Genomic DNA, 57,511 nt, shown 5'->3' on the forward strand with positions numbered 1-57,511 from the left:
AGACGATGTGATGGCAGGTGAGCAGGAACAGATGCTCCTCATCCGCCAGGCGGAGCAGCGCGGCGCGCACCAGCGGCCCCTGCGTCAAATCGAACGATTGAGTGGCCGCCTGACGACACAGCGTTTCAGCCTGCGCGGGGTGACGTCGCAGATCGTGGAACGCAAGCGGTAACCCGTTTGCCGGCAAAATCTGTACCTGTGGCCGATCTTCCCGGGTGATGAACCGGCTGCGCAGCGATTCGTGGCGCGCATAGAGCGCGTCCAGCCCCTGTTGCAACGCCTGCCGGTCCAACCGACCGCGCAGCCGCAACGCCAGCGGGATATGGTAGGTTTCGCTCATCCCCTCCAACTGGGTCAGGAACCACAGACGCTGCTGAGCAAACGACAGCGGCAATTCCCCATCGCGCGCCACCGGCAGCATCGGGATCGATTCCTGCGTCGGCGCAACCTGCAGCGCCTGGGCCAACACGTGCAACACCGGACTGGCGAACAGCGCCTGCAACGGCAGCTGCCATCCGGCCTGTTGCACGCGGTTCGCCAGGCGCACCGCCATCAGCGAATGCCCGCCCAGTTCGAAGAAGTGGTCGTAACGGCCAATCCGTTCTACGCCCAACAGCTCATGCCAGATAGCCGCCAACAGATTTTCTGCCTCGCCCTGCGGCGGCGCATAGGCCTCGCGCGCACAGGCGTCGACCTGCGGCACCGGCAGGGCGCGCTTGTCCAATTTGCCGTTGCCGGTCAGCGGCAACGCCTCCAGCCAAACGTAAGCCGCCGGCACCATATAGTCCGGCAACCGCGCCTGCAGATGCCGGCGCAATTCGGTCGCCAGCGTAGCGCGTTCCGTCTCCGGCGCCGGAACCACCCACGCCACCAGTCGCTTATTCCCGTCGCCATCGTCGATAGCGTCCACGGCTACGCTGCGCACGCGCGGATCGGCGCTCAGCTGCGCTTCCACCTCACCGCACTCGATGCGGAAGCCGCGGATTTTCACCTGCTGGTCGTTGCGACCCAGGTATTCGATATCCCCCCCCGGCAGATAGCGCGCCAGATCGCCGGTGCGATACATGCGCGCACCCGGCGCCCGGTTGAAAGGGTCTTCGAGAAAACGTTCCGCCGTCAATTCGGGCCGGTTCAGGTACCCTCGCGCCACCCCTTCACCGCCGACGTACAGTTCGCCGATCGCCCCCATCGGCACCGGTTCGCCATCGGCGCCCAGCAGATACAGCCGCAAATCCGGAATACGGCAGCCGATCGGGCTAGCGACGATCGCCGTATCCTGCGCCGACAGCGGCCGGTACGTCACGTGCACCGTGGTTTCGGTGATGCCGTACATGTTGACCAATCGCGTCTGCCGGTTCTCTGGACGAGCAAACCACGGCGCGAGATCGGAAGGCTTCAGCATTTCACCACCGAACACGATCTCGCGCAGCTGATGGCGCGCTTCGCTGTGTGCCTGAGCCTGGATAAAGGCTTTGAAGGCGCTCGGCGTCTGATTCAGTACCGTGATGCCGCTGCGGCAGACGAAATGATAAAAGTCCGGCGCCGAACGGGCGATCTCCTGCGGTACGATGAACAGCTGGCCGCCATACAACCAGGCGCCCCAGATCTCCCAAACCGAAAAGTCGAAGGCGAATGAGTGGAACAGGCACCACTTGTCGGCGGCGCTGAAGTTAAACCAGGCGTTGGTGGCGCTGAACAAGCGCGCGACCTGGCGATGCTCCACCATGACCCCTTTCGGTTTGCCGGTCGAACCGGAGGTGTAAATCACATACGCCAGGTGTGATGGCCGCACCTCGACGTCCTGCAGATCGTCGCTTTTCCCCGTCAACGGCTGTTCCAGCGCCAATACCGGCACCTCGCAGCCGCCCAGCGCTTGCCTGCCAAGTTCATCCGCCAACAGCAGCACCGGCGCGGAGTCCGCCAGGATGTACTGTAGCCGCTCTCCGCTATAGGCGGGATCCAACGGCACATAGGCGCCGCCGGCTTTGAGGATCCCCAGCAACCCGGCCAGCATCGGCAGACCGCGTCCGGCGCACAGCGCCACCAGACTGTCCGGTTGTACGCCAAGCTCTACCAGCCGATGGGCCCATCGGTTCGCCCAGGTATTCAATTCAGCGTAAGTCAGGCTGTCGTCGCCGTATGTCATCGCCGTCGCATCTGGCGTGCGTTTGACCTGCGCTTCGAACAGCCGATGCAGACACGCCGCCGGCGAGTGCGAAGCAACGGTGTGATTGAGGCTCTGCAGCAACTGCGTGCGTTCTTCTTCGGAAACCAGATTGAGTTCGCCGATGGTGCGACGATGAGAGCCCGCTCTCACCGCGTCGTTGAGCAGCATCAGCAGATGTTGCGTCGCACGCAACATCTGTTCGTCAGCCACTGAGGCGGCGTCGTATACCCAACGGAAGGCGCCGTCAGCCTTGCAGATTTGCAATACCGCGCGCGAGCCGGAAGCCATGATGGCAGCCACGCCCTCGTCTTCAGGCTGCAACCCTGTCTCTGAACGCCGGCTGACGATCGATACCGCCGTCGGCCAAGCTTGGGGCGCCCGCAGATCCGCATCGCCCGTCAGCAACGCGGGATGATAATCAGCATGAGCGCGCAACCGGCCGTATTCTTGTTCCAGCGCGGCCAATGCCTGCTGGAAATTGTAGGAGTGATCAACTGAGACCTGCAGCGGCAGCACGCGCGCGCTCAGGTGAGCCCAACGTCCCCAATCCCGATCGTTCGACGTAATCCAACCCAGCTGAAAATCGGTTTCATTACACATGCGCGCCAGATAGAGGGTTGCTGCCGCCAGCACCTGCTCGCCGGCAATCTTTTCCAGGCGCTGCCAGGCCGTGGCCTGCCAGCGTGCGGGAAGGGCCGCCCGGCGGTCAGGCCCTGGCGGGAACGGCGCCGGATAAAAGCGTGTCAGACGCGGTTGCCAGAAAGCGGCGCTGTCGGCGCTGGCGCCATACGCCGCGCCTAACAGCGAAGCTTCGGCATCGCTAAGCGTCGGCAAGACCGAGCCGACAGACAGGCCGCAGGCCTGCGCCAGCGCATCACCCGGCTGAATCGAGCCGTCGGCGCGCAAGAACGGCCCGACGCGCACCACGCCGGGATGCGCGGCGATCTCCCAGCCGTCGGTCTCAATGCGCAGCAGGGTGCCGGGTTCGGCCTGGCGTTCATCGCTCACCGCCAGCAGCGTCGTCACGCCCAGCACGCGCTCCGCCAACAGTATCTTCGCCGCGCATCCCGCGCCATGGCTCAGCGAGCTCACCAGGCGCTGCAGCGCCTGAGCCGGGCGATCCCAACGGATGATGCCGCCGGCAGGCGGTTGCCGCCGGTTGGCGTAAAAGCTGCCGCCGGCCCCGGCATCAGCCAACGTCGCCACTTGCCGATCCAACGCTTCGATCGTTCCCGTCGTTGAAGCGTTCAGCGCGCGTAAAATGAACTGGAAACGACGCTGCAAAACATCCAGATCGTCTAATGAATTTGCATAGGCGGCGTCAGAAAAAGTGACGTCCAGTTCATTCGCCTGCTGGTCTTCATACAGCATAATCTGTAGATCGCCGGACGGAATATTGCCACCGTAATACCAACGGGTGCGGCATCCCCAGAAAGGATCGCCGTGGTCGAAAGAAACGATGTTAATTGAAGGGCCAAACCAGGCGGAATCCGTCGCGCCATTATCACGCCGAATATCCTCCCCGCGATATAATTGATGGCGAACCACTTTCGCTATTTCAGCCGCCACTTTCTGGATAAATTCAGCCAGACTTAGTTGAGGTTCAACCTTAATAATCAAAGGGACAACGTTAGAGGTCATACCAATACTGTTTCGTTCCCTTGTCCCGGTCACCGGCATGCTGAAATTAAGATATTCGCTGCCGGTTAAGCTGTAGAAACATAATGCTACGGCAGCGGCCAATATATGCGCACGGTGTACGCCGATATTGTCGGCCTGCCGCTGCAGCCGATCCAGGACGTCTTTTTCCAGCAGCTGCGTGTTGTGGTGCATCGCAGCGTCCGGCGTCAATACGGCCCTGCGTGACAAGCTCTGCGGCGCGGCGGCGGTGTATTCCCGCCAAAACGCCTGATCGGAAGAAAAGCGCGAAGAGTCGCGGTACTTGATGTCGTTTTCATACAGCAGAGAGAAATTGCAGTTGGCGAATTCAGGGATGACGCCGCCGGACGCCAGCGCGTTATAGTAAGCCGCGATGCGCCGCATCACTTCCTCAGCGCTGCGGCCGTCGGTGATCATATGGTGGAAACGGCGATAGAGGATGTAGCGCTGCGGTGCGAGCGTAATGACATAAAAACTAAAAGGTTCTTCTCCCGTAGCGCGGCGCGGCAGCGCCGAATCCGCCACCATCCAACGTCTGGCCGCCTGCAGAGGATCGGGTTCCTTGCTGAGATCGAGCGTGAACAGCGGCTCATGTGTACGTGGCGCGCGGTATTGATAAAGCTCACCGTCTTTTTCCACAAAATGCGCTTGCAGAGCCGGCGTTTCTTCGACGATGGCGTCGATGGCTTGCCGCAGCAGTTTAACGTTGAGCGGCCCGTCGACCTGTCCGTAGCCCCAGATATTGAACGACAAATCTTTGGAGATGTTTTCCCCCAGCCAGAGTTCACGCTGGGCGGTTGTTATTTCATGCAGCTCAACTTTCTCCGTTGCGGCCTGAGACCCTGCACGGAATTCCCCACTCTTCACATCAGTTTGTTTGTTCATAATATTCTCTAGCACGTTTTCATTACGTTAATGAAATAGACCGTCAGGATTTAGGCAAAGACAGGCCGCCCGACAGTTCAAGTCAGAATAAAAAAACCGTAGAAAAGCTGGGTCTCCCCCAACTAAGAAAGGATAAAATGGCTAATCCAGAGGTCCCCCCTGTGCCTCAATTTGCTGAGCTGTGAAGTATAGGAGAGGATATTTTTTTTGGCGAAACGTGCGAAAGGGAATAAATGACCATTTTATTTCCCCGATATTACTCAGGGATGACGAGGGTATTGAACTTGTATTAACCTGAGATGATTAGAGAATAATTAATATTTTTTTGTATTATTCATCTAGATTAATATGCAGCAATTCTTACGATAAGAGCCTCTCCATATCAATAAGTTATACTTTATTGTTTGAAAAACAATAATTAATAATTTAATTAATTCATTGTCATCGAAATTTATGCCCGGTTTTATCGGCAGCGGCTCTATCGCTTTTTGTTATAACAATGGGAAAAATTATGCTGAAAAAATTTTGCGTTTTTTCGTGCGCAAATCAACGGCACCGTTCCCAACCGCAGACAATGTCAATGGGGCGGCAGAGCCCGCCCCAAGAGGTCTTACCACATCAGCCGGCCGATCAATGGCGCGGCCACCACCGTGATGATGCCGGCCAGCATCATCACCAAACTCGACACCACGCCCTCCTGCGGACCCAGCTCATAGGCGCGGGCAGTGCCGGCGCCGTGCGACGAGGCGCCAAATCCGGCGCCCTTCGCCAGACGGCTGCGCACCGCCAGCCGCAAAAACAAAATATCCCCCACCGCCATGCCGAACACCCCGGTGATCACCACGAACAGCGCCACCAGATCCGGCTGCCCGCCCATCTGTTTGGCGGCCTCCAGCGCGAACGGCGTGGTGATCGACCGCACCGCCAGGCTGCGCTGCACCTCTTCCGGCAGCGTCAACAGGCGCGCCAGCCACACCGAGCTGTACACCGCCACCAGCACCGCGGTCGTTACCCCGGCGGTCAGCGACAGCCAGTGGCGACGGATGATATGCAGATTCTCGTACACCGGCACCGCGAAGGCGATGGTCGCCGGCCCCAGCAGCCACAGCAGCCAGTGGGTTTCACCGATGTAGTCCTGATAGGAGATATGGGTGACCACCAGCAGCAACACCAGAATCATCGGCGTCAGCACCAGCGGCATCAGCAGCAACGTGCGGCGGCGGCGATAGAGTTTCTTGTTGGCGAAATACAGCGCCAGCGTCGCCAGAAAACAGGCCAGGCTAAGGATAAAATCATTCATGGCGCTGCTTCCGCCGCTGCAGCCAAATCTCCAGCCGATACACCCTGTCCACCACCAGCCCGGTGGCGCCCAGCGTCAGCATGGTGCTGACTGCGATCACCAGAAAGATCTTCCAGCCCTCGACCATCAGCAGCTGGGCATAGTTGACCACCGCCACCACCGCCGGCACGAAAAACAGCAGCATTTCCGCCAGCAGCCAGCGGGAGCCGGCCTTGACCCAGTTGAGCGGCAGAATGCGCAGCAGGATCAGCGCCAGCAGCATCAGCATGCCGACGATATTGGCGGGGAGCGGCAGGTGGAATTGTTGCACCAGGCGATCGGCGATCAGGAACAGCGCCGCATACAACGCCACCTGAATCGGCACCTGCAAACGGGTCAGCAGGGAGGGGGCAACGCGGCGTAACGCCAGAGACATGAAAGATGACCTCAAACAATAAATAATTGACGGCCTACAGTATACGCAGCCGGGAAACCACGCCTGAAATGAATTAAAATTATCGACATCATGCCGTCCGGGAATAGTTTCCCGCCGGTAGCGTCCCCAAGGAGAACCCTAACGTGGATGTCCGCACCCTGCGCTACTTCGTTGAAGTGGTGCGCCAGCAAAGCTTCACCCGCGCGGCGGAAAAACTGTTCGTCACCCAGCCCACCATCAGCAAAATGCTGCGGCATCTGGAGGAGGAGCTGGAATGCACGCTGCTGATCCGCGAAGGCCGCAAGCTGCGCCTGACCGACAGCGGCCAGGCGGTGTATCAGCGCGGCCTGACGATCCTCGACGAATTCCGCCAGTTGGAGGCGGAGCTGGAAGACATCAGCTCGGTGAAAAAGGGCGTGTTGCGGCTGGGCATTCCGCCGATGGTCGGCAGGCAGATCGCCGATCTGATCCGCCGCTTTCGTCAGACCTACCCCGGCATCGAATTGAAGATTTCCGAGCTGGGCGGGCTGTCGGTCGAACAGGCGGTGATGTCCGGCGAACTGGATCTGGCGATGACGGTGTTGCCCTTCGACTCGGAGCAGCCGCTGACCTTTCTGCCGCTGCTGGGCCACCCGATGTGCGTGGTGGCGCCGCGCACGCCGCAGTGGCTCAACCGCACCAGCATCAATATCGCCGAATTGGCCGACAGCCCGATCCTGATTTATAACGAAGACTTTGCGCTGTACAAGATGCTGATGAAGGCGTTTCGCCTGGCCGGTTTTGAACCGCAAATCGCGGTGCGCAGCGGCCAATGGGACTTCCTCGCCTCGATGGTGCAGGCCGGCGTGGGCATCGCCATGCTGCCGGAGCCGGTTTGCCGCTGGCTGGATAAGGAAAACCTGGTCTGGCTGCCGCTGGAACCGCGCATGGAATGGAAAATCGGCCTGATCTGGCGCCAGGGCAGCTATTTGTCGCACAGCGCACAGGCCTGGATCGCCTGCTGCCGCGACTACTGGCCGCCGCTCAAGTAGCCAAAAAACAAGGGCCGCACAGGCGGCCCTTCAGGATGGGGATAACGAGGAAAACCGTTTATTCCTCCCTCTGCGTTTACCCCTCGCGCTCGATCAACAGCGCTTCGAGCAAATCGAGATCGTGCAGCAGTTTTTGCAGCGTCTCGTTGCTGATTTTCTGCGTGGCGCGCAGGTGGTACAGCTCGCCGCGCTCGGCGCGCAGCGCCGTCAGGCGGAAACGCCGCTCGAGGTTTTCCATCGCCAGCGCATTCTCGATATCGTCTTTCGACGCGATACGCCGCCGCAGCATGCCCGTCACCCGCGAGCTGACCTCTTTCAACACCTGCGGATCGAGGTTCTCTTCGGTATCGGCGACCAGGCGCTCTTCCATTTTATTCACGCTCTCGATCGCCACCTCGGCCGCCATGGCGATCGCCATGCGCTCTTCCTGCTTGCTGGCGCTCTTGTCGGTCACCTGCACGCCGCGCAACAGCAGCGGCAACGCCAGCACGCCGACAATCAACGACAGCAGGATCACCCCGGCGGCGATAAACACCAGCTGATAGCGCGCCGGGAAGGCGGTGCCGTCGCTCAGCAACAGCGGTATCGACAGCACGCCGGCCAGGGTAATCGCCCCGCGCACCCCGGCGAACGACGCCACCCACAGCTCACGCGTGCTGTAATCGCCGAACTGCAGCGGACGCTTTTTCATAAAGCGGTTGCTGGCCTTCTTCATCACCCACAGCCAGGTGAAACGCAGCACCAGCAGCGCGGCGTAGATGGTGGCCACGTCGGCGAACAGATACCAGGTCTGGATGGTCGGATCCAGCTCCGCCTGCAGGATGGAGGTTTCAAGAATGCCCGGCAGCTGCAGGCCCAGCATGATGAACACCATGCCGTTGAACACGAATTCCAGCATCGCCCATACGCTGTTGGCGCGCAGGCGCATCGCCAGCGGTGCGTTGCGGATCACGCCGGATTGGCTGATGGTCATCCCCGCCGCCACCGCCGCCAGGATGCCGGAAACGCCGATATGTTCGGCGATCAGGTAGGACGCGAACGGCAGCAGCAGCAGGAACACGATCTGGGTCGCCGGATCGTCGCCGCTCCAGCGGCTCATCACCCGCAGCGATTTACTGTAAGTCCAGGTGACCGCCACGCCGGCCAACAGGCCGCCGATCGCCACTTTGAGGAATTCAAGGGTCGCGCCGCCCACGGTGAACACCATCGTGCCCATCGCCACCGCGATGGCGAACTTGAGCGACACCAGGCCAGACGCGTCATTCATCAGCGCCTCGCCCTCGAGCACGCCCATGATCGGCTTGGGAATCCGCCCTTTGCCGACGATGCCGGACAGCGCCACGGCATCGGTCGGCGACAGCACCGCCGCCAGCGCGAAGGCCGCCACCAGCGGAATGCCCGGCACCATGGCGTAGATCAGATAACCGACGCCGACCACGGTGATCAGCACCAGCACCAGCGCCAGGCCGAGAATTTCACGCCCGTGATGCAGGAACTCGCGCGTCGGCGTTTTCCAGCCGTCGGCGAACAGCAACGGCGGGATGAACAGCACCAGGAACAGTTCGGGATCAAAATCGACGTGCAGCCCGAAATGCGGCCAGGCCAACAGGGCCCCGATGGCGATTTGCATCAGCGGCAGCGGCACCTGGAACGGCAACATGCGCGTCACCACCCCGGACAGGGAGACCACCAGGATCAAAATGAGGATTGTAAAAAAGATTTCCATGCTTTCCTTAGACTCTACGATTCAGACGACATCGGCTCAGGGCCTGCGTTGGTCCCGATAGTAGATCACTTTTTTTACAGCCGTTAAAGCTTGTTGTGCCTTTCAAAACGCGGTGCAGAGCAGAAGAAGACTTATCTTAAGAAGGGAATTGCCGTCACAGGCTCCCCCGCCCGATGGGCGAGGGAGACCCAAGAGGCTTAAATCGCCCAGCCGCCGGCGTAGAACGCCACCAGCGCCACGGCGATCAGCACGGTACCGATGTTCAGCTTGCGCCATTCGCCGGAGAAGATGCGGCCGATGACCAGCGAGCTGAAGCCCAGCATGATGCCGGTGACGATGTTGCAGGTCAGCACGATGAACACGGCGCACAGCAGGCCGGCCATCGCGTCGACGAAGTCGTTGAAGTCCAGCTTGGTGACGTTGCTCAGCATCAACAGGCCGACGTACATCAGCGCCGGCGCGGTGGCGTAGACCGGCACCAGATAGGCCAGCGGCGACAGGAACAGGATCAGCAGGAACAGAACGCCGACCACGGTGGCGGTCAGGCCGGTCTTGCCGCCCGCGGCGGTGCCGGCGGCGGACTCGATGTAGACCGCGGCGGGCGCGGCGCCCACCAGCCCGGAGAAGATGCTGCTCAGGGAGTCCGAGGTCAGCGCCTTGCCGCCGTTGATGATCTGGCCGTCTTTATCCAGCAGGTTGGCCTGCCCGGCTACCGCGCGGATGGTGCCGGTGGCGTCGAACACCGCGGTCATCACCAGCGCCAGCACGCTCGGCAACACCACCGGCTGCAATGCGCCCATGATATCCAGGCTGAAGATCAACGATTTACCGTCAGCGTCCGCCAGGCTCGGCATGGCGAACAGCCCCTGATATTTCACCGCCGGGTCGAAGATCAGGCCGATGATGGAAATGGCGATGATCACCAGCAGAATGCCGCCGGGCACGCGCAGTTTCTCCAGGCCGAAGATCACCGCCAGGCCGACCAGCGTCATGACGACCGGGAAAGAGGTGAACGCGCCGAGCGCCACCGGCAAGCCATCCAGCGGGTTCTTCACCACCAGGCCGACGCCGTTGGCGGCGATCAGCAGCAGGAACAGCCCGATGCCGATGCCGGTGCCGTGCGCCACGCCCATCGGCAGGTTGCGCAGGATCCAGGCGCGGATGCCGGTGACCGAGATGACGGTGAACAGCACGCCCATCAGGAACACCGCGCCCAGCGCCACCGGAATGCTGATATGTTGGCCGAGCACCAGGCTGAAAGCGGTAAAGGCGGTCAACGAGATCGCACAGCCGATGGCCATCGGCAGGTTAGCCCACAATCCCATCAGCAGCGAGCCCAGACCGGCCACCAGACAGGTGGAAACGAACACCGCCGCCGGCGGGAAGCCCGCTTTGCCCAGCATGCTCGGCACCACGATCACCGAGTACACCATCGCCAGGAAGGTGGTCAGCCCCGCCACCACCTCCTGACGCACGCTGCTGCCGCGCGCGGAAATTTTAAAATAGCCATCAAGCCCGCCGGTTGGTTTTGCGGCGTGGTTCGCTTGAGAGTTCGACATAGGTTACTTCCCCTGTGTTTCATGAATCGGCCCGTCGCAGCAGGCCTGTAATCTCGCCCGCGCCTGATCGCCACGTAATCGTTTACGTCACGTTCCGCTTCCTTGCCCTTCCGTCGCACCGCCAACGGCGATGCGCACCAAGGCAAACGTTTAACTCGCAGCGCGCGGTACGGGTGATTTATGGTGGTTTATTCAAGGCAAACGATTATCCTGCCTTCCCTAGCGTCTAATCAACTAAAGATCGCGGCAATTTATGCAGAAAGCGGCGGGAAGGGCTTCTGCGCGAAAAGACGGGGCGATCCGGCGCCCCTGCCAGCCTGTTTCACGGCGATCTTATTGCGCCTGCACCGCTGCGGGATCCATATACATCAATTCCCAGATATGGCCGTCCAGGTCCTGAAATCCGTGGCCGTACATCACGCCATAGTCCCGCGGCGGATGATAGGTATTGCCGCCGCCGGCGATCGCCTTGCGCACCAGTTCGTCCACCGCCGCCCGGCTGGGTTGCGACAGGCACACCAACACTTCGGTGGCCTGTTTGGCGTCGCCGATCGGGTTCGGGGTAAACATCCTGAATTTGTCGTGGGTCAGCAGCATCACGTAAATCGTGTCGCTGACCACCATGCAGGCGGCGGTATCGTCGGTAAATTGCGGGTTGAAGCTGAAGCCGAGCTGGGTGAAAAACGCCATTGAGGCGGGCAGATCGCGTACGGGCAGATTTACGAAGATTTGCGTAGCCATGGGCTACCTCCGATGAAGAATGACCCCATCGAGTATAGCCCATCCGCTTAACTCAGCAGGTCGTAAGGGCCGCCCTGTTCCAGCGCCCGCTGGTAAGCGGGCCGGGCGTGGATGCGCTGCAGGAAGCCGCGCAGTTTCGGGCAATTGTCCAACGCGCCGCGCGCCGCCATCGCCTCGAGCGGGAAGCTCATCTGTATGTCCGCCGCGCTGAAATCGTTGCCGACGAACCAGCTGCCCTTGTTCAGGTGCTGTTCGAGATACTCGCAGTGCGGCGCGATCTGTTTGTCGAGGTATTCGCGCTGTACGCCCTTGCCGATCGCGCCCGCCACCGGCCGCAGCAGCCAGGGGATCGGCGGCTGGCCGAGACGGCTGAACACCAGCTTCATCACCAACAGCGGCATCAGCGATCCCTCAGCGTAGTGCAACCAGTAGCGGTATTGCTGGCGCGCGTGGAAGTCCGTCGGCATAAACATGCCCTGTGCGTCGTAGGCTTCCTGCAAGTATTCGATAATGGCGCCGGATTCCGCCAGCGTCAGATCGCCATCGACGATCACCGGCGATTTGCCCAGCGGGTGGATCTTTTTCAGCGCCGGCGGCGCCAGCAGAGTGTGCGGATCGCGCTCGTAGCGTTGCACCTGATAGGGCACGCCCAGCTCTTCCAAAAACCACAGAATGCGCTGCGACCGCGAGTGATTGAGATGATGAACAATGATCATGATGACGCTCCTGTCCGCTGCCACACCAGTTCGCCGATCTGCACGCCGTTGCCGAGCTGCAGCGGCACCGTGCGCAACGTCAGCCGATCGGCGTTAAAGGCGTAAAAGCGCACCTGACGGCTGCCTATCCAATTGGGGAACGAGCAGCCTTCAACCTGATGCACCACCCGTTGCTCGCTTTCTTCCACCTGATAACGGCCGAAATAGCAAATCATATTGATGAAGGCGGCATGGATCTCCCGCTCGGATCCCTGCGCCAAATCGTCGGCGACGAAACGCGGCCGCACGGCGCTGTATAGCTGCGCCGCCATCGTGCCGTTGGCCTCATAGTGGATGCGCCCCAACACCTGCTCGCCCAGCGGGTAATTCAGCTCGCCGTTCTGGTCTTTGAACGCCGACGACACCAACGCCCAGCTGCCGATAAACGCGTTTACCGTCATGACGCTTCTCCGGTTAAGGATCGTCTGTAAAGGGTAGTGGCAATTTTTGCCGCACGCCAACGGCTGAAAAACCGTCAATTTATTTGACAGAGATACTCAAAACTCTCCGATTTTTTATTCACACCCGGTGCACTAGTATTTAACACATCGAGAGACAACGCGCTCTCACCTAATAAATACTCTGAGGAACACATCATGAAAAACGTCAAAATTTTTGCTACCGCTGCACTGCTGGCTACCGCTTCTTTCGCTACCTTCGCCGCTGACCTGCCAACCAGCCAGCCAGCCGCAGACGCGCAGAAAATCGGCGTAGTCACCGTGAGCGGCGCCGCCAACCTGAGCGCGCTGGAAAGCGAACTGGCCAGCAAAGCCGCCGCGTCGGGCGCCAGTTCCTACCGCATCGTCGCCGCCGGCGGCCAAAACAAACTGTACGGCACCGCAGAAATCTTCAACTGATCGTCGGACAGCCAATCGACGGAAGAAAGAAGCCCCGCAAGGGGCTTTTCTCGTTTCAGGCGGCCAGAGCTCTTTGTGGACAGTGATCGCCATTCATTTCACCCATACTGAATGACAGCGCAATACCCTCACCCACTTTGGAGAAATAGCATGACGACAGCACAACCTCTGCAAGGCAAAGTCGCATTCGTTCAGGGCGGCTCCCGCGGCATCGGCGCCGCCATCGTGAAACGGTTGGCGAACGAAGGCGCCGCCGTCGCCTTTACCTACGCCGCCTCGGCCGATCGCGCCGAAGCGGTGGCGAGCGCCGTGACCGCCGCCGGCGGCAAAGCCCTCGCCATCAAGGCCGACAGCGCCGATGCTGCGGCGCTGCAGCAGGCGGTTCGCCAGGCGGTGAGCCACTTCGGCAACCTGGATATTCTGGTGAACAACGCCGGGGTATTTACGCTGGGCGGCACCGAGGAACTGGCGCTGGACGACCTGGATCGCATGCTGGCGGTCAACGTGCGCAGCGTATTCGTCGCCAGCCAAGAGGCGGCGCGCCACATGAACGACGGCGGCCGTATCATCCACATCGGCAGCACCAACGCCGAGCGCGTGCCGTTCGGCGGCGCGGCGGTGTACGCGATGAGCAAATCGGCGCTGGTCGGCCTGACCAAAGGCATGGCGCGCGATCTCGGCCCGCGCGGCATCACCGTCAACAACGTGCAGCCCGGCCCGGTGGACACCGAAATGAACCCGGACGCCGGCGAGTTCGCCGATCAGCTCAAGCAGCTGATGGCGATCGGCCGCTACGGCAAAGATGAAGAGATCGCCGGTTTTGTCGCCTACCTGGCGGGCCCGCAGGCGGGTTATATCACCGGCGCCAGCCTGAGCATCGACGGCGGCTTCTCGGCGTAACATCCAAGCCCCGCGAGGGGCTTTTTATTGGCTTGCCGCGGTATGCAAGCCTGACGACGTCGATGCACGCTTGTTTCCCCTTCCCACGCTTTACGCCGCCAATCCCGCGTGAAAGACAACAATCGAATCAGTTTATGTACAAAAACGGAATAGTTTATTGACGATTCTGTTATTTATTCACCTCACTGCCCCCTTTATCCTTCGTTCCATCGTGTCGTACCGGACACCCTTATTTTTCGAATCTTCGAACACAGGATAAAGATATGAAAACCATGACCACCGTTATTTCACTCGCTCTGTTTTCCACGCTGTCGTTTAACGCTGCAGCAGAGAGCGTTACCGCAACCGGCAGCACGCTGGATTCCACCGAAGCCCTCATCGCTAAAAAAGCGCAAGAGGCCGGCGCAAGCGGCTACAAAATCACCAGCGCCTATATGGGTAATTTCGTCACCATGAGTGCTGAGCTGAAAAAATAATATCAATGACGCCGCTCGCCCGGCGTTATTTATTTCCGCATAAGGAAGTCATCGTCGGGTGGTTATTCACCACGCCTTGTTATAAGGCATTACGCTAATACACCCCGCGCACCCAAAAATGAGCTTCTTTCTCCACCGGTTATTATTCGGCGGCCTGATGTCGCCATGTCCGGACGGCTCATTTTCATTCACCCTGCAATACGTTGTTATAAGGATGAGTCACTGATGAAATCATTGTATCGCCTCTCCCTCTTGCTGCCTTTGCTTGCCACAGTGCCTGCACACGCCGCAGAGTCCGCCGCTCAGCCGTCAGACTGGTATCCTTCCGTTTACGGTGCAAAAGACGAAATCGGCGCGGCCAACCTGCTCACGCCAAAGGTCGTATTACAGTCCGTGCAGTTGGTAAAACAAGGCAAGACATTGTCATTGGCGGTGCCCGTCGATAAAGATTTCCCGGCGTTCCGCCACCGCAGCTTCCGCTTATATAATATTCAGCCTGGTCAGCAGGACGGTAAAACGCTTGGCCCAAATAAATTCACCTTTAATGATGAATTGGTGAATGCCTGGACCGGTGTCGGCACTCAGTTGAATGGCATTGGCCATATCGGCATCGACAATGTTTATTATAACGGCAATAAGGCGGCGGATTTCGTCACCGTAGATGGCGTGAAAAAATTGGGCGTGGAAAAAGTGCCGCCCATGGTCACACGCGGCGTCGTACTCGATATGACGGCTTATTATCATAAAGACATCGTTCCGGGCGGCACCGAATTTTCCGTTGCGGATATTCAAGCGGTGCTTAAGAAGCAGGGCATTAGCTTAAAGAAAGGCGACGTTGTTTTATTTAATACCGGTTGGCTGGAGCTGATTGGTAAGGACAATAAAAAATTCCTGGAGGTCGAGCCGGGTATTGGCATGGAAGCGGCGAAGTGGTTGGCTGACCAAGGCATCGTGGCCTTTGGCGGTGATACCTGGGCTTCCGAAGTATACCCTAACCCGAAAAATGACGAAGAGTTCCCGGTCAACCAATACCTGCTGGCCAAACGCGGCGTCTATAACCTGGAACTGATCGACAGCCGCCCACTGGTGCGCACGAAAACCTGGGAATTCCTGTTCGTACTGGGGCAACCGCTGTATGTCGGCTCAACCCAGGTCAACATCAACCCGGTAGCAATTTACTGATTGGCGACACCGCCGTAGAAAATCGGCAGTGAGCGCCCACAAAAAACCCCGCCTGAGCGGGGTTTTTTTAGCGCTGTTGCCAGGCTTAGAACGGAATATCGTCGTCGAAATCCATTGGCGGTTCGTTGCTGGTCGCCGGAGCGCTGTTCTGCGCCGGACGAGACTGCTGCTGGCCGCCGCTGAACTGGTTGCCGCCCTGTGGCTGTTGAGGCTGGCCCCAACCGCCCTGGCCGCCGGCAGATTGACCGGCCGGTGCGCCGCCGCCCTGACGGCCGCCCAACATCTGCATGGTGCCGCCGACGTTAACCACGATCTCGGTGGTGTAGCGATCCTGGCCGCTCTGATCCTGCCATTTACGGGTCTGCAGGGAGCCTTCGATATAGACCTGAGAGCCTTTGCGCAGGTATTCGCCCGCCACTTCAGCCAGTTTGCCGAACAGCACAACGCGGTGCCACTCGGTCTTCTCTTTCTGTTCGCCGGTCGCTTTGTCACGCCAGCTTTCGGAGGTCGCCAGGGTAATGTTGGCCACTGCGCCGCCGTTCGGCATGTAACGGACTTCTGGATCCTGACCCAGATTCCCGACCAGAATTACTTTGTTTACGCCTCTGCTGGCCATGAGCACTTCTCCCGATGATTGATTTCTACACAGTATAAACGCGTCAGTTTACCACGCTGAGTACGAAACCACACCCGTGTTGATAAGTGCGAATTGCATTCCAGAATTGTCTTTCCAATCGACCTTATTGCATTCGCATACTGGATATCCATTCAGGTTTTTTTGTGTCATAATTATGCGTTTCGACCTGGCTGTGCCGGTTTTTTGCGAGATCCATCACAAAATCCCCCGCAAAAATCGCGACAGGCGCGGTGTATCATCAAGACGGGAAGTGTAAATGGACAATATCGAAGTTCGTGGTGCTCGAACCCATAATCTGAAAAACATCAACCTGATCATCCCGCGTGACAAACTGATCGTCGTCACCGGCCTGTCCGGTTCCGGCAAGTCTTCGCTGGCTTTCGATACGCTGTATGCCGAAGGGCAGCGGCGCTATGTCGAATCACTCTCCGCCTATGCGCGCCAGTTCCTGTCGCTGATGGAAAAACCGGACGTCGACCATATTGAAGGTCTGTCGCCGGCGATCTCCATCGAGCAAAAATCCACCTCGCACAACCCGCGATCCACGGTCGGCACCATCACCGAGATCCACGACTACCTGCGCCTGCTGTTCGCCCGCGTCGGCGAGCCGCGCTGCCCGGATCACCATGTGCCGCTGGCGGCGCAAACCGTCAGCCAGATGGTGGACAACGTGCTGAGCCAGCCGGAAGGCAAGCGCCTGATGCTGCTGGCGCCGGTGGTGAAAGATCGCAAGGGCGAACACACCAAAACGCTGGAAAACCTGGCCGCCCAAGGCTATATCCGCGCGCGCATCGACGGTGAAGTGTGCGATCTGTCCGATCCGCCGAAGCTGGAGCTGCAGAAAAAACACACCATCGAAGTGGTGGTCGACCGTTTCAAGGTGCGCGACGACATGGCGCAGCGCCTGGCCGAATCGTTCGAAACCGCGCTGGAGCTCTCGGGCGGCACCGCGGTGGTGGCGGACATGGACGACGAAAAAGCGGACGAGCTGCTGTTCTCCGCTAACTTCGCCTGCCCGATCTGCGGCTACAGCATGCGCGAACTGGAACCGCGCCTGTTTTCCTTCAACAACCCGGCCGGCGCCTGCCCGACCTGCGACGGCCTGGGCGTGCAACAGTTCTTCGATCCGGATCGCGTGGTGCAAAACCCCGAGCTGTCGCTGGCCGGCGGCGCGATCCGCGGCTGGGATCGCCGCAACTTCTATTACTTCCAGATGCTGCGCTCGCTGGCGGAGCACTATGAGTTCGACGTCGAAGCGCCGTTCAACACCCTGAGCGCCAACGTGCAGAAGGCGGTGCTGAGCGGCTCCGGCAAAGAGTCGATCGAATTCAAATACATCAACGATCGCGGTGACACCACCGTGCGCCGCCACCCGTTCGAAGGCGTGCTGCACAACATGGAGCGCCGCTATAAAGAGACCGAATCCAGCGCGGTGCGCGAAGAGCTGGCGAAGTTCATCAGCAACCGCCCTTGCGCCTCGTGCCACGGCACCCGCCTGCGTGAAGAGGCGCGCAACGTGTTCGTCGAAGACACCACGCTGCCGGAGATCTCCGATCTGAGCATCGGCCATGCGATGACGTTCTTCCAGAACATGAAGCTCAGCGGCCAGCGCGCCAAGATCGCCGAGAAAGTCCTGAAAGAGATCGGCGATCGCCTGAAGTTCCTGGTGAACGTCGGCCTGAACTACCTGTCGCTGTCCCGTTCGGCGGAAACGCTCTCCGGCGGCGAAGCGCAGCGTATCCGTTTGGCCAGCCAGATCGGCGCCGGTTTGGTGGGCGTGATGTACGTGCTGGATGAGCCGTCGATCGGCCTGCACCAGCGCGACAACGAGCGCCTGCTGGAAACGCTGATCCACCTGCGCAACCTCGGCAACACGGTGATCGTGGTGGAGCATGACGAAGACGCCATCCGCGCCGCCGACCACGTGATCGACATCGGCCCCGGCGCCGGCGTGCACGGCGGCCAGGTGGTGGCGGAAGGCACCGTCGATGACATCATGGCGCAGCCGGAATCGCTGACCGGCCAGTTCCTCAGCGGCAAACGCGAGATCGCCATCCCGGCGCAGCGCGTGCAGGCCGATCCGACCAAGGTGCTGAAGCTGAGCGGCGCGCGCGGCAACAACCTGAAGGACGTGACGCTGACGCTGCCGGTCGGTCTGTTTACCTGCATCACCGGCGTGTCCGGCTCCGGCAAGTCGACGCTGATCAACGATACGCTGTTCCCGATCGCCCAGCGCCAGCTTAACGGCGCTACCATCGCCGAGCCTGCGCCGTTCCGCGAAGTGACCGGCCTGGAACATTTCGACAAGGTGATCGATATCGATCAGAGCCCGATCGGCCGCACGCCGCGCTCCAACCCGGCCACTTACACCGGCATCTTCACCCCGGTGCGCGAGCTGTTCGCCGGCGTGCCGGAGTCGCGCAGCCGCGGCTATACGCCGGGCCGCTTCAGCTTCAACGTCAAGGGCGGGCGCTGTGAAGCCTGCCAGGGCGACGGTGTGATCAAGGTCGAGATGCACTTCCTGCCGGACATCTACGTCCCGTGCGACCAGTGCAAAGGCAAACGCTATAACCGCGAAACGCTGGAAGTGAAGTACAAAGGCAAGAGCATCCACGAAGTGCTGGAGATGACCATCGAAGAAGCGCGCGATTTCTTCGACGCGGTGCCGGCGCTGGCGCGCAAGCTGCAAACCCTGATGGATGTCGGCCTGTCCTACATCCGCCTCGGCCAGTCGGCCACCACGCTCTCCGGCGGTGAGGCGCAGCGCGTCAAGCTGGCGCGCGAGCTGTCGAAACGCGGCACCGGCCAGACGCTGTATATTCTCGACGAGCCGACCACCGGTCTGCACTTCGCCGATATCCAACAGCTGTTGGCGGTGCTGCATCAGCTGCGCGATCAGGGCAATACCATCGTGGTCATCGAGCATAACCTGGACGTGATCAAAACCGCCGACTGGATCGTCGATCTGGGGCCGGAAGGCGGCAGCGGCGGCGGCGAGATCCTGGTCGCCGGCACGCCGGAAACGGTCGCCGAGTGTGAAAAATCGCACACCGCGCGCTTCCTGAAACCGCTGTTGGAAAAATAACGGCGGATGATACGCTCAACGAGGCACCCTATTCCGCCTCGTTGAGCAATCAACCTATCCCTCTGCGAGAAACATTAAATACCCTTCGCTGCATCATTCCTTTAAAAACAGGCGCTTTGAACCCAGCCAATAATAAACTCGCCCCATCATGCCATTTGTTTGGCTTTTGTTTATTCCCCATGCGTTTCACTATTGCGGTGAAATAACGCCAATGGCGCGCCGTCGCCTGTCGATTAATCAATATAAACATGGCGTTTATCAATAAGCTGTCATTTAAACGCGGGCCTGCGGGCCGTTTATTCAATGGGATGATATAAAGGTGTTTAACGTGGATAATAAACTGGGTACCTCTGCCGCCGCCCTGCTCTTTCTTTTTCCCCTCGCCGGTCAGGCGCAGGACGGCGAAGCGTCTTTAACGCTCGCCGGCGGCCTCGCCGTCGCTCCCGCCTATGAAGGCTCGTCTTTTTACAGCATTGAACCGCTGTATCAGGTGAATGCCGGCTATCAAAACGCCAGCTGGGGAGAATTCAGCGCGGGTAGCGAAGGGGCGCGCTGGCAATTCCCCATCGCCGGGCCCGTCGGCATCGCGTTATTGCTCAACTATGACGCCGGCCGTGACGAGGAAATCAAAACCTTGCGCGGGCGCAACACCCGGCTCAAAGGCATGGGCAAACTGGGCGGCGCGCTGGAAGCCGGCGCTGAGCTGAGCTACCAACTCGACCCCTTCCGCGCCTATGTCAAAGGGATGCAGGCGACGCGCAAACGCAGCTACGGCGGGGAAGAACTGGGCCACACCGCCTATGTGGAAAGCGGACTGACCGGGCAATATCCGCTCAGCGAACAGCTGACGCTTATCGGCAATCTCTCCACCACCTGGGCCAACAGCGGCTATCAGCGCGGCTATTTCGGCGTAACGTCGCAGCAGGCGCAGCACAGCGCCTTCAGCGCGTATCGGCCGGGCAGCGGCTTCAAGGACGCGACGCTCACCGCCGCACTCAACTACCAATGGCGACCGAACGTGGCCTTCCAGGCCGGCGTCGGCGTAACGCGCCTGCTGGGCGACGCGGCCGACAGCCCCATCGTTGAGAAAACCACCTCGGGCATGGCCTTCACCAGCGCCAGCTACAGTTTTTGACGTTTTTGCCTAAGTCTGTGCAGGAAGGGATAAACGCCATGATTAAAAAACGAACTACAGTTTAGCTGAGTGTCAGGTAAACGGATGGATAATTAAACATTCATTATTTACCTGACAATGTCAGGCGTGGCTTTCCCTTATTAAGGATATTTTATGTGTCAACATCATGCGACGGAATGTCGTAATTTCACCGCATTTCGCCACCGATGGGAAATGCCCATGATCTGGCTATCGGCGATAATTACCTTGTTCGGTTTTTTATTTGGTATCGCCGCCGTCGTGGTAAATACGGATGGAACTGCACTTGGGTTGGGAGACGACGCCAAGGAAACATTGGATACCCTCAGCCTGCTCGCGTTATTACCGCTGATCCCGATCGCTTTCTATATTTACCGTTTCTATCTCGCCGCACAGGCGAAATCCAACGCCTTGCGCATCGGGCCGGCGCAATTTCCGGAACTGTTCGCGCTGTATCAGGATATCGGCCGTCGGCTGGAACTCAAGACGCTGCCCAAGCTTTATCTGACCAACGGCAACGGCGTGGTCAACGCCTTCGCGCTGGAATGCAACCGCCGCCAGCGCTACGTGGTGATCCATGCTGAAATCGCCATGCTGATGCCCACCGCGCCGGAGATCGTGGAGTTCGTGCTGGCCCATGAATTGGCCCATCACAAGCTGCGGCACGTGTCGCTGTGGCGTCTGGCGATCGGCGTTGTGCCGCAGTCGCTGGTGCTGCCCGGCCTGGCGACCACTCGCGCGCAGGAGTATTCCGCCGATCGCGTGGCGCTCGCGGTGTGCCCGAACTACGCCAACACGGTGCGGCTGCTGGCCGTCGGCCCCTGGATGCAGCACGGCGTGAATCCGCAGGCCTGGCTGGAGCAGTGCGAAGAAGAGAACAAGGAGCTGTTTGTTCGCATCAGCAATCTGCTGTCAGACCATGCGGTGATGGTCAAACGCTTCAAGGCGCTCAAAGACATCGAGATGCACGGCTTCGAGCGCCATGGCAGCATGTTTTAATCCGCCCGAGGGCTTACAGCGTTTTCAGCACGCGCGCCGGGTTGCCGCCCACCACGCAGTTGGCCGGCACGTCTTTGGTCACCACCGCGCCGGAGGCCACGACCGCATTATCGCCGATGGTCACGCCCGGATTGATCACCGCGCGCCCGCCGATCCACACGTTGTTGCCAATCTTGACCGGCTTGCCGAACTCCGCGCCGCCGACGCGGGTCTCGGCGTCCAGCGGATGAGTGGCGGTGTAGATATGCACGCCCGGCGCCAGCAGGCAGTTGTCGCCGATGTGCACCTCGCACACGTCGAGGATCACGCAGTCGAAATTGGCGTAGAAGTTCTTGCCGAGATAGATGTTATAGCCATAGTCGCAGCGGAACGTCGGCTCGATGGCGCCGCCTTGATAGCCGCCCAGCAGCTCGTCCAGCCACTGTTTGCGCAGCTCGCCCTCTTCCGGCGATGAGTGGTTGTAGCGATGCGTTATCTGGCGCGCGCGCCGACGCTCGCTGCGCAGCAGTTCATCGCCGGCGTCGTACAGTTCCCCGGCGATCATCTTGCGCTTTTCTTCGCTCATGGCCATGTCGGCCTCCTTCATCCGCGTTTCTTGAATGCCCAAGCGTAGCCGCTTTAGCCCGGCAATAAAAAGGGAACGTTCCCAATTTAAAACCGCGATCACGGTTTAACGCGAGAAAGCAGGAGAAAACGGGCGGCGCCGCCGCCCGGCAATCAGGCGCGCAGTTCCTGGCGCACGTGTTCGGGCAGGCCTTCCACCACCAGCTGATAGGAGCTGTCGATCAACGTATAAAACTGCGAGTTCGGCAGGTTGCCGTCGAGAAATACCGTATTCCAGTGCGCCTTGTTCAGGCCGTCGCAGGCGACGATCTCAGGGTGGTGTTCGCGCAGGCTTTCCGCCAGCTCCGGGCTGGACTTGACCGCCAGCGCCGGCCGCCCTTCCACTTCGCACACCATGGCGAACATCACGTCGCCCACCTTGATCTGGCTGGCCTGCCACTGGTTCTGGTCGCTTTGCTCCGCGCCCGGCTTCGCCATGCAGTACTCCAGCAATGCGCTGTTATTCATTGGGTTATTCCCCCTGTAATGTGGCCACAATACGGCGTGCTCCGCCGTGGATGCGGTGCTCCCCCAGCCAGATGCCCTGCCATGTGCCCAACATCAGCCGCCCGTGCCTGACGGGCAGCGTCAAGGAAGCGCCCAGCAGCGAGGATTTGATGTGCGCCGGCATGTCGTCCGGCCCTTCGTAGTCATGTTGATAGGGGGCGTTTTCCGGCACCTGACGCAGAAAATGCTGCTCCATATCGGCTCGCACCGTGGGATCGCAGTTCTCGTTGAGCGTCAGCGAGGCCGAGGTATGCTGCAGCAACAGATGCAGCAGGCCGGTTTGCAGGCGGTGTAAGTGGGTTAACTGGTTGGTGATCTCGTCGGTAACCAGATGAAAGCCACGCGCTTTTGCGCTGAGGATTAGCGTTTGCTGATGCCACATGAGTGAGCGCCCCTCAATCAGTATATTCTCTCTCCGGTTTGCGGCAACTTCGGCGGCGCGCCGGCAATAAAAAAGGAGCGATATCGCTATCGCTCCCGATGAACGTCCATTCAGACTAACAGGCGTTACTGCACCGCAGCAAACGCCTCGGCTACCTGACGCACGTTGTCGTGGTTCAGGCCGGCCACGCACATGCGGCCGCTGTGGATCAGGTAGACGCCGAACTCTTCGCGCAGGCGATCGACCTGCGCCGCGCTGAAGCCGGTGTAGCTGAACATGCCGCGCTGCGCCAGCAGGTAATCGAAGTTGCGCTGCGGCAGCGCGCTCTTCAGGGTGTCCACCAACGCGTGGCGCATTTCGAGAATGCGGGTGCGCATGCTTTCCACTTCATTGAGCCACTGAGTTTTCAGCTCAGCGTCGTTCAGCACTTTAGCTACCAGCTGCGCGCCGAAGTTCGGCGGGCTCGAGTAGTTGCGGCGCACGGTCGCCTTCAGCTGGCCCAGCACGCGCCCGGCCGCTTCTTCGCTTTCACACACCACCGACAGGCCGCCGACGCGCTCGCCGTACAGCGAGAAGATCTTCGAGAACGAGTTGCTCACCAGGCACGGCAAGCCGGCCGCCGCAATGGCGCGAATGGCGTAGACGTCCTGCTCCATACCGCCGCCGAAGCCCTGATAGGCGATGTCGAGGAACGGAATGATCTCACGATCGGCGATCACCTTGATCACTTCGTCCCACTGGGCGGGGGTCAGGTCTGAGCCGGTCGGGTTGTGACAGCACGGATGCAGCAGCGCGATGCTGTGCTTCGGCAGCTGTTTCAGCGCAGCCAGCATGGCGTCGAACTTCACGCCCAGGCTTTCGCCGTCAAAATACGGATAGGTATTCACCTTGAAACCGGCGCCGCTGAAGATGGCGACGTGGTTTTCCCAGGTGGGATCGCTGACCCACACCTGCGAATTCGGGAAGTAGCTTTTCAGGAAGTCGGCGCCCACTTTCAGCGCGCCGGAACCGCCGACGGTCTGAATGGTGGCGATGCGCCCCTGCTGCAGCATCGGGTGCTGCTCGCCGAACAGCAAATGCTGGATGGCGGTGCGGTAGGATTGCAGCCCTTCCATCGGCAGGTATACCGAGGCGCCGTGCTCGACGCTGTTCAACTGCGCTTGCGCCGCGGCGACCGCACGCATCTGCGGAATAACGCCCTGCGCATCGTAGTACAGGCCAATGCTCAGGTTCACCTTGTGCGCGCGCGGGTCTTGTTTGAATTTTTCCATCAGCGACAGAATGGGATCGCCGGCATAGGCGTCAACGTTCTGGAACACGTTTTTTTCTCCTGGTTTATTTATTGTGGTTTGGGCACAGCGTTACGTTCCTAATATAGACGGAAAAGCGTATTCGGTTTCAGCTTTCTCGCGTCACCGGCAACAAACCGTTTTCCTTGATGCGATTGAGCACCACCGCCGTTTTGATATGCGCCACGCTTTTGTGCGGCGACAGCGTCTGGCTGATGAACTCGCTCAGCGCCGGCAGGTCCGCCACCGCCACTTTCAGCAGGTAATCGGCGTCGCCGGTGGTCTTGTAAGCGTCCAGGATCGCGTCCACGTCCTCCAGCATCTGATGAAAGCTGTCGATCTGCTCCTGAGCGTGCGTGATCAGGCTGACTTCAATCAGCCCCACCAGCCCCAGGCCGACCGCCTCCGGCGCCAGCCGCGCGTGGTAGCCGCGGATCAGCTGCGCCTGCTCCAGGCTGATGCGCCGCCGTGAACACTGGGAAGCGGAAAGCCCCACCAGTTCGCTCAGCTCCTGATTGGTCAAACGGCCGTTGGCCTGTAACAGCGTCAGGATTTTCATATCAAAATCGTCAATGTTGTACATAGCCACCTGTAAACTGTGTTAATAAATGTTGACGTTACAGCCTACCAGTTTTTTTACCGTTGCCGACGTCACACCCTGGCGCTTAAATCGCGTACAGCAGCAACGCCCGGCGTTTTCGCCGGTAAGCGGCATAAAAAACGGCTAACTCATGCAGGCAAACGACAATTAACGGCGAAGTAACGCATAAAACCACGAATGTATAAAAAGGACGCCAGATGAAAAAGTTACTCCCTCTCGCGCTGCTGCTCGCCGCCGGCAGCGCCGGCGCGCAATCCCACCTGGACAAAGTGCTGCAGCAAAAGACCCTGGAGGTCTGCACCACCGGCGACTACAAGCCCTACACCTTCCTCAAGGAAGATGGCAGCTATGAAGGCATCGATATCGACATGGCGGAATCGCTGGCGAAGAGCCTCGGTGCCAAGGTGAAGTGGGTGAAAACCAGCTGGAAAACCCTGACGCCGGACTTCGCCTCCGGCAAGTGCGACATCGCCATGGGCGGCATCTCCGTCACGCTGGAGCGACAAAAACAGGTGTTCTTCGCCGACAAGCTGGATACCGACGGCAAAATTCCGCTGGTGCGCTGCACCGACGTGAAGAAATACCGCACGATAGAACAGATCAACAAACCGTCGGTGCGTCTGCTGGAACCGGCGGGCGGCACCAACGAAGCCTTCGTGCACGCCTATCTGCCAAAAGCCAAGCTGACGCTGACGCACGACAACATGAGCATTTTCCAGCAGTTGGTGGATCGCAAGGCGGACGTGATGATCACCGACGCCTCCGAGGCGCTGTACCAGCAGAAGCGCTATCCGAAGCTGTGCGCGGTGAATCCGACCAAACCGATGCAGTACGGCGAAAAGGCTTATATGCTGCCGCGCGACGATCTGAGCTGGAAACTGTATGTGGATCAGTGGCTGCACCTGGCCAAGGCGACCGGCGAGTATCAGAAGGTTATCGACAAGTGGTTGGCGGTAAAGAAGTAACCCGCTGAGAAACGGGGCCGACGCGCGTCGGCCCCTGCGGCGTATCAGTCGCCGATGTATTCCATCGCCACGCGCTGCGTGAGCTTGGTGATCAGTTCATAAGCGCTGATGCCGGTACAGGCGGCGATGCGCTCGACCGGCAACGCCGGCCCCCACAGCACCGCTTCATCCCCCACCTTATCGGCGGCGTCCAGCCCGAGATCGACCGAAATCATGTCCATCGACACCCGGCCGACGATCGGCACTTCGCGGCCGTTGATCAGGATCGGCGTGCCGGTCGGCGCGCTGCGCGGGTAGCCGTCGCCGTACCCCATCGCCACCACGCCAAGGCGAGTATCGCGCGGGCTGATCCAGGTGCCGCCATAGCCCACCGCTTCACCAGCCTTGTGCTCGCGCACCGCGATCAGGCTGGATTTCAGCGTCATCGCCGGCTGCAGACCATGCTCGGCGCCGCTGCCGTTATCCAGCGGCGACACGCCGTACAGAATGATGCCGGGGCGCACCCACTCGTTGTGGGCGTCCGGCCACAGCAGCGTGCCGCCGGAGGCGGCGACCGAGCGATGGCCCGGTTTGCCGCGCGCGAACTGCTCGAAGCAGGCGATCTGTTTCAGGGTGGCGTCGGACTCCGGCTCGTCGGCGCGGCTGAAGTGGCTCATGATATTGACCGGCTGCGCCACGTTGCGGCAGGCGCACAGACGCTGATAAAACGCCTCCGCCTGTTCGGGACGCACCCCCAGCCGATGCATGCCGGTATCGAGCTTCATCCACACCGGCACCGGGCGCGCCAGCTCGGCCTGTTCCAGCGCCTCGAGCTGTTCGATGCTGTGCACCGCGGTTTCGATGTTGTTCGCCACCAGCACCGGCAGGTCTTCGGCGCTGAAGAAGCCTTCCAGCAGCAGGATCGGCTTGACAATGCCGCCGGAGCGCAGCATCAGCGCCTCGCCGATGCGCGCTACGCCGTAGCAGTCGGCGTCTTGCAGGGTGTGTGCTGTTTCCAGCAGGCCATGTCCATAAGCGTTTGCTTTCACAACGGCAATCAGGCGGCTTTGCGGCGCCTGGCGGCGCACCTGTTGCAGATTATGTCGCAGAGCGCGGCGGTCGATTACAGCGGTTGCCGCTTTCATTTCAGTTCCTTAGCTGATTATTCGTCATCGTATTGTGGCCCCGCGTAGTTATCGAAACGCGACCACTGGCCGTTAAAGGTAAGGCGCACGGTGCCGATTGGGCCGTTACGCTGCTTACCGATAATAATTTCCGCGATCCCTTTCAGATCGCTGTTCTCGTGATACACCTCATCACGATAGATGAACATAATCAGGTCGGCGTCCTGCTCGATGGAGCCGGATTCACGCAGGTCGGAGTTGACCGGGCGTTTGTCGGCGCGCTGCTCCAGGCTTCGGTTCAGCTGCGACAGCGCCACCACCGGCACCTGCAGCTCTTTCGCCAGCGCCTTCAGCGAGCGCGAAATCTCGGCGATCTCCAGCGTACGGTTGTCGGACAAGGCCGGCACGCGCATCAGCTGCAGGTAGTCGATCATGATCAGGCTAAGCCCGTCGTGCTCACGGAAAATGCGCCGCGCGCGCGAGCGCACCTCGGTCGGCGTCAGGCCGGAGGAGTCGTCGATGTACATGTTGCGCTTCTCCAGCAGGATGCCCATGGTGCTGGAAATGCGCGCCCAGTCCTCGTCGTCGAGCTGGCCGGTACGGATGCGCGTCTGATCCACGCGCGACAGTGACGCCAGCATACGCATCATGATCTGCTCGCCGGGCATCTCCAGGCTGAAGATCAGCACCGGTTTCTCCTGGGTCATCGCGGCGTTTTCGCACAGGTTCATGGCGAAGGTGGTTTTCCCCATCGATGGACGGGCGGCGACGATGATCAGATCGGACTTTTGCATGCCCGCGGTTTTCTTGTTGAGGTCCTGATAGCCGGTATCGACCCCGGTCACGCCGTCATGCGGCTGCTGATACAGCTGTTCGATGCGCGAGACGGTGTCTTCCAGGATGCGTTCGATGCCCTTCGGGCCCTCGTCTTTGCTGGCGCGGTTCTCGGCGATTTGGAATACGCGGGATTCCGCCAGATCGAGCAGGTCTTCGCTGCTGCGCCCCTGCGGATCGTAGCCGGCGTCGGCGATTTCGTTAGCCACCGAGATCATTTCGCGCACCACCGCGCGCTCGCGTACGATGTCGGCGTAGGCGCCGATGTTGGCGGCGCTCGGGGTGTTTTTCGACAGCTCGGCCAGGTAGGCGAAGCCCCCCACCGAGTCCAGTTCGCCCTTCTGTTCGAGCGATTCGGACAGGGTGATGAGGTCGATAGGCTTGCTCATCTCCAGCAGACGCTGCATCTCGGTAAAGATCAGGCGATGCGGGCGGCTGAAGAAGTCGTTGGCGACCACGCGTTCCGCCACGTTGTCCCAACGCTCGTTATCCAGCATCAAACCGCCCAACACCGACTGCTCGGCCTCCAGCGAGTGCGGCGGCATCTTCAGCCCTTCCATCTGACGATCTCTGGAACGCTCTCTGGTTTCGTCCGCGTTTGTTTTGTTGGTTGGTTTTTTTCCTGCCATGAAACGTAGTCTTTATCCGGTTGCGAATGAAGGATCCTGACGCGAGAGTATACGTGATTTTTGCGTCATAACCGATGCAAAAAAGGTATTGACCCCCGCACGGGCGAACTGGATCTCCGATAATAAAAAGAATAGGGTGAAATCAGACACTCCAACGAGGTAACCCTATGGCCAAGCGCATTCAATTCTCCGCCGTCGGCGGACCGGAAGTCTTGCAATACGTTGATTTTACACCGCTCGATCCGGCTGCCGGTGAAGTGCAGATCGAGAACAAGGCGATCGGCATCAACTACATCGACACCTATGTGCGCAGCGGGCTGTACGCGCCGGCCAGCCTGCCGAGCGGCCTCGGCACCGAAGCGGCCGGCGTGGTGGTCAAGGTCGGCGCCGGGGTCAGCGCGATCAAACCGGGCGACCGGGTGGTGTATGCGCAGTCGTCGCTCGGCGCCTACAGCGAGATCCACAACGTGCCGGAAGAGAAAGTGGCGCTGCTGCCGCACAACCTGAGCTTTGAGCAAGGCGCCGCTTCTTTCCTGAAAGGGCTGACGGTGCACTATCTGCTGCGCCAGACCCACGAAGTGCAGCCGGGTGAAGTATTTTTGTTCCATGCAGCCGCCGGCGGCGTCGGGCTGATCGCCTGTCAGTGGGCCAAAGCGCTGGGCGCGCGCCTGATCGGCAGCGTCGGCTCCGACGAGAAGGCGGCGCTGGCGAAGCAGGCCGGCGCCTGGGCCACCATCAACTACCATAAAGAGGATATCGCCCAGCGGGTGGCCGAGCTGACGCACGGCGAGAAGGTCGGCGTGGTGTACGATTCGGTGGGGCAAAGCACCTGGCAGGCCTCGCTCAACAGCCTGAAGCGGCGCGGCCTGATGGTCAGCTTCGGCAACGCGTCCGGCCCGGTGACCGGCGTCGATCTGGCGCTGCTGAATCAGAAGGGCTCGCTGTACGTCACCCGCCCTTCCCTCAACGGCTACATCACCAACCGCGCCGAGCTGCAGTACGCCAGCAACGAGCTGTTCTCGCTGATCGGCAGCGGCGCCATTCGGGTGGAGGTGAGAGACGAGCAGAAATTCGCGCTGGCCGACGCCCAGCGTGCGCACCAGGTGCTGGAAAGCCGCAGCACCAGCGGTTCCAGCCTGCTGATCCCCTGATCGCGGCCAAAGAAAAGGGCTCCTTGCGGAGCCCTTTCTGTTACTGCGTTTTGTAGGGGTAGAGCAGAGTCCGCCAGAGACAGGGGTTGCTTTAGCAACACGAATTTTAGGTGTCTCTCACGGTGATGAAATCGGTCGCATCACTGCATCGACCCACATCCTAACAGCCCCGTCCGGCAAAAAACACGCTTTATGTGCCACATCGCCGGGGAAAACTGCCAAGCTGTGATCGCTGCCGCATTCGCGGTGCGGGAAATTGTGCAAGTTTCAGTGTGACTGTCTGATTATTCAGCAAAAAATCAGTAACGCCGGATCTGGGGTTTCTGCATTGAACGGTAAATCCATACCCCAACCACCGCCAAAATCAGCCACGGCAGCAGCTTAATGACCACTGCGAACAGCCCGCCCAACAGCATGAATGCCGCCGCCGCCAACAGCGCTGCGAAGATCCCCAGCAGCGAGATGCCGGTCACCATCAGCATCACCACAAAACCAATGAGAAAGAAGATTTCCAACATGATTGCTCCTTTGCAATACAACGTATCTGCAGAGTGGATTACAAGAAGCGTGCCAGAACGGCGGATGGGCTAACCTATTGAAAACCGAAGGCAGGCATCCGGTAACGCACCGAACGCCTGGTGAAAAACACTAACTATTGGTCAAATTTTTTGTGGATTACGCCATTTCGACGCGCGGCTGACGCACCAGCGCCAGCGCCTGCTCCACCACCCGCGCATCGGCGCCCGGCTTGTGGGCGTTCTCGCTCAGATGGCGACGCCACTGGCGCGCGCCCGGCACGCCCTGGAACAGACCGAGAATATGGCGAGTAATGTGGCCAAGATAGGTGCCGTTAGACAGCTCGCGCTCGATATACGGATACAGCGCTTCGACGATCGCCACGCTGTCCGGCACCGCGGTCTGCGCGCCGAACAGTTCGCTGTCGACCCGCGCCAGGATACCCGGATTCTGATACGCCTCGCGCCCCATCATCACGCCGTCCAAGTGCTGCAGGTGCTGCCGCGCCTCTTCCAGCGTTTTCACCCCGCCGTTAATGGCGATGGTCAACGCCGGGAAATCCCGCTTCAACTGATAGACGCGCGGATAGTCCAGCGGCGGCACTTCGCGGTTTTCTTTCGGGCTGAGGCCGGAGAGCCAGGCCTTGCGCGCGTGGATGGTGAACATGTCGCACTCGCCGCGCCCGGCGACGGTCTCGATAAAGTCACACAGGAAGGCGTAGCTGTCCTGATCGTCGATGCCGATGCGGGTCTTCACCGTCACCGGGATCGACACCACGTCGCGCATCGCCTTGATGCAGTCGGCGACCAGCGTCGCCTGCCCCATCAAACAGGCACCGAACATGCCGTTTTGCACGCGATCGGACGGGCAGCCGACGTTGAGGTTAATCTCGTCGTAACCGCGCTGCTCCGCCAGTTTGGCGCAGTGCGCCAACGCGGCCGGATCGCTGCCGCCCAGCTGCAGCGCCACCGGATGCTCTTCTTCGCTGTAGGCCAGATAGTCGCCCTTGCCGTGGATGATAGCGCCGGTAGTCACCATCTCGGTGTACAGCAGCGTTTCCTTGGTCAGCAGGCGGTGGAAGTAACGGCAATGACGATCGGTCCAGTCGAGCATCGGCGCGATGGAGAAACGATTGGCGGCGTAGGTTGGGGCGTGGTTGTCTTTCGTCATGCTGAGTTACTGGCTACCTGAGTCTGTCTGGGTTCAACGAACGGCGCGCGGCCGCAAACGGCTATTATAACGACAATCGGCGCCGTTGGGAAAACCCGCTTGCCGCCGGCAAAAATAAGCGGAGACAAGGCGAATAAACCCGCTCGTTCAGGTGTTATCTCATTACGGGCGCGCACGGCGCCTCTGCCTTGAGGACATAACCATGAACAGCTTCATTAAACGCCTGCTGGCATCGGCCATTGCCGGCTGCCTGCTGTTGTCCGGCGCGGCGCTGGCGATGGGCGGCGACGGCAGCGGCCAAACCCCGCCAACCTGTCCGAAAGGCCAGGTCTACGACAGCAAAACTCAGACCTGCATGGTAGATAAAAGCGGCAAGGTCGACGACGCCGACCGCACTAACTACGCCTATGCACTGGCGAAAAGCGGCCGTTATCAGGAAGCGCTCGATATGCTCAATACGTTGAAAAATCCCAACACCGCCGTTGCGCTGAACTATCGTGGCTACGCCACGCGCAAGCTTGGCCGCACCGATGAAGGGATCGGCTATTATTTAAAATCAGTAGCCCTCGATCCGAAATACCCCAAAGTGCGCGAGTACCTGGGGGAAGCCTATATGCTGAAAGGCCGGCCCGATCTGGCTCGCCAACAGCTGCAGGTGATCCAGTCGCTGTGCGGCACCGGGTGCGAGGAGTACCGCGATTTGGCGGCGGCCATCGACCGCCACCCGGAATCTTGATCCGACGCGCCTGCGGAGGTGACTATCAGCGGCGATGCGATACGCGATGAACTCGGCCACTATCTCTCCCGCCTGTGGCGCTATGCGCTGGTGCTCTCGCACCGGCGGGATGTCGCCGACGATCTGGTGCAGGCTACCTGCCTGCGTGCGCTGGAGCGCGCCGCGCAATTCACCCCCGGTTCACACCTGGATCGCTGGCTGTTTTCCATCTTGCACTCTATTTGGCTCAATGAAATTCGCGCCCAACATCTTCGCCAGGGGCAAGGCTGCATGGCGGCGGAAGAGCTGGGCGATGCGGACAACGGCGAACAGCCGGTCTGGCTCCATGAAGTGATGCGGCGCGTCAGCCGGCTGCCGACGGCCCAGCGCAACGCGCTGTTTCTGGTGTATGTCGAAGGGCTGTCTTACCGGGAAGCCGCAAAAGTGCTGGCGGTGCCGATCGGCACCGTCATGAGCCGTTTGGCGACCGCACGTCTGGCATTGGCCGATGACCGCCCGTTGGCAAACGCCGGCCCGCACCGCAAAGAGCGCCATCCCGCCCCCTTGCCTCCTGCTCGTCGATAACGCCCTATTCCAACGAGCGGATAACCCGGCATGGCTGCCCCAGAGGGGGTTATTGAGCTTTGCCCAAATAAACTAGAGGTAGCAACGCTTTAGAATCGATTACCTTTTACCATTGTAAATACTCTGATACTATGTTTTTATTAACGTCATAAGGAAATATAAGGATGTTCCTAAAAAAAGGAAAATCGTGGAAACCGCATATTTATTCTCTTATGATATCTGCTATTTACCAACATAAAATATATGATTACTGAAAAAGTAAAAATAAGGAAATTACAATAATCATGTTTAAAATAAAGATATCAATACTACATTGTCCATTGAAATAATAATTATCGAGCATACCATAATTTACTAGCCCTCAGGTATAAATACCGCCAAACCAAGGAGACCTTAATAATGAAGCTTACTTCATAACGAAGTTTAACCAAGGTGTTCAGGGCAATATTTTTAGTTTTCTAAATTAAAAAGTGAAAATAACTAAATACCATAATCATTCAAAAAGGTAATTATGAAAAAATTAGAATCATTACAGTACGCTAGAGCGATAGCAGCTATGCTTGTCGTCATAGACCATACTGTAACGCAATTCTCGCTCTATCAGTCTACAGGCATTGACTTTATTGATACAATGCTTAAGAAAACAGTTAATATGGGTAACATTGGCGTATATGTTTTCTTTGCTATCAGTGGCTATATAATGTCCTATACGACAAAAAACAAAACCTTTGATGTTTCATATGCTAAAGTTTTCATACAAAAAAGAGTAAAGAGGATATATCCTTTATATTGGGTATATCTTTCAGTATTTCTTGCATTATGGGGTTTAGGCCTGGCAATGCGCTCCCATCACTATAGTGTCTCACAAATATTATTTTCATATCTTCTCATACCATATGGAATAACGGAAGATAAAATAACACCACCAGTTTTGACACAAGCATGGACATTAAGATATGAAATGCTATTTTATATAACATTTGCATTTTTCATAATGTTAGGAACAAGCAAGAAATTAATGCCGATTTTATTACTTGTATTTTTTTCAGCATTAGTAATGCTTTCACACCTTAATATATTCCCTGCGGCAGAATTGAATTTATTTTTCTCAAATTGGTTACTTTTACTTTTCGTACTGGGGATATTACTAGAGAAAAACCAACATGTTATAACAAAAGTTCTGGCAGGAGTGAATAATCATACCCTGTGGATAATTACAACCATATTGATACTAATAGCGACCTACATTGACAAACCTGTAATCCTAGACTACCTATTAAGCGTATTGATACTGATTTTTATCTTACCGATTAATCAAGATAGTAAAACCCTCTTAAAGATTGGTGATGCATCATATACTATATACTTGAGTCACTCATTCATAGTGTTAGCTTACGGAATGGTATCTAAAAGCACTTCCAATATATGGATATGCCTAATTTCCGGCTTTATCACAATACTTGCATCTGCCATTTTAGGTATATTGCTGTATGAAAAAATAGAAAAAAGAATACATCGTTAATTGGAACATAAATAATTAATGGCCACTTAATAAAAGTGGCTATCAAAATTATAAAAAAACGTCTCATCAAATAAAAAACCATGAAACTCAATAAAATATATAGCATCAAGGATAGCGCAAAGCAGTAAAATCTAATAAGATTACTATTAAATCACTCATCATTACACGATTTAAAATAATATTGTTACAGACAATATTATTTTTGCCATGTGCCCCCTTCCCCCCATAATCCCCCCTTTATAGACCTTACGATACATCCCGATCAGTTCTTCATCGCGGCTGTTGTACTCCAGGCCGCTTAACAGCTTCTCTCTTTCCGTCATCACACAGGGCTCCTGCTCATCACGCGGGTGAAAGGCGTTATACCGCTCTCGTCCCCCGCTCTCCAGCGCTAAAAACGGCAACGTTGATTTGCCGCCCGACGGCGGGGAAAAGTTGTGACGCATCTCTCTTTTAGCGCGATCGGCGCGCCTTTCCCTGCGCTATCATCAGGGGAAAAGGGGGCAACTCTCGGCGATTCGCCGTAATCATGGTAAAATCGGCTTTTTTACGTACCGGGATATTTGCGATGAACTCAACCACCCAGGAAAAGCTGCTGGCGCAGGCTGAACGCCTCTGCCAGCAACGCAATGTGCGATTGACGCCGCAACGGCTGGAAGTGCTGCGTCTGATGACTCAGCAACCCGGTGCAATCAGCGCATATGACCTGCTCGATCTGCTGCGCGTCGCCGAACCGCAGGCCAAGCCGCCGACGGTATACCGCGCGCTGGATTTTCTGCTGGAGCAAGGGTTTATCCATAGAGTGGAATCGGCCAACAGCTACGTGCTGTGCCACCATTTCGAACAGCCGATGCATACGTCCGCGCTGTTTATCTGCGACCGCTGCGGCCAGGTGACCGAACGCACCACCGAAGGCGTGGAGGAAACGCTGCAGAAGCTGGCACAGGAAGCCGGATTTGCACTGCGGCACAGCGTGGTGGAAGCGCACGGTCTGTGCGCCGGTTGCGTTGAAGTTGAAGCTTGTGACAGCAAGCATGACTGCGCCGAACACGATCACAGCATCGCCATCAAGAAGAAGTAAGACGAAGTCAGGTACTTCCCTGTACCTGCGGCCGGGGCGCCAGAGGATGGAGCGACGCCGGCCTGCGCTGTTGCCGGCCGCCGTCAGTGGCGGCCCTGCGTGTTACCAGCGGTGTTTGGTGTGATCTTCCCAGGCCTTCACCTCTTTTTCGGCCGCCTCTTTCTGGTAACCGTAGCGCTCCTGAATTTTGCCGACCAGCTGTTCGCGTTTCCCTTCGATGACCGTCAGATCGTCATCGGTCAGCTTGCCCCATTTCTCTTTCACTTTGCCTTTCAGCTGCTTCCAGTTACCGTCGGCTTGATCTTTATTCATAGTCTCTCCGTTAACCTGTGGTGAATCAGTGATCCCTGTTGCCGGTCGGGGTTAACCAGAAATTTTTCTGGCCGATGCTTCCTTCACCTTAAGAAGCACCGCTCCCCTTCATTTACCAGCCACATGATTCATTCTAGTTAAACATGGAAATAAAAAAGCCAAAACACAGAATAAAAAACCATTAACAAACAAAATAAAAACAAAAAACGCTAACAAACAACGAACTAACGCGAACAGATCAAGGCTGAAAACATGTAAGCAAACATGACCAAAATCATAAGAAAAACTAACCATTAACCCAACAAAACGTCCGGTTTAATGTGCAGTAAACCAGCTGCCGCGCACCTGGTGACGGTGCCAAATCCAGCCCAATGCCACGCCACGCAACGTCAGAAACACCGCCAGCGCCAGCCAGAGCCCGTGATTGCCAAGCAGCGGCACACTGAACAGCGTCAGACCGTACCCTGCCGCGGCCACCGCCATGCTGTTACGCATCTCAGCGCCGCGCGTGGCGCCGATAAACATGCCATCCAGCAAATAGCACCACACCCCGACCAGCGGCAAAATGACCTGCCACGGTAAATAGTGGGCGGCCAACGCGCGCAGCTCCGGTAGGGAGGTCAACGCCGCCACGATCTGCTGGCCGGTAACGGCATACGCCAGGCCGAAGGCCAACGCGACCAGCCCCGCCTGCCTGCAGGCCGCGTGCCACACCTTACGCAGTTGGCTGCCGTCCCGGGCGCCGTAGGCGTGGCCGGAATGGGCCTCCACCGCATAAGCGAAGCCGTCGAGCGCATAGGCGGTAAACGTCAGCAGGTTCATCAACACCGCGTTAACCGCCACCACATCGCTCCCCAGGCGAGCGCCGAAAATGGTCAGCGACGCAAAGCACAGCTGCAGCAGCAATGAACGCAACATGATGTCGCGATTGAGCGCCAGCAGGCGACGCAGATCGCCACGCCAGGCCTGACGCAACATCGCCAGGGTAATACCACGCAGACGCATCACCCGCCACGCCAGCCACAGGCCGAGCAATAGCGTGGCATATTCGGCGATGGCGGTGGCCGCCGCCGCCCCTCGCACGTTCCAACCCAGGCCCATCACCAGCCAAATATCCAGCACGATGTTCAGCAGGTTGCCGACGATCAGCAGGATCACCGGCGCACGCACGTACTGCACGCCGAGCAGCCAGCCCAGCAGCACCAGGTTGGCCAGCGCCGCTGGCGCGCTCAACCAGCGGATCTCAAGAAAACGCCGCGCCTGCTCCAGCACCGCGCCATCGCCGCCGACGATCCGCAGCGCCAGTTCGATCAGCGGGTAGCGCAACAGGACGATCGCCCCCCCGGCCAACAACGCCAGCAGCAGCGGTTGCATAAAGGCGCGCGCCAGCGCCTGCGGGTTCTTCGCTCCCAGCGCCTGCGCCGCGAGGCCGGTGGTGCTCATGCGCAGGAACAGCAGCAGCATGAACAGGAAGCTGGTCGCCACCGCGCCGATCGCCACGCCTCCCAAATAGATCGGGCTGTCGAGGTGGCCGATCACCGCGGTGTCCACCAGCCCGAGCAGCGGCACGGTGATATTGGAGAAAATCATCGGCAGGGCGAGGCGCCACAGGGCTTTATCGGTGTCGCTGGTGAAGGCGGAAATCAGGCGCATGATGGGATGTTCCTGTGACAGAGTGACGAAGGGCGAAGTCAGAAACAAAAACGCCCCAAAACAGGGGCGATTGATACAGGGAGCGGCGGTAATGGCGCGGCGATTAAATCCAGTCGCCGTTGCGGATCACGCCGACCGCCAGCCCTTCGATCGTGAAATTCTGCTGGCGCAGATCGACCACGATCGGTTGGAATTCGTTGTTCTCCGGCAGCAGTTCAACCACGTTGCCGTGCTTTTTCAAGCGTTTGACCGTCACTTCGTCTTCGATGCGCGCGACCACGACCTGGCCGTTGCGCACGTCTTGTGTTTTGTGCACCGCCAGCAGATCGCCGTCCAGAATGCCGATGTCGCGCATCGACATGCCGTTCACCCGCAACAGGAAATCGGCGCTCGGTTTGAACAGGGATGGATCCACCTGGTAGTGCCCTTCGATGTGCTGCTGCGCCAGCAGCGGCTCGCCGGCGGCGACGCGGCCGATCAGCGGCAGCCCTTCTTCTTCTTCCATCAGCAGGCGGATACCGCGCGACGCGCCGGAGACGATTTCGATCACGCCTTTGCGTGCCAGCGCCTTCAGGTGCTCTTCGGCGGCGTTAGGCGAACGGAACCCCAGACGCATCGCGATCTCGGCACGCGTCGGCGGCATGCCCGTTTGCGAAATATGATCGCGAATCAGATCGTAGACCTCTTGCTGTCTGGTAGTTAGTGCTTTCATTCCGCCCCCTGTTTGTTTATACAGTCTTGCTGTGAGTATATACAGGTAAGCGCGGATTGGGAACCGAAGAATAAATAAAAATCAGTCAGTAGGCGCTTTGCATCAGCCAAAATGCTGCCACAAGACCGTGCCCCAAACGAACAGCGCGAGTACGATCGCCAGCGACACCGCCGCCGATCCCATGTCCTTGGCCCGCCCGGACAGCTCATGGTGTTCGCTGCCGATGCGATCCACCACCGCCTCGATCGCGCTGTTCAGGATCTCGACGATCATCACCAGCGCCACCGATCCGATCAATAAAATGCGCGCTATCGCACCCACGTCCAGCCAGACAGCCAGTATGATAGCCAGGAGGGTCACCACCAGTTCCTGGCGGAACGCCGCCTCGTGTTGCCAGGCGGCGGAAAGCCCTTTATAAGAATAGCCGGCGGCCTTGATGATGCGGGTCAATCCGGTTGCTTGGTTTGCCATGTTTTCGTGCCTTTCTCAGAGGTCGGTCATAATAAAAAGAGTCTAGAACAGTCCGCGCTGACGGCTCTCGGTTTTCGAACACCACAGATCTGCTACCCGGTTTCTGGTATGCTTGCGGCGCATTGCTAACAAGAGGCTTCACGTTGTTATGTCAGGTTGGCGTAAAATTTATTATAAAATATTGAATTTACCACTTAAATTGTTGGTAAGAAGTAAGGTCATCCCTTCAGATCCGGTTACCGAGCTAGGGTTGGATCCCTCACGGCCGATTTTGTATGTTTTACCTTACAATTCCAAGGCGGATTTGCTGACGCTGCGCACCCAGTGCCTGGCGCAGGATCTGCCCGATCCGCTCAACGCGCTGGAGATCGACGGCACTGTGCTGCCGAGCTACGTGTTCATTCACGACGGCCCGCGCGTGTTCCGCTACTACACCCCGAAAGAAGAGTCGGTAAAGCTGTTCCACGACTACCTGGATCTGCATCGCAGCAATCCGGATCTCGACATTCAGATGCTGCCGGTTTCGGTCATGTTCGGCCGCTCGCCGGGCCGCGAAGGCCACGGCACGCCGCACCTGCGTCTGTTGAACGGCGTGCAAAAATTCTTCGCCGTGCTGTGGCTCGGCCGCGACAGCTTCGTGCGCTTCTCCAACACCGTTTCGCTGCGCCGCATGGCCACCGAACACGGCACGGATAAAACCATCGCGCAGAAACTGGCGCGCGTGGCGCGCATGCACTTCTCGCGTCAACGCCTGGCCGCTGTAGGCCCAAGCCTGCCGGCCCGTCAGGATCTGTTCAACAAGCTGTTGGCGTCCAAAGCGATCGAAAAAGCGGTCGAGGACGAAGCGCGCAGCAAGAAGATCTCGCACGAGAAGGCCCAGCAGAACGCCATCGCGTTGATGGAAGAGATCGCCGCCGACTTCTCCTACGAAACCGTGCGTCTGTCCGATCGCGTGCTGAGCTGGACCTGGAACCGGCTGTATCAGGGCATCAACGTCACCAACGCCGAGCGCGTGCGCCAGCTGGCGCAGGACGGCCACGAGATCGTCTACGTGCCCTGCCACCGCAGCCACATGGACTATCTGCTGCTGTCCTACGTGCTGTATCACCAGGGCCTGGTGCCGCCGCACATCGCCGCGGGCATCAACCTCAACTTCTGGCCGGCCGGCCCGATCTTCCGTCGCCTGGGCGCGTTCTTCATCCGCCGCACCTTCAAGGGCAACAAGCTTTACTCGACGGTGTTCCGCGAATACCTCGGCGAGCTGTTCACCCGCGGTTACTCGGTGGAATACTTCGTGGAAGGCGGCCGCTCCCGCACCGGGCGTCTGCTGGAACCGAAAACCGGCACCCTGTCGATGACCATCCAGGCGATGCTGCGCGGCGGCGCCCGTCCGATCACGCTGGTGCCGATCTACATCGGCTACGAGCATGTGATGGAAGTGGGCACCTACGCCAAAGAGCTGCGCGGCGCCACCAAGGAAAAAGAGAGCCTGTTGCAGATGCTGCGCGGCCTGCGCAAACTGCGCAATCTGGGCCAGGGTTACGTCAACTTCGGCGAACCGCTGCCGTTGACCGCTTACCTCAACCAGCACGTGCCGCAGTGGCGCGAGTCGATCGATCCGATCGAAGCTCAGCGCCCAAGCTGGTTGACGCCGACGGTCAACGATCTCGCCGGCCAGATCATGGTGCGCATCAACAATGCCGCCGCGGCCAACGCCATGAACCTGTGTTCCACCGCGCTGCTGGCCTCGCGCCAGCGTTCGCTGACCCGCGAACAATTGCTCGAGCAGCTCGAGTGCTACCTGCAGCTGATGCGCAACGCGCCTTACGCGCATGACGTCACCGTACCGACGCAGACGCCGGACGAGCTGCTGGATCACGCGCTGAACATGAACAAGTTCGAGGTGGAAAAGGACAACATCGGCGACATCATCATTCTGCCGCGCGAGCAGGCGGTGCTGATGACCTATTACCGCAACAACATCCACCACCTGCTGGTGTTGCCGTCGCTGATCGCCAGCATCGTCATGCATCATCGCCGGGTATCGCGCGCCGAACTGCTGCGCCAGATTGGCATGATTTACCCGATGCTGAAAGCCGAGCTGTTCCTGCATAACGACAAGGAGCAGCTGCCGGACGTGCTGCGGCCGATGATCGACGAGCTGATCCGCCAACAGCTGATCTGCGACAAAGGCGACGAGCTGGTGCTGAACCCGGCGCGCATTCGCCCGCTGCAGCTGCTGGCCGCCGGGGTGCGCGAAACCCTGCAACGCTACGCCATCACTATGTCGATCCTCAGCGCCAACCCGAGCATCAACCGCGGCGCGCTGGAGAAAGAGAGCCGCATCATGGCACAGCGTCTGTCGGTGCTGCACGGCATCAACGCGCCGGAGTTCTTCGACAAGGCGGTATTCTCCACCCTGGTGGCGACGCTGCGCGAAGAAGGCTACATCAACGACAGCGGCGATGCGATCCGCGAGCACACCCTCGAGGTGTACAACATGCTGAGCGATCTGATCACGCCGGAAATCAAGCTGACCATCGAAAGCGTCAACATGCCGGAAGAGACCAACGCTCTGCCGCAAACCAATGCGCAAGAAGAGAAAGACGAGTGATTTCGCCCGGCGCGGAAACACAAAAGGCACCCCGAGGGGTGCCTTTTTTCTTGCTGCAGGAAACCGTTACGCCGGCAGATAGCTGAGCGCGATGCCGATAAACACCACCAGCCCGACATAATTGTTCTGCAGGAAGGCCTTGAAACAGGCCTCGCGCTCGCGCCCGGCGATCTGCTTCTGCTGGTGAATGAACAGCGCGCCCGCCAGCAACAGCGACCAGTAAAACGCCCCGCCGAGCTGCGCCAGATAACCGACCCACACCAGCAGCAGCAGCGTCGCGAACTGCAACAGCCCGACGATCAGCTTGTCATAACGCCCGAACAGGATAGCGGTGGACTTGATGCCTATTTTCAGATCATCGTCGCGATCGACCATCGCATACAGCGTGTCATAGGCCACCGTCCAGCAGATGTTCGCCAGCAGCAGCAGCCAGCAGCTGAGCGGCAGCGATTCGCTGACCGCCGCATAGCCCATCGGAATGCCCCAGCCGAACGCGGCGCCCAGCACGAACTGCGGCAGGTTGGTCACCCGCTTCATAAAAGGATATACCCAGGCCAGCGCCAGCGCCGCCAGCGACAGCCAGATGGTCATCGCATTCAGCGTCAACACCAGGCAGAACGAGATCAGCACCAGCACCACGAACAGCACCTTGGCCTCTTTCGCGCTCACCCGGCCGCTCGGCATCGGCCGCCCGGCGGTGCGCTTTACGTAGCCGTCCACCGCGCGATCTGCGTAATCATTCACCACGCAGCCGGCGGCGCGCATCAGGAACACGCCGAGCACGAACACCACCAGAATCGACAGCGGCGGCACGCCTTTCCCGGCCAGCCACAGCGCCCACAGCGTCGGCCACAGCAGCAACAGCGTGCCGATCGGTTTATCAATGCGCATCAAATGGCTGTAAGCCCGCCATTTACTTTGAGTCACGCTTCCCTCCAACGTCTTGCTCTCCTCTCTTATGCGGGAACCGCTGAATACAGCGGCGAAGCCGGTAAAAACAGTTCGGTCAGCAGCAGCGGCTTGCCCGCCAGCCGCAGCCGTGAACGACGCGCCCACAGCGCGTCCTGCCGGCCGATATGGATATAGTCGCGGGTCAGATCGCCGCTGCTGAACAGATAGCGCCCGAGCGGCAGCGTCCCCAGATCCACCAACGCCTGATCGGGGCCGGTCAGCGTATGTTCCGGGATCACCGTGCGCCCCAGCAGCCAGGGCTGGTCGTCGCCCAGCAGCACCACTTCGCGCAGCCAGTAGCGCGGGCTGTCGGGCAGGTGGTTCGCCTCGTCGCCCAGCGCCTCGCGCGTGACGAAGCATTCGCGCTGCGGTTCAACGCGCACCTGGGCGCAATGGCGTTCAAATCGGCGGGTCATGGAGCCTAACTCCATCAGCCAGTCGCTGACGGCGGCGGGCGCCGGAGGATCCTGTTCGGATAACCACTCCAGCGGCGGCAGGATGGAATCCCTGATGCCAGACATTGCTTTACTCCTCGCCTGAACCGCAGCCGGTACGGCGCGCCAGACGATACAAACTGTTAACAGGCCCCCATTGTAGCGCAGAAATGCGAAAGCGGCAGGCTGATTCGTGGCGAAAACGGCAGGCCTATCGGCCGGAAAAACCGGGGTTCTGTCATCTTTTTGCCATCCGCATTCTCTATCTTCATTTCCCGGCGCGCTGACGATTCTGTGATCGCCCGCAAAGTTTCAGCTTCCTCGCGTTGTGTTATCTACGCGCGTAGATACCCTGATACAGCAGCGTTGAATCGCCATGCGTCCGACATGATTTGTCGGCACACCTTTGTTGCCGGCACCAGGGAAACCATCTTTAACCGCGCCCCTCCAGGCGCAGAACAAAAGAGGATAGCACTGCCATGAGCGAAACAACGCTTGCCCCTTCACAGACCGCCGACGCCGCGCTGGCGGCCGATGAACGCCTGGCGACCAAAGAGGGGCGCAGCCAATTTTGGCGCGCCACCTTCTCCTGCTGGCTCGGCACCGCCATGGAATACGTCGACTTCGCGCTGTACGGCCTGGCGGCCGGCATGGTGTTCGGCGACGTGTTCTTCCCGGAAGCCACGCCGCTGGTGGCGCTGCTGGCCAGTTTCGCCACCTACTCCGTCGGCTTCGTCGCGCGGCCGATCGGCGCGCTGGTGTTCGGCTGGATCGGCGACCGCAAAGGCCGCCGCGTGGTGCTGATCACCACCGTGGCGCTGATGGGCCTCTCCACCACGCTGATCGGCCTGATCCCGTCCTATGCGCAAATCGGCGTCTGGGCGCCCGCCTGCCTGGTGATCCTGCGCTTCGCGCAGGGGTTCGGCGCCGGTGCGGAGCTGTCCGGCGGCGCGGTGATGCTGGCGGAATACGCGCCGGCCAAGCGGCGCGGGCTGGTGGCGTCGATCATCGCCATCGGCTCCAACAGCGGCACCCTGCTGGCGTCGCTGGTATGGCTGCTGGTGCTGCAGCTGGACAAGGAAGATCTGATGAGCTGGGGCTGGCGCATTCCGTTCCTCGCCAGCATTCTGATCGCCGGGGTGGCGCTGTACCTGCGCCGTCACGTGCGGGAAACGCCGGTGTTCGAACGCGAGCTGCAGCAAAACCACCAGCGCATGCTGGACGCCGCCCAGGCCGCGCCGGATACGCGCAGCTACCTGCAACGTACCAAAGCGTTCTGGGTGATGCTCGGCCTGCGCATCGGCGAAAACGGCCCTTCCTACCTGTGCCAGGGCTTTATCGTCGGCTACGTCGCCAAGGTGCTGATGGTCGATAAATCGGTGCCGGCGCTGGCGGTGTTGATCGCCTCGCTGTGCGGTTTTCTGGTGATCCCGCTGGCCGGCTGGCTGTCCGATCGCTTCGGCCGCCGCATCACCTACCGCTGGTTCTGCCTGCTGCTGGTGCTGTACGCCTTCCCGGCGTTCTGGCTGCTCGACAGCCGTGAACCGGCTATCGTCATCTCGGTGATCGTGGTCGGCATGTGCATCGCGTCGCTGGGGATCTTCGGCGTTCAGGCGGCCTACGGCGTCGAACTGTTCGGCGTGAAGAATCGCTACTCCAAGATGGCGTTCGCCAAAGAGCTCGGTTCGATCCTCTCGGGCGGCACCGCGCCGCTGATCGCCACCGCGCTGCTGTCCGGTTTCGGTCACTGGTGGCCTGTCGCCTGCTATTTTGTTGTAATGGCGGCCATCGGCTTAATCACCACCTTCTTTGCTCCCGAAACCCGCGGCCGCGATCTCAACCTGCCGCAGGATGCCGCGTAGCGAGAAGGCGAACAGGACCTCAATTTGGATAATCACTCCGCGCGACGCGTTACCCGCGCCGACGTGGCCCGCGTAGCGGGCACCTCCGTCGCCGTGGTCAGCTATGTGATCAACAACGGCCCGCGCCCGGTGGCGGAAGCCACCCGGCTGCGCGTGCTGGCGGCGATCGAGCAGACCGGCTACCGGCCGAACGACATCGCGCGGGCATTGGCCTCCGGCAGCACGCAAACCTACGGGCTGGTGGTGCCGGATATTTCCAACCCGTTCTTCGCCACGCTGGCGCGGGCGCTGCAGCAGGAGGCCTTCAGCCGCGGCCGCGTGCTGCTGCTGGGCGACGCCGGCGATGACCGGCAGCGCGAGTATGAGCTGATCAATAACCTGCTGCGTCGCCAGGTCGACGGCCTGCTGTACACCAGCGTCGATCGCCATCCGTGGTTCGAGCTGATCCGCGCCTCCGGCACGCCCTGCGTGATGATAGACACTATCGACAGCCAGGCCGGCGTCTGCGCCATCCGCGTCGACGAGCGCGACGCCGCCTGCCAGGCGACCCGCCATCTGCTGCAGCACGGCTATCGCGACATCGGCATTTTTATCGGTCCGCTAACCATGCTCAACGCGCAGGATCGCCTGAACGGTTGGCGCGATGCGCTGCTGGAGGCGGGCATTGCGCCGCGCGACGAGTGGATTTTCGAGGCGCCTTACACCCGCCAGGGCGGCTACCAGGCCACCCAGCGCATGGTGCAAGGCCCGCGCCCGCGCGCCGTTTTCACCTCCAACGAGCAGCAGGCGCTCGGCTGCCTGTCGGCGCTGGCGGAGCATGGGTTGCGCGCGCCGGACGATCTGGCGCTGATCTGTTTTAACGGCACGCAGCAATCCGAATTCAGCGTGCCGCCGCTCAGCGCGGTCGAGCAGCCTATCGACGCCATGGCCAAGCGGGCCATCGCCATGCTGGCCGCCGGCGCCGCGCCCGCCGAGCTGCATGAATTCGCTTTTCAACTGCGCATCCGCCGCTCGTGCGGCTGTTAGCGGTTTTTCAGGACACCTTCTATGCGTTTGATCATTGATTGCGATCCCGGCAACGGCGTTCCCGGTGCCAACGTCGACGACGGCCTGGCGCTGGCCCTGGCGCTGGCGGCCAAACCGCAACTGCAGCTGGAACTGATCAGCATCGTGGCCGGCAACACCCCGCGCGAAGTGGGCTTCGCCGTCGCCAGCGAGCTGCTGGCGCAAAGCGGCTACCAGGTGCCGGTCGCCCTCGGCGCGGCGCGCGCCCTGAGCGAGCCGCCGGAGCCATGGCGCGCGCATCTGGACAGGCCGATCGCCGATCCCAAGCTGGCGGCGCTGTGGCGCGACTTGCCTGCGCCCTCACTCGCCCACGCGCCCGCACCGGACGCCGCCATCGCCATCGGCGAGCTGATCTGCCGCCATCCCGGCGAGATAACGCTGGCGGCGATCGGCCCGCTGACCAACGTTGCGCACGCCATGCAGCTGTACCCGCAGATGGCGCAGGCGGTGAAAGAGATCGTGATCATGGGCGGCGTGTTCAACGTCGAGGGATACATCAAGGACACCAATTTCGGCCTGGATCCGGAAGCCGCGCGGCTGGTACTGAACAGCGGTGCCGCTATCACGCTGGCGCCGCTGGACGTCACCACCCAGACCATGCTGACCCAGGCGGATCTGGCCGCGTTGACGCAGCCGGATACGCCGCTGTGCCGCTATTTGCGCGCCACCACGCAGCCGTGGATCGATTATTCGCGCCATACGCGGCGCCTGCCGGGCTGCTGGATCCATGATGCGCTGGTGATCGCCTGGCTGCTGGCACCGCAGCTGGTCACGACCGAAATGTTCCATGTGGATGTGGCGCTGGAAGGGGCGCTGACGCGCGGCAGCTCACGCCGTTGGCGGCCGGACAGCCTGCGCCTGACGGTCGGCATGCCGCCGCCGCAGGGCAAGCCGGTGCGCATCATGCAGCAGGTCGATAACGCCCGTCTGCTGGCATTGATCGGCGCAACGCTGGCCCGCGGATGAAAAAAGGTGCGCCAAGGCGCACCAATCATCGAGCCAGCATCGGCAGCGTCGGGTGTTACCCCTTGCCTTTTACGCTGCTGATAAACGTTTTACGCGCAGTGGTCGAGCCCAGTTTCTCGGCCTCATTCATCAGTTTCAGCGCCTTGTCGATATCGCCCGCCTTCACCGCCTGCTTGATGCCGTTATTGAAGTAACTTTCGGTATCGTTGAGCATCGGCTCCGCCGGTTTCTCCGGCGTCGGTGCAGGCGCCGCCACGGTGGCCGGTGCGGTTGATCCCACCACCACCGGCGCCACGGTCGGCGCAGGCTGCAGCATGCCGATCATCACGTTGCCGGTGCCCTGTTCCGCGGTCACCTTGAGCTTCAGCGTGCCGGTCGTCGCGTGGCCGGCGATCGGATCCGGGATATCCGGCACTGCGTTGCCCACGCCCTGTGCGTAGGCCTTGGCCGGGTTAGTCAGCTGCGTGGTTTTCGCCAAATCCTGACGGGTGGTGTACACCAGCAGGTAAATCTGTTTTTGACCGAGCGCCGGCGTCAGTTTCAACGTGCCTTCGAGGCGATCGGAGGACATCGCCCCCGGCGGCTGGTAAGGGAAATAGCTGCTCGGGTAATACGCCGCCGGGCGTAGATGCTCGTCCAGCACCAGCACGCTCGGCGCGTACAGCGAATTGTTCTTGGCGAGGCTGCTCAGCGTCACTTCCAGCGAACCGCGATCGGCCGGCAGCGTATAGGCGGCGATCGCGCCCTGAATGTCGCCCTGATTGAGCTGCGGGCTAACGGCGTCGAGCTTCACTTCTTGCGACACCGGCGGTTGCAGCGGCTGCCACGGCAGGCTTTGCAGCGTGGCGGCGCTGATGGCCGGGGCGACGGAAACGTTGGCCGGCGTATCGGCGTTGGCCGCCAAAGGCGCGCCGACGGTCAGCGCCAGCGACAGGCAGAGTGACAGCAGATTCTTTTTCATCGTTATATCCTCTTTCAGCACCGCGGCGGATCAGGCAAGAGATCGGGCCGCGGCGAATGCGGTTGGGGGAGAGCCGGCGGCCCTCCCCGTCCTGTCGTTACCACCAAATTTCCATCTGGGCGCCGAAGGTGACTTCGTCATCCTTGCCGCGGCTGAAGGTATGCATGCTGGTGTCGTTGTAAGCGGTGCCGGCGTTATACCCGGTGTCATCGCCGGTGGCGTAGCCCCACTTCTCGTCCCACTTGGCGTAGGTGGCGAACAGGCGGATGGCCGGACGCGACCAAATGCTGTTGCCCGCCTGCCATTGCTGCGCCAGGGTCACTTTATACTGGCCGTTGCGATCGCCGGTGCGCTGAGATTTGACGTTGTCGTAGCCGGCTTCCAGCAGGGTGCTCATGATCGGCGTCCATTTGTACATCGGACGCACGCCCACGGTGTACCAGGTGGTGCCGTTGTTGTTGTCGCGGTCAATGTCCTGGAACATGGCGACGTACATCAGCGCCCACTGATCGTTGAAGTCGATGGCGCCGTGATCCAACACGCGGATCATCTTGCCGTTGTTATCGATGGTGGCGCCTTCGTTTCGGCCGTTGTTCTGCGAGGTCATCGAGTCGGTGGCGTACTGCAGCACGAACTTGTTGTAACCGTTCAGGATGCTTTGCGTGTGTTCGGCGGTGAACATCCAGCCGTCTTTGCTGGCGCCGTCGGCCAGGCGGTAGTTATCCTGCGCATTGGCTCGGCCGTAGTCCACGCCCAGCTCCAGGGTGCCGCCCGGGTTCAGCTCCAGCCCGGCCAAGCGCACGTCGAAGGTATCGTTGACGGTCGGACGCTGTTTCCATTCGTTATCCAGGTAGCCGTAAGAGCCGCCGGATTCCGAGTTGCGGGTCACGGCGGCGGACAGCTTGCCGAAGCCCAGATCGATGTTTTCCAGACCGGCGCCCGGGCCGGAGATATCCCAGTAGTAGAAGTCGATCATGTGAACGTCATGACGCTGATAGAAACGCTTACCGGCCCACAGCGTGGAGCCCGGCAGCCACTCGATCAGGTTTTTACCCTGCACGTTCACTTCGCGGAAGCCCGGGGTCACGTCTTCCCAGTCAGAACGCTGCGAGACCGAATAGGCCAGGTTGGTGTCGAAATAGAAGCTCTTGTCGCCCTCTTTCCACACTTCCTGCCCCAGTTTCAGTTCGGCGTAGGTTTCGCACTCGTTGCCGAGACGGTATTTGCTCGCGGCGCCGGTGGCCTTGAAGCACTGTTGCTCACCGCCGCTGCCGGTCCAACCGATGCCGGAACGGGCGTAACCGTGGAAATCCACGGCCAGCGCCTGAGTAGAGAGAACACCGGCGGCGACAGCCAGTGCCAGAGGAAGTTTGCGCAGAGTAGTCATCATTATTCTCCTGTTATACCGACTTTGATGCTTTAAACGCCCGGCTCCTGGTGCAGCCGTTTACATGCCGTACCGTCTTCACGGAACAGGTGGCAGCGGTGAGGCGGCAGGCCGATGGCGAATGTGGCACCTTCTTCTACCAGCACCACGTCATTCTGGCGGTACACCAGGTTTTGACGGATGGCCGGGATTTGGATATGGATTTGCGTCTCGTTGCCGAGCTGCTCCACCACCTGCACGTCGCCGGTAAGCCGCACTTCAGAGGCTTCGCCGGGCAGCAGATGTTCAGGGCGAATGCCCAATGACAGGTTGGCGCCGGGTTGGACACCCGCGCCTTCCACCGGCAGCCAGACCAGCTGGCGGTTGGGCAGTTCGACCTGCACCTGTCGCGGCTCCGCCGCGGTGACCTTGACCGGCAGGAAGTTCATCTTCGGTGAGCCGATAAACCCGGCGACGAAGCGGTTGGCCGGGTAGTGATACAGCTCCAGCGGCTTGCCGACCTGCGCCACGCGACCGGCGTCGAGCACCACGATCTTGTCGGCCAGCGTCATCGCTTCGACCTGATCATGGGTGACGTAAATCATGGTGCGCTGCAGGCGCTTGTGCAGACGGGAGATCTCAATGCGCATCTGCACCCGCAGCGCGGCGTCGAGGTTGGACAGCGGCTCGTCGAGTAGGAACACGTCCGGCTCGGCCACCAGCGTGCGGCCGATCGCCACGCGCTGACGCTGCCCGCCGGACAGCGCCTTCGGCCGCCGATCGAGCAGGTGCGCCAACTGCAGCACCTCGGAAACCTGGTTCACCCGTTGATTGATTTCCGCTTTCTTGGCGCCGGCCAGCTTCAGGCCGAACGACATGTTGTCCGCCACCGACAGGTGCGGATACAGCGCGTAAGACTGGAACACCATGCCGATGCCGCGCTCGGAAGGCGGCACTTCATTCATGCGTTTCTCGCCGATCAGCAGGTCGCCGGAGGTGATGTCCTCCAGCCCGGCGATCATGCGCAGCAGCGTCGATTTGCCGCAGCCCGACGGCCCGACAAACACCACAAACTCGCCGTCTTCGATGGTCAGATTGACGTCTTTGGAAATCACGGCCTCACCGAAGGCCTTATAAACGCTGCGCAGTGTCACGCTAGCCATGCGTTACTCCCCTGCTTTCGCAGTTAACATGTCGTGTGAAAATGGCGGAGGCAAAGCCCGCCAAAACCCATTGATGACCCTCTTGCTGCGCGCCGTGCTGCCATGCCAACGGCAAGGTCGCCTCAGACGGCGCGGCCGCCTGAGTATAAGGCTGCAGGTTTATCAGCGCTTCAAGGCATTGATCCTGATGGGTAATAAGTAAGCGCACCACGCCATCGCGCTGGCTGACCGCGCTCAGCTCGCCGCGCTGGAAAAGCGGCGAACGGCGCAGGGCCAGCAGCGTCTGGCAGTAACGCAAGGTGGAGTGGCTGTCGTGCTGTTGGCGACTGATGGCCAACGCGCGGTGTTCGATCGCCACCTGCTGATACCAGCTGATCTCCCCGGCGGTGACCTGTTCGGGGGCTTCATGCCACGGCATCGGCGTTTGCGCGCCGCGCGGATCCTGCAGGCCGGCGGCGTGCGGCAGCCCCAGCTCCTCGCCCTGGTACAGGCAGATCGGCGCCGGCAACATCGCCAGCAGCGTCAAAAAGGCGGCGCCGGAACGCAGGTCGCCCTGCCCCCAGCGGCTGACCACCCGAGGCTGATCGGCGTCGCCGGTGCTCCACAGGCTGTCCACCAACGAGGCGCGGCGGGCATGCAGTACCGCCACCAGCTTCTCCGCGCTGAACGGCATCACGTCCAGCGCCAATGCGCCGTGGGCGAACCGCTGCGGCGCGGCCGCATTGCGAACGCGATGGGCTTCGTCGACATACCACAGCGTCAGCCCTTCGCCCGTCACCGCCGTTTCGGCCTCCGGCGCCAGCGTCTGCGGCAGCAACAGACCGTCGATCGACAGCGCTTTCAGGTACGGCAGCGCCGCCAGCATGCCGTGCGCGTCGCCCACGCCGTCCCCGTTTCCGTCACGGAAACTGGCCGGATGAATCCGGTACAGGGTGGGCTGAGTGGCGATAGGCATTGACGACATAAATCCGGTATCCCTGCTGCGCGTGGCGTTGAAAATCGATGGGCCGATAGTGCGGGAGTCGCCGGAAAGGGTAATCATCCGTAACAGGATTTTTCATGGGGGAGGAGACGGGAGGATGAGAGAACGACCGCGGCGATGAGAAGTTCCGCACTTAAGGCAAATCTGTGATCAAGCCGGCAAAAATCGCCCCCCTATTTTGTGCCTGACGCCACAGAATAGAGCGCAACGTTAACTGGATCACACTCCTCATCTCAGGGGCGTAGAGGGGGGGAGGATGAGAATATGTCGCGTTGTGACCCACTATGATCGCGAAACGTCTCTCCTTGATTTATGTGCCCACAAAAAGAAGGACTGGATTATGACTCGCAGCATTACCCTCGCCCGTACGCTGGCGCTCTCGGCACTGGCTACTCTGGTGCTCTCTTCTTCCGCCTTCGCCAAGATAGAGGAAGGCAAACTGGTTATCTGGATCAACGGCGACAAGGGCTATAACGGCCTGGCCGAAGTCGGCAAGAAATTCGAAAAAGACACCGGCATCAAAGTCACCGTCGAGCATCCCGACAAGCTGGAAGAGAAATATCCGCAGGTGGCCGCCACCGGCGACGGCCCAGACATCATCCTCTGGGCCCACGATCGCTTCGGCGGCTATGCGCAGTCCGGCCTGCTGGCCGAAGTCCACCCGTCCAAAGCCTTCCAGGACAAGCTGTTCCCGTTCACCTGGGACGCCGTGCGCTATGACGGCAAGCTGATCGGCTACCCGATCGCCGTCGAAGCGCTGTCGCTGATTTACAATAAAGACCTGGTCAAACAGCCGCCGAAGACCTGGGAAGAGATCCCGGCGCTGGACAAACAGCTGCGCGCCAGCGGCAAAAGCGCCATCATGTGGAACCTGCAGGAACCCTACTTCACCTGGCCTATCATCGCCGCCGACGGCGGTTATGCCTTCAAGTATGAGAACGGCAAATACAACATCAAGGATGTCGGCGTCGCCAACGCCGGTTCGCAGGCCGGCCTGCAGTTCATCGTCGATCTGGTGAAAAACAAACACATCAACGCCGATACCGATTACTCGATCGCCGAAGCCGCGTTCAACAAAGGCCAGACCGCGATGACCATCAACGGCCCGTGGGCCTGGAACAACATCGAGCAGAGCAAAATCAACTACGGCGTGACGCTGCTACCGACCTTCAAAGGCAAACCGTCCAAACCGTTCGTCGGCGTGCTGACCGCCGGTATCAACGCCGCCAGCCCGAATAAAGAACTGGCGACCGAGTTCCTCGAGAACTATCTGCTGACCAACGAAGGGCTGGCGGACGTCAACAAAGACAAACCGCTGGGCGCGGTGGCGCTGAAGTCCTACCAGGAAACGCTGGCCAAAGATCCGAAGATCGCCGCCACCATGCAGAACTCGCAAAACGGGGAGATCATGCCGAACATTCCGCAGATGAGCGCTTTCTGGTACGCCGAACGCAGCGCGGTGCTCAACGCCGTCAGCGGCCGCCAAACGGTGAAAGCCGCGTTGGACGATGTGCAGACCCGTATCACCAAGTAATGTCGTCGTGCGGGGCGCCGTGGCGCCCCGCCGTTGCTTCACAGAAAGGAACGCCCTATGCAATTCGCTCACGCCGGGACGCCCGCGCGTAAAAAATCGAAGTGGTGGCAAAGCGACGCGCTGAAATGGCTGGTGGTCGGCCTGTTCAGCCTGGTGACCTGCTACCTGATTGTGTTGATGTATGCACAGGGTGAATACCTGTTCGCCATCCTGACGCTGATCCTGGTCAGCGCCGGGCTTTACGTCTTCGCCAACCGCCGCGCCTACGCCTGGCGCTATGTGTATCCCGGCGTCGCCGGCATGGGATTGTTCGTCCTGTTCCCGCTGATCTGCACCATCGCCATCGCCTTTACCAACTACAGCAGCACCAACCAGCTGACGTTTGAGCGCGCGCAATCGGTATTGATGCAGCGTCAGTTCCAAAGCGGCAAAACGTTCACCTTCGGCCTCTACCCGGCGGAAAACCAGCAGTGGCGCCTGCAGCTGACCTCGCCGGACAGTGAGCAGCCGCTGATTTCCGGGCCTTTCCGCCTCGACGCGACGCCGCCGCTCCCCCTGAAATTGACGGCCCAGAGCGCCGCGCCGCAGGGCGAACCCGCCACGCTGCGGGTGATCACCCAGAACCGGCAGGCGCTGAGCCAACTGGTGGCGCAGCTGCCGGACGGCGATGAATTGCGCATGAGCTCCCTGCGCCAGTTCTCCGGCACCCGTCCGCTGTATGCGCTGGACAAAGACGGCAGCACGCTGACCAATAACCAGACTCAGGTGCGCTACCGGCCGAACGGCGACATCGGCTTCTATCAGGCGATCAACGCCGACGGCGGCTGGGCGCAGGAAACCCTGAGCCCAGGCTATACCGTCACCACCGGCTGGAAAAACTTCCTGCGGGTGCTGCAGGACGAGGGCATCAAAAAACCGTTCGTGTCGATCTTCATCTGGACCCTCGTGTTCTCGGTGATGACGGTGATCCTTACCGTGGCGGTCGGCATGGTGCTTGCCTGCGTGGTGCAGTGGGAGGCGCTGAAAGGCAAGGCTATCTACCGCGTGCTGCTGATCCTGCCCTATGCGGTACCGTCGTTCATCTCGATCCTGATCTTCAAAGGCTTGTTCAACCAGAGCTTCGGCGAGATCAACATGATGCTCAGCCACCTGTTCGGCATCAAACCGGCCTGGTTCAGCGATCCGCTCACCGCCAAGAGCATGATCCTGATCGTCAACACCTGGCTCGGCTACCCGTACATGATGATCCTGTGCATGGGGCTGCTGAAGGCCATCCCGGACGATCTGTACGAGGCCTCGGCGATGGACGGCGCCAACCCGTGGCAAAACTTCTTCCGCATCACCTTCCCGCTGCTGATCAAGCCGCTGACGCCGCTGATGATCGCCAGCTTCGCCTTCAACTTTAACAACTTCGTGCTGATCCAGCTGCTGACCAACGGCGGCCCGGACATGATCGGCACCACCACGCCGGCCGGCTATACCGATCTGCTGGTCAGCTACACCTACCGCATCGCCTTCGAAGGCGGCGGCGGGCAAGACTTCGGGCTGGCGGCCGCCATCGCCACGTTGATCTTCCTGTTGGTGGGCGCGCTGGCGATCCTGAATTTGAAAGCCAGCAAGATGAACTTCGATTAGGGAGAATAACGATGGCCATGGTTCGACCCAAATCCCAGCGCCTGCGCCTGTGGATGACCCACATTTTGATGCTGTGCTTTATCGCCCTGATCATGTTCCCGCTGCTGATGGTGGTGGCCATCTCGCTGCGCGCCGGCAACTTCGCCACCGGCAGCCTGATACCGGAAACCCTCTCCTGGGATCACTGGCGGCTGGCGCTCGGCTTCAGCGTCACCCACGCCGACGGCAGCGTGACGCCGCCGCCGTTTCCGGTGCTGCTGTGGCTGTGGAACTCAGTCAAGATCGCGGCGATCACCGCCATCGGCATCGTGACGCTGTCCACCACCTGCGCCTACGCCTTCGCCCGCATGCGTTTTCGCGGCAAGAGCACGCTGCTGAAAAGCATGCTGATCTTCCAGATGTTTCCAGCGGTGCTGTCGCTGGTGGCGCTGTACGCCTTGTTCGATCGCCTGGGCCAGTACATTCCGTTTATCGGCCTCAACACCCACGGCGGCGTGATCTTCGCCTATATGGGCGGCATCGCGCTGCATGTCTGGACCATCAAGGGCTATTTCGAAACCATCGACAATTCGCTGGAAGAGGCGGCGGCGCTGGACGGCGCCACGCCGTGGCAGGCGTTCCGGCTGGTGCTCCTGCCGCTGTCGGTGCCGATTCTGGCGGTGGTGTTCATTCTGTCGTTTATCGCCGCCATCACCGAGGTGCCGGTGGCGTCGCTGCTGCTGCGCGATGTAAACAGCTACACGCTGGCGGTGGGCATGCAGCAATATCTCAACCCGCAGAACTACCTGTGGGGCGATTTCGCCGCCGCCGCGGTGCTGTCGGCGATACCGATTACCGCCGTGTTCCTGCTGGCGCAGCGCTGGTTGGTGGGCGGCCTGACGGCCGGCGGCGTGAAGGGGTAATTTGTGCCACTGCAGTGCGTTTGATGTTTTTCCTTATCTTTTACCCTATGGATTTCAAGTTACAGCCAGGCGACCAGCTCGCTAAGCCCAGGCGCTTACTTCAGTAAGTAACTGGGGTTAGCGAGTGCAGTCAACAACGCTGTCGCTTGAAAGACGACGGGTAATGATATCCTGTGTCTTTGGCGGCCTTTGGCCGCCATTTTTATCGCTACTCCCGTTTCAGGCGATCGGTGTTGGCCAGATAGAGCGTCACCACCAGCACCAATATCGCCGCCGCGTAGATCAGGGTGTCGATGGGATTTTTGTGATCCACGATAATCAAACGAATAATCGCGGTAATGCCGATATAAATAAAATAGCGCAGCGGGAAATGATAACCCGACTCAAAATACTTGACGATCAAGGCGATAAATTCAAAGTACAGAAAATAAATCACGATGCCTTCAATCAACAGGTAAGAAGACGACTCTTCGCTGTTGATAAATAACACCTTCGCCAGATGGATGGTTTCCTTGACCAGAAACACCACCAGAATTGCCGCCAACAGCAGAAGGCCCACGTTCAGCACTCGCTGCAGCCCTTTCGCTATCATTATCGAACGCGACGTTTTTGCCATAAAACCTCTCTCTGAATACCGCTTATATGATTCAAGCTTGCCAATATAGGCATTGTCCTAAAAATTACGCCCTTCGCGAAAGCACTTTAAACCCCATTTAATTCATAAAGTTATAATAAGATGTTTCTGACTTATAGATTTGTAGCAAATCGAAATGTCAACTATCATGGGTCACAGAGATCTTTACATAAAACCAATAACCTCGAATTAACAAGGGAATTCTTTATGCGCGCTAAACTTAACGGACTGGTCGCTGCGGGCCTGTTTACCTGTGCATTGTCCGGCCACGCCGCCGGCCTGGTAGCCCCTGACAACGATCTGCGTAACGATCTCGCCTGGTTGTCTGACCGCGGCGTCATCAACGTCAGCCTGTCCACCTGGCCGCTGAGTCAGGAAGAGATCAGTTCCGTTATCGCGCAGGCCAAACCGGTCACCAATACCGAGAAAAACGTCATCGACCGCGTGCAACGCCGCGTTGACGCCCTGAAAGCCAACATCCGCGTCAGCGGTTACGCCTCGACCGATAAACCCGGCACCCCGCAGGGCTTCGGCCAAAACGAGTACGCCGACGATCGCCTGACCATCGGCGCCGGCGCCAACGGCGAGTTCTGGGACGTGCGTCTGCAAGGCTCGGTGGAAGGCGACCAGCGCGTCAGCGATGGCTCCAAATTCAATATGAACGGCTCCTACGGCGCGGTGAAAATCTGGAACCAATGGCTCTCCTTCGGCGAGGTCTCCCAGTGGTGGGGCCCGGGTTACGACGGCAGCCTGATCCGCTCCGATGCCGCGCGCCCGGTCGCCGGCTTTATGCTGCAGCGCGCCGACCAATCGCCGTTTGAAACGCCGTGGCTGTCGTGGATCGGCCGCTGGCAATACCAGTTGTCCGCCGGCCAGCTGTCGCAGTACAGTTCTGTACCGCACACCAAACTGATCGGTGGCCGTTTCACCATGATGCCGACCGACTTCCTGGAATTAGGGGCATCGCGCATCATGATGTGGGGTGGTGAAGGCCGTCCGCAGTCATGGAGCTCGTTCTGGGATGGCTTTACCGGTAAAGATAACGATGATTCAGGTAAAGGCAACGATCCGGGCAACCAGCTCGCCGGTTTCGACTTCAAGCTGAAAATGCAGCCTTTGATCGGCCTGCCGGTCAGCCTGTACGGTCAGTTGGTGGGCGAAGATGAAGCGGGCTATCTGCCGTCGCAAAATACCTATCTGCTCGGTTTGGAAGGTCACCCGGAATGGGGTCCGACCACCATCAACTGGTATATCGAAGGGTCAGACACCCGTTCGGATATGAGCCGTAAAAACTATGTGTACACTCACTACACTTACAAAGGCGGCTACTACCAACAGGGTTACCCGTTGGGCCACGCGATGGGCGGCGACGGCCAGATGCTGTCCGGCCGCGTCGAGCTGGTGCTGGACGACAGCCAGCGTTGGAGCACCCGCGTGGTTTACGCCAAGGTGAACCCACTGAACCAAAGCATCAACCAGGCATTCCCGAAATCCGATACGCTGAAGGGCATTCAGCTCGGCTGGGGTTACACCTTCCCGTCTCAAGTTAAGTTCGACACCAGTCTGTGGTACACCGACAACGATCACAGCACCGCCGATGACGTGGGCGCCGGCGTCAGCTTCGAAGTGCCGATCAACCTGTAACTTTTCGCAGACGTAAAAAAACCCGCCGCGGCGGGTTTTTTTATTGGCTCAGATCAGGCGATTAGCGCCATTCCTTGAAGCGGTTGATCAGCGCATTGGTCGAGCTGTCGTGGCTGCTGATTTTCTCGTTGCCCGCCAGTTCCGGCAGGATGCGGTTGGCCAGCTGTTTGCCCAACTCCACGCCCCACTGATCGAAGGTGAAGATGTTCAGGATTGCGCCCTGGGTGAAAATCTTGTGCTCGTACAACGCAATCAGGCTGCCCAGGCTGAACGGGGTGATTTCACGCAGCAGGATCGAGTTGGTCGGACGGTTGCCTTCAAACACTTTGAACGGCGCCACGTGTTTGACCTGCTCAGGGGTTTTACCCTGCGCCGCGAACTCGGCTTCCACCGTCTCCAGCGACTTGCCGAACGCCAGCGCTTCGGTCTGGGCGAAGAAGTTGGACAGCAGTTTGGCGTGGTGATCGCCC

General features: G+C 59.7%; 53 protein-coding genes (1 of these 53 cut by a window edge). 22 read left to right on the top strand and 31 right to left on the bottom strand.

The genetic code is table 11. The annotated features are described in order from the left end of the window. The 3 genes from ACUTQY_RS23465 to ACUTQY_RS23475 all read right to left on the bottom strand — a co-directional run. Positions 1–4,711, bottom strand: a 4,711-nt coding sequence (locus ACUTQY_RS23465) for an amino acid adenylation domain-containing protein (RefSeq protein ID WP_445653001.1), incomplete at its 3' end; no start/stop codon positions are given. Between the two features lie 610 nt (positions 4,712–5,321). After that, positions 5,322–6,011: an LrgB family protein gene (locus tag ACUTQY_RS23470; protein ID WP_004936833.1), complete on the bottom strand. Its 690-nt coding sequence runs from the start codon at positions 6,009–6,011 to the stop codon at positions 5,322–5,324. Beyond that, the gene (locus tag ACUTQY_RS23475) at positions 6,004–6,426 is read right to left on the bottom strand and encodes a CidA/LrgA family protein (RefSeq protein WP_033644436.1); all 423 of its coding nucleotides are present in this window, start codon (positions 6,424–6,426) and stop codon (positions 6,004–6,006) included. Before ACUTQY_RS23475 ends, ACUTQY_RS23470 begins: the two co-directional genes overlap by 8 nt. 143 nt (positions 6,427–6,569) lie before the next feature. On the opposite strand from ACUTQY_RS23475, the gene ACUTQY_RS23480 reads away from it, so the two are divergent. Next, the gene (locus ACUTQY_RS23480) at positions 6,570–7,457 is read left to right on the top strand and encodes a LysR family transcriptional regulator (RefSeq protein ID WP_033644435.1); all 888 of its coding nucleotides are present in this window, start codon (positions 6,570–6,572) and stop codon (positions 7,455–7,457) included. 76 nt (positions 7,458–7,533) lie between these two features. On the opposite strand, the gene ACUTQY_RS23485 is transcribed toward ACUTQY_RS23480, so the two are convergent. The 5 genes from ACUTQY_RS23485 to ACUTQY_RS23505 form a co-directional block, all read right to left on the bottom strand. Next, complete coding sequence (locus ACUTQY_RS23485; RefSeq protein WP_004936822.1) at positions 7,534–9,183, bottom strand: Na+/H+ antiporter; 1,650 nt, start codon at positions 9,181–9,183, stop codon at positions 7,534–7,536. A gap of 197 nt (positions 9,184–9,380) precedes the next feature. Beyond that, positions 9,381–10,742, bottom strand: a complete 1,362-nt coding sequence (locus ACUTQY_RS23490) for an NCS2 family permease (protein WP_033644434.1) — start codon at positions 10,740–10,742, stop codon at positions 9,381–9,383. Positions 10,743–11,075: 333 nt separating this feature from the next. Continuing rightward, positions 11,076–11,483 carry a VOC family protein gene (locus tag ACUTQY_RS23495; protein ID WP_015379207.1) on the bottom strand — a complete coding sequence of 136 codons (408 nt, stop codon included), beginning with the start codon at positions 11,481–11,483 and terminating at the stop codon, positions 11,076–11,078. A gap of 47 nt (positions 11,484–11,530) precedes the next feature. Next, positions 11,531–12,199 carry a glutathione S-transferase family protein gene (locus ACUTQY_RS23500; RefSeq protein ID WP_033644433.1) on the bottom strand — a complete coding sequence of 223 codons (669 nt, stop codon included), beginning with the start codon at positions 12,197–12,199 and terminating at the stop codon, positions 11,531–11,533. Then, positions 12,196–12,639, bottom strand: coding sequence for a lipocalin-like domain-containing protein (locus tag ACUTQY_RS23505; protein WP_046687891.1), 444 nt, complete (start codon positions 12,637–12,639; stop codon positions 12,196–12,198). Before ACUTQY_RS23505 ends, ACUTQY_RS23500 begins: the two co-directional genes overlap by 4 nt. Before the next feature lie 195 nt (positions 12,640–12,834). Here ACUTQY_RS23505 and bhsA point away from each other — a divergent pair, with 195 nt between their 5' ends. The 4 genes from bhsA (at position 12,835) to ACUTQY_RS23525 (ending at position 15,653) form a co-directional block, all read left to right on the top strand. Next, positions 12,835–13,095 (top strand): multiple stress resistance protein BhsA, encoded by a 261-nt coding sequence (gene bhsA, locus ACUTQY_RS23510; RefSeq protein WP_042785456.1) that lies wholly within the window; start codon positions 12,835–12,837, stop codon positions 13,093–13,095. Between the two features lie 150 nt (positions 13,096–13,245). Further along, the gene (locus ACUTQY_RS23515) at positions 13,246–13,995 is read left to right on the top strand and encodes a 3-oxoacyl-ACP reductase family protein (protein WP_046687892.1); all 750 of its coding nucleotides are present in this window, start codon (positions 13,246–13,248) and stop codon (positions 13,993–13,995) included. A gap of 263 nt (positions 13,996–14,258) precedes the next feature. Continuing rightward, complete coding sequence (locus ACUTQY_RS23520; RefSeq protein WP_033644427.1) at positions 14,259–14,471, top strand: YdgH/BhsA/McbA family protein; 213 nt, start codon at positions 14,259–14,261, stop codon at positions 14,469–14,471. Positions 14,472–14,696: 225 nt separating this feature from the next. Continuing rightward, positions 14,697–15,653: a cyclase family protein gene (locus ACUTQY_RS23525; protein WP_342188187.1), complete on the top strand. Its 957-nt coding sequence runs from the start codon at positions 14,697–14,699 to the stop codon at positions 15,651–15,653. An 85-nt stretch (positions 15,654–15,738) separates the two neighbouring features. Here the strand turns inward: ACUTQY_RS23525 and ssb1 are convergent, their stop codons facing one another. Next, complete coding sequence (gene ssb1, locus ACUTQY_RS23530; protein WP_004936793.1) at positions 15,739–16,269, bottom strand: single-stranded DNA-binding protein SSB1; 531 nt, start codon at positions 16,267–16,269, stop codon at positions 15,739–15,741. Positions 16,270–16,546: 277 nt separating this feature from the next. On the opposite strand from ssb1, the gene uvrA reads away from it, so the two are divergent. The 3 genes from uvrA (at position 16,547) to ACUTQY_RS23545 (ending at position 21,527) form a co-directional block, all read left to right on the top strand. Continuing rightward, on the top strand, positions 16,547–19,375 hold the full coding sequence (uvrA, locus tag ACUTQY_RS23535; RefSeq protein WP_033644422.1) for an excinuclease ABC subunit UvrA: 2,829 nt from the start codon (positions 16,547–16,549) through the stop codon (positions 19,373–19,375). Positions 19,376–19,703: 328 nt separating this feature from the next. Continuing rightward, positions 19,704–20,510: a MipA/OmpV family protein gene (locus ACUTQY_RS23540; protein WP_033651345.1), complete on the top strand. Its 807-nt coding sequence runs from the start codon at positions 19,704–19,706 to the stop codon at positions 20,508–20,510. Between the two features lie 219 nt (positions 20,511–20,729). After that, positions 20,730–21,527 carry a M48 family metallopeptidase gene (locus tag ACUTQY_RS23545; protein WP_158524121.1) on the top strand — a complete coding sequence of 266 codons (798 nt, stop codon included), beginning with the start codon at positions 20,730–20,732 and terminating at the stop codon, positions 21,525–21,527. Between the two features lie 13 nt (positions 21,528–21,540). Here ACUTQY_RS23545 and maa read toward each other — a convergent pair whose 3' ends face one another. The 5 genes from maa to ACUTQY_RS23570 form a co-directional block, all read right to left on the bottom strand. Continuing rightward, on the bottom strand, positions 21,541–22,098 hold the full coding sequence (gene maa, locus ACUTQY_RS23550; protein ID WP_033644419.1) for a maltose O-acetyltransferase: 558 nt from the start codon (positions 22,096–22,098) through the stop codon (positions 21,541–21,543). Positions 22,099–22,244: 146 nt separating this feature from the next. Beyond that, positions 22,245–22,598, bottom strand: a complete 354-nt coding sequence (locus ACUTQY_RS23555) for an MmcQ/YjbR family DNA-binding protein (protein WP_019453210.1) — start codon at positions 22,596–22,598, stop codon at positions 22,245–22,247. 4 nt (positions 22,599–22,602) lie between these two features. Then, on the bottom strand, positions 22,603–23,019 hold the full coding sequence (locus ACUTQY_RS23560; RefSeq protein ID WP_016930264.1) for a secondary thiamine-phosphate synthase enzyme YjbQ: 417 nt from the start codon (positions 23,017–23,019) through the stop codon (positions 22,603–22,605). A gap of 125 nt (positions 23,020–23,144) precedes the next feature. After that, positions 23,145–24,338, bottom strand: a complete 1,194-nt coding sequence (locus ACUTQY_RS23565; protein WP_033644416.1) for an amino acid aminotransferase — start codon at positions 24,336–24,338, stop codon at positions 23,145–23,147. Between the two features lie 79 nt (positions 24,339–24,417). Further along, positions 24,418–24,891, bottom strand: a complete 474-nt coding sequence (locus tag ACUTQY_RS23570; protein ID WP_025304444.1) for an Lrp/AsnC family transcriptional regulator — start codon at positions 24,889–24,891, stop codon at positions 24,418–24,420. 215 nt (positions 24,892–25,106) lie between these two features. Between ACUTQY_RS23570 and ACUTQY_RS23575 the strand changes: the two genes are divergently transcribed. After that, complete coding sequence (locus ACUTQY_RS23575) at positions 25,107–25,874, top strand: transporter substrate-binding domain-containing protein (protein WP_033651220.1); 768 nt, start codon at positions 25,107–25,109, stop codon at positions 25,872–25,874. Positions 25,875–25,918: 44 nt separating this feature from the next. Here the strand turns inward: ACUTQY_RS23575 and alr are convergent, their stop codons facing one another. Continuing rightward, positions 25,919–26,998 carry an alanine racemase gene (gene alr, locus ACUTQY_RS23580; RefSeq protein ID WP_046687893.1) on the bottom strand — a complete coding sequence of 360 codons (1,080 nt, stop codon included), beginning with the start codon at positions 26,996–26,998 and terminating at the stop codon, positions 25,919–25,921. A 17-nt stretch (positions 26,999–27,015) separates the two neighbouring features. Then, positions 27,016–28,440 (bottom strand): replicative DNA helicase, encoded by a 1,425-nt coding sequence (gene dnaB, locus ACUTQY_RS23585; protein ID WP_025160134.1) that lies wholly within the window; start codon positions 28,438–28,440, stop codon positions 27,016–27,018. Positions 28,441–28,607: 167 nt separating this feature from the next. Here dnaB and ACUTQY_RS23590 point away from each other — a divergent pair, with 167 nt between their 5' ends. Further along, positions 28,608–29,591, top strand: a complete 984-nt coding sequence (locus ACUTQY_RS23590; protein WP_033644412.1) for a quinone oxidoreductase — start codon at positions 28,608–28,610, stop codon at positions 29,589–29,591. A 299-nt stretch (positions 29,592–29,890) separates the two neighbouring features. On the opposite strand, the gene pspG is transcribed toward ACUTQY_RS23590, so the two are convergent. Both pspG and dusA read right to left on the bottom strand, forming a co-directional pair. Then, positions 29,891–30,109: an envelope stress response protein PspG gene (pspG, locus tag ACUTQY_RS23595; protein WP_016930270.1), complete on the bottom strand. Its 219-nt coding sequence runs from the start codon at positions 30,107–30,109 to the stop codon at positions 29,891–29,893. 157 nt (positions 30,110–30,266) lie between these two features. Continuing rightward, the gene (gene dusA, locus ACUTQY_RS23600; protein ID WP_033636201.1) at positions 30,267–31,277 is read right to left on the bottom strand and encodes a tRNA dihydrouridine(20/20a) synthase DusA; all 1,011 of its coding nucleotides are present in this window, start codon (positions 31,275–31,277) and stop codon (positions 30,267–30,269) included. Between the two features lie 202 nt (positions 31,278–31,479). On the opposite strand from dusA, the gene ACUTQY_RS23605 reads away from it, so the two are divergent. The 3 genes from ACUTQY_RS23605 (at position 31,480) to ACUTQY_RS23615 (ending at position 34,099) form a co-directional block, all read left to right on the top strand. Further along, positions 31,480–32,013, top strand: coding sequence for a tetratricopeptide repeat protein (locus ACUTQY_RS23605; RefSeq protein WP_042785465.1), 534 nt, complete (start codon positions 31,480–31,482; stop codon positions 32,011–32,013). 18 nt (positions 32,014–32,031) lie between these two features. After that, a complete protein-coding gene (locus ACUTQY_RS23610) occupies positions 32,032–32,577 on the top strand; it encodes an RNA polymerase sigma factor (protein ID WP_096242635.1) in 546 nt (181 codons plus the stop codon). A 511-nt stretch (positions 32,578–33,088) separates the two neighbouring features. Next, positions 33,089–34,099, top strand: coding sequence for an acyltransferase family protein (locus ACUTQY_RS23615; protein WP_080376456.1), 1,011 nt, complete (start codon positions 33,089–33,091; stop codon positions 34,097–34,099). Between the two features lie 170 nt (positions 34,100–34,269). Here the strand turns inward: ACUTQY_RS23615 and ACUTQY_RS23620 are convergent, their stop codons facing one another. Then, the gene (locus ACUTQY_RS23620) at positions 34,270–34,545 is read right to left on the bottom strand and encodes a hypothetical protein (RefSeq protein ID WP_232094580.1); all 276 of its coding nucleotides are present in this window, start codon (positions 34,543–34,545) and stop codon (positions 34,270–34,272) included. 122 nt (positions 34,546–34,667) lie between these two features. Here ACUTQY_RS23620 and zur point away from each other — a divergent pair, with 122 nt between their 5' ends. Next, a complete protein-coding gene (zur, locus tag ACUTQY_RS23625; protein ID WP_015379223.1) occupies positions 34,668–35,180 on the top strand; it encodes a zinc uptake transcriptional repressor Zur in 513 nt (170 codons plus the stop codon). A 102-nt stretch (positions 35,181–35,282) separates the two neighbouring features. Here zur and ACUTQY_RS23630 read toward each other — a convergent pair whose 3' ends face one another. The 4 genes from ACUTQY_RS23630 to ACUTQY_RS23645 form a co-directional block, all read right to left on the bottom strand. Then, positions 35,283–35,492, bottom strand: a complete 210-nt coding sequence (locus ACUTQY_RS23630) for a CsbD family protein (RefSeq protein ID WP_004936743.1) — start codon at positions 35,490–35,492, stop codon at positions 35,283–35,285. A 315-nt stretch (positions 35,493–35,807) separates the two neighbouring features. Then, a complete protein-coding gene (gene dinF / locus ACUTQY_RS23635) occupies positions 35,808–37,145 on the bottom strand; it encodes an MATE family efflux transporter DinF (RefSeq protein ID WP_046687895.1) in 1,338 nt (445 codons plus the stop codon). Between the two features lie 103 nt (positions 37,146–37,248). After that, on the bottom strand, positions 37,249–37,857 hold the full coding sequence (gene lexA / locus ACUTQY_RS23640; RefSeq protein WP_025160136.1) for a transcriptional repressor LexA: 609 nt from the start codon (positions 37,855–37,857) through the stop codon (positions 37,249–37,251). A gap of 102 nt (positions 37,858–37,959) precedes the next feature. Continuing rightward, on the bottom strand, positions 37,960–38,328 hold the full coding sequence (locus tag ACUTQY_RS23645) for a diacylglycerol kinase (protein ID WP_015379225.1): 369 nt from the start codon (positions 38,326–38,328) through the stop codon (positions 37,960–37,962). Between the two features lie 148 nt (positions 38,329–38,476). On the opposite strand from ACUTQY_RS23645, the gene plsB reads away from it, so the two are divergent. Beyond that, positions 38,477–40,942, top strand: a complete 2,466-nt coding sequence (gene plsB, locus ACUTQY_RS23650; protein ID WP_046687896.1) for a glycerol-3-phosphate 1-O-acyltransferase PlsB — start codon at positions 38,477–38,479, stop codon at positions 40,940–40,942. 66 nt (positions 40,943–41,008) lie between these two features. Here the strand turns inward: plsB and ubiA are convergent, their stop codons facing one another. Beyond that, on the bottom strand, positions 41,009–41,881 hold the full coding sequence (gene ubiA / locus ACUTQY_RS23655) for a 4-hydroxybenzoate octaprenyltransferase (RefSeq protein ID WP_025304455.1): 873 nt from the start codon (positions 41,879–41,881) through the stop codon (positions 41,009–41,011). 17 nt (positions 41,882–41,898) lie between these two features. Beyond that, the gene (gene ubiC, locus ACUTQY_RS23660) at positions 41,899–42,414 is read right to left on the bottom strand and encodes a chorismate lyase (protein WP_033651214.1); all 516 of its coding nucleotides are present in this window, start codon (positions 42,412–42,414) and stop codon (positions 41,899–41,901) included. Positions 42,415–42,806: 392 nt separating this feature from the next. Here ubiC and ACUTQY_RS23665 point away from each other — a divergent pair, with 392 nt between their 5' ends. The 3 genes from ACUTQY_RS23665 to ACUTQY_RS23675 are packed head-to-tail and all read left to right on the top strand — an operon-like array spanning position 42,807 to position 46,220. Then, entirely contained in the window at positions 42,807–44,189 is a 1,383-nt protein-coding gene (locus ACUTQY_RS23665; RefSeq protein ID WP_033651213.1) for an MFS transporter, read from the top strand. Positions 44,190–44,213: 24 nt separating this feature from the next. Beyond that, positions 44,214–45,215: a LacI family DNA-binding transcriptional regulator gene (locus ACUTQY_RS23670; protein ID WP_033644401.1), complete on the top strand. Its 1,002-nt coding sequence runs from the start codon at positions 44,214–44,216 to the stop codon at positions 45,213–45,215. Between the two features lie 21 nt (positions 45,216–45,236). Beyond that, a complete protein-coding gene (locus tag ACUTQY_RS23675) occupies positions 45,237–46,220 on the top strand; it encodes a nucleoside hydrolase (protein WP_033651212.1) in 984 nt (327 codons plus the stop codon). A gap of 55 nt (positions 46,221–46,275) precedes the next feature. Here ACUTQY_RS23675 and malM read toward each other — a convergent pair whose 3' ends face one another. The 4 genes from malM to ACUTQY_RS23695 all read right to left on the bottom strand — a co-directional run bounded on the left by malM (position 46,276) and on the right by ACUTQY_RS23695 (position 50,674). Next, positions 46,276–47,181, bottom strand: a complete 906-nt coding sequence (gene malM, locus ACUTQY_RS23680; RefSeq protein WP_033644398.1) for a maltose operon protein MalM — start codon at positions 47,179–47,181, stop codon at positions 46,276–46,278. A 97-nt stretch (positions 47,182–47,278) separates the two neighbouring features. Next, on the bottom strand, positions 47,279–48,568 hold the full coding sequence (locus ACUTQY_RS23685; protein WP_025304461.1) for a maltoporin: 1,290 nt from the start codon (positions 48,566–48,568) through the stop codon (positions 47,279–47,281). Positions 48,569–48,600: 32 nt separating this feature from the next. Beyond that, positions 48,601–49,710 carry a maltose/maltodextrin ABC transporter ATP-binding protein MalK gene (gene malK / locus ACUTQY_RS23690; protein ID WP_016930284.1) on the bottom strand — a complete coding sequence of 370 codons (1,110 nt, stop codon included), beginning with the start codon at positions 49,708–49,710 and terminating at the stop codon, positions 48,601–48,603. Then, positions 49,703–50,674, bottom strand: a complete 972-nt coding sequence (locus ACUTQY_RS23695) for an alpha-amylase family glycosyl hydrolase (RefSeq protein WP_046688550.1) — start codon at positions 50,672–50,674, stop codon at positions 49,703–49,705. The genes malK and ACUTQY_RS23695 overlap by 8 nt, the downstream gene beginning before the upstream one ends. 358 nt (positions 50,675–51,032) lie before the next feature. Between ACUTQY_RS23695 and malE the strand changes: the two genes are divergently transcribed. Genes malE through malG form a run of 3 tightly spaced genes read left to right on the top strand, consistent with a single transcriptional unit; the run spans position 51,033 to position 54,763 of the window. Continuing rightward, positions 51,033–52,226, top strand: coding sequence for a maltose/maltodextrin ABC transporter substrate-binding protein MalE (malE, locus tag ACUTQY_RS23700; protein WP_033651209.1), 1,194 nt, complete (start codon positions 51,033–51,035; stop codon positions 52,224–52,226). A 57-nt stretch (positions 52,227–52,283) separates the two neighbouring features. Continuing rightward, entirely contained in the window at positions 52,284–53,861 is a 1,578-nt protein-coding gene (malF, locus tag ACUTQY_RS23705; RefSeq protein ID WP_046687897.1) for a maltose ABC transporter permease MalF, read from the top strand. An 11-nt stretch (positions 53,862–53,872) separates the two neighbouring features. Further along, entirely contained in the window at positions 53,873–54,763 is an 891-nt protein-coding gene (gene malG / locus ACUTQY_RS23710) for a maltose ABC transporter permease MalG (protein WP_046687898.1), read from the top strand. A gap of 208 nt (positions 54,764–54,971) precedes the next feature. Here malG and psiE read toward each other — a convergent pair whose 3' ends face one another. Beyond that, the gene (gene psiE / locus ACUTQY_RS23715) at positions 54,972–55,379 is read right to left on the bottom strand and encodes a phosphate-starvation-inducible protein PsiE (RefSeq protein WP_015379238.1); all 408 of its coding nucleotides are present in this window, start codon (positions 55,377–55,379) and stop codon (positions 54,972–54,974) included. Between the two features lie 225 nt (positions 55,380–55,604). On the opposite strand from psiE, the gene ACUTQY_RS23720 reads away from it, so the two are divergent. Then, positions 55,605–57,041, top strand: coding sequence for a capsule assembly Wzi family protein (locus ACUTQY_RS23720; RefSeq protein WP_046687899.1), 1,437 nt, complete (start codon positions 55,605–55,607; stop codon positions 57,039–57,041). Between the two features lie 61 nt (positions 57,042–57,102). Here ACUTQY_RS23720 and pgi read toward each other — a convergent pair whose 3' ends face one another. Then, positions 57,103–57,511, bottom strand: the end of a protein-coding gene (gene pgi / locus ACUTQY_RS23725; RefSeq protein ID WP_046687900.1) for a glucose-6-phosphate isomerase. It continues 1,238 nt past the right edge of the window; 409 of the gene's 1,647 nt are visible here — the last part of the coding sequence; its start codon lies beyond the right edge, outside the window; the stop codon is at positions 57,103–57,105.

This window comes from Serratia sp. TSA_130.1, from assembly GCF_052691795.1.

Coding starts and splice junctions, on each gene's coding strand:
- ACUTQY_RS23695 (WP_046688550.1), bottom strand. CDS start 50,674: ATGTCGTCAATGCCTATCGCCACTCAGCCCACCCTGTACCGGATTCAT.
- malM (WP_033644398.1), bottom strand. CDS start 47,181: ATGAAAAAGAATCTGCTGTCACTCTGCCTGTCGCTGGCGCTGACCGTC.
- malF (WP_046687897.1), top strand. CDS start 52,284: ATGCAATTCGCTCACGCCGGGACGCCCGCGCGTAAAAAATCGAAGTGG.
- ACUTQY_RS23720 (WP_046687899.1), top strand. CDS start 55,605: ATGCGCGCTAAACTTAACGGACTGGTCGCTGCGGGCCTGTTTACCTGT.
- ACUTQY_RS23590 (WP_033644412.1), top strand. CDS start 28,608: ATGGCCAAGCGCATTCAATTCTCCGCCGTCGGCGGACCGGAAGTCTTG.
- bhsA (WP_042785456.1), top strand. CDS start 12,835: ATGAAAAACGTCAAAATTTTTGCTACCGCTGCACTGCTGGCTACCGCT.
- ACUTQY_RS23515 (WP_046687892.1), top strand. CDS start 13,246: ATGACGACAGCACAACCTCTGCAAGGCAAAGTCGCATTCGTTCAGGGC.
- ACUTQY_RS23675 (WP_033651212.1), top strand. CDS start 45,237: ATGCGTTTGATCATTGATTGCGATCCCGGCAACGGCGTTCCCGGTGCC.
- ACUTQY_RS23495 (WP_015379207.1), bottom strand. CDS start 11,483: ATGGCTACGCAAATCTTCGTAAATCTGCCCGTACGCGATCTGCCCGCC.
- ACUTQY_RS23505 (WP_046687891.1), bottom strand. CDS start 12,639: ATGACGGTAAACGCGTTTATCGGCAGCTGGGCGTTGGTGTCGTCGGCG.
- alr (WP_046687893.1), bottom strand. CDS start 26,998: ATGAAAGCGGCAACCGCTGTAATCGACCGCCGCGCTCTGCGACATAAT.
- ACUTQY_RS23570 (WP_025304444.1), bottom strand. CDS start 24,891: ATGTACAACATTGACGATTTTGATATGAAAATCCTGACGCTGTTACAG.
- pspG (WP_016930270.1), bottom strand. CDS start 30,109: ATGTTGGAAATCTTCTTTCTCATTGGTTTTGTGGTGATGCTGATGGTG.
- ACUTQY_RS23470 (WP_004936833.1), bottom strand. CDS start 6,011: ATGAATGATTTTATCCTTAGCCTGGCCTGTTTTCTGGCGACGCTGGCG.
- ACUTQY_RS23615 (WP_080376456.1), top strand. CDS start 33,089: ATGAAAAAATTAGAATCATTACAGTACGCTAGAGCGATAGCAGCTATG.
- ssb1 (WP_004936793.1), bottom strand. CDS start 16,269: ATGGCCAGCAGAGGCGTAAACAAAGTAATTCTGGTCGGGAATCTGGGT.
- ubiC (WP_033651214.1), bottom strand. CDS start 42,414: ATGTCTGGCATCAGGGATTCCATCCTGCCGCCGCTGGAGTGGTTATCC.
- ACUTQY_RS23545 (WP_158524121.1), top strand. CDS start 20,730: ATGATCTGGCTATCGGCGATAATTACCTTGTTCGGTTTTTTATTTGGT.
- ACUTQY_RS23555 (WP_019453210.1), bottom strand. CDS start 22,598: ATGAATAACAGCGCATTGCTGGAGTACTGCATGGCGAAGCCGGGCGCG.
- ACUTQY_RS23620 (WP_232094580.1), bottom strand. CDS start 34,545: ATGCGTCACAACTTTTCCCCGCCGTCGGGCGGCAAATCAACGTTGCCG.
- maa (WP_033644419.1), bottom strand. CDS start 22,098: ATGGCCATGAGCGAAGAAAAGCGCAAGATGATCGCCGGGGAACTGTAC.
- ACUTQY_RS23645 (WP_015379225.1), bottom strand. CDS start 38,328: ATGGCAAACCAAGCAACCGGATTGACCCGCATCATCAAGGCCGCCGGC.
- ACUTQY_RS23630 (WP_004936743.1), bottom strand. CDS start 35,492: ATGAATAAAGATCAAGCCGACGGTAACTGGAAGCAGCTGAAAGGCAAA.
- dusA (WP_033636201.1), bottom strand. CDS start 31,277: ATGACGAAAGACAACCACGCCCCAACCTACGCCGCCAATCGTTTCTCC.
- uvrA (WP_033644422.1), top strand. CDS start 16,547: ATGGACAATATCGAAGTTCGTGGTGCTCGAACCCATAATCTGAAAAAC.
- ACUTQY_RS23665 (WP_033651213.1), top strand. CDS start 42,807: ATGAGCGAAACAACGCTTGCCCCTTCACAGACCGCCGACGCCGCGCTG.
- ACUTQY_RS23605 (WP_042785465.1), top strand. CDS start 31,480: ATGAACAGCTTCATTAAACGCCTGCTGGCATCGGCCATTGCCGGCTGC.
- ACUTQY_RS23575 (WP_033651220.1), top strand. CDS start 25,107: ATGAAAAAGTTACTCCCTCTCGCGCTGCTGCTCGCCGCCGGCAGCGCC.
- dinF (WP_046687895.1), bottom strand. CDS start 37,145: ATGCGCCTGATTTCCGCCTTCACCAGCGACACCGATAAAGCCCTGTGG.
- plsB (WP_046687896.1), top strand. CDS start 38,477: ATGTCAGGTTGGCGTAAAATTTATTATAAAATATTGAATTTACCACTT.
- ACUTQY_RS23520 (WP_033644427.1), top strand. CDS start 14,259: ATGAAAACCATGACCACCGTTATTTCACTCGCTCTGTTTTCCACGCTG.
- ACUTQY_RS23685 (WP_025304461.1), bottom strand. CDS start 48,568: ATGACTACTCTGCGCAAACTTCCTCTGGCACTGGCTGTCGCCGCCGGT.
- ACUTQY_RS23490 (WP_033644434.1), bottom strand. CDS start 10,742: ATGTCGAACTCTCAAGCGAACCACGCCGCAAAACCAACCGGCGGGCTT.
- ACUTQY_RS23475 (WP_033644436.1), bottom strand. CDS start 6,426: ATGTCTCTGGCGTTACGCCGCGTTGCCCCCTCCCTGCTGACCCGTTTG.
- ACUTQY_RS23485 (WP_004936822.1), bottom strand. CDS start 9,183: ATGGAAATCTTTTTTACAATCCTCATTTTGATCCTGGTGGTCTCCCTG.
- malK (WP_016930284.1), bottom strand. CDS start 49,710: ATGGCTAGCGTGACACTGCGCAGCGTTTATAAGGCCTTCGGTGAGGCC.
- malG (WP_046687898.1), top strand. CDS start 53,873: ATGGCCATGGTTCGACCCAAATCCCAGCGCCTGCGCCTGTGGATGACC.
- ACUTQY_RS23525 (WP_342188187.1), top strand. CDS start 14,697: ATGAAATCATTGTATCGCCTCTCCCTCTTGCTGCCTTTGCTTGCCACA.
- ACUTQY_RS23500 (WP_033644433.1), bottom strand. CDS start 12,199: ATGATCATTGTTCATCATCTCAATCACTCGCGGTCGCAGCGCATTCTG.
- ACUTQY_RS23560 (WP_016930264.1), bottom strand. CDS start 23,019: ATGTGGCATCAGCAAACGCTAATCCTCAGCGCAAAAGCGCGTGGCTTT.
- psiE (WP_015379238.1), bottom strand. CDS start 55,379: ATGGCAAAAACGTCGCGTTCGATAATGATAGCGAAAGGGCTGCAGCGA.
- lexA (WP_025160136.1), bottom strand. CDS start 37,857: ATGAAAGCACTAACTACCAGACAGCAAGAGGTCTACGATCTGATTCGC.
- malE (WP_033651209.1), top strand. CDS start 51,033: ATGACTCGCAGCATTACCCTCGCCCGTACGCTGGCGCTCTCGGCACTG.
- zur (WP_015379223.1), top strand. CDS start 34,668: ATGAACTCAACCACCCAGGAAAAGCTGCTGGCGCAGGCTGAACGCCTC.
- dnaB (WP_025160134.1), bottom strand. CDS start 28,440: ATGGCAGGAAAAAAACCAACCAACAAAACAAACGCGGACGAAACCAGA.